This window comes from Leclercia sp. 119287, assembly GCF_009734485.1.
Taxonomy (GTDB): Bacteria; Pseudomonadota; Gammaproteobacteria; order Enterobacterales; family Enterobacteriaceae; genus Enterobacter; species Enterobacter adecarboxylatus_C.
This window is the reverse complement of sequence record NZ_CP046445.1, coordinates 3,205,131-3,262,309: the sequence shown is the minus strand read 5'-3', so window position 1 is coordinate 3,262,309 and position 57,179 is coordinate 3,205,131. Positions and strand designations below refer to the sequence as shown.

Annotated in this window: 52 protein-coding genes and 1 riboswitch (1 of these 53 only partly in view); of the genes, 36 read left to right on the top strand and 16 right to left on the bottom strand. The window is 58.1% G+C overall.

Going from position 1 to position 57,179, the window contains the following annotated elements; genetic code table 11:
• Window positions 1–18: 18 nt before the first annotated feature.
• Window positions 19–855, bottom strand: coding sequence for an S-formylglutathione hydrolase (gene fghA, locus GNG27_RS15760; protein ID WP_142486484.1), 837 nt, complete (start codon window positions 853–855; stop codon window positions 19–21).
• Window positions 856–996: 141 nt separating this feature from the next.
• Between fghA and GNG27_RS15755 the strand changes: the two genes are divergently transcribed.
• The 7 genes from GNG27_RS15755 (at window position 997) to mglC (ending at window position 9,180) form a co-directional block, all read left to right on the top strand.
• Window positions 997–2,130, top strand: coding sequence for a YbfB/YjiJ family MFS transporter (locus GNG27_RS15755; protein ID WP_156264244.1), 1,134 nt, complete (start codon window positions 997–999; stop codon window positions 2,128–2,130).
• Window positions 2,131–2,247: 117 nt separating this feature from the next.
• Complete coding sequence (gene folE, locus GNG27_RS15750; protein WP_032612616.1) at window positions 2,248–2,916, top strand: GTP cyclohydrolase I FolE; 669 nt, start codon at window positions 2,248–2,250, stop codon at window positions 2,914–2,916.
• Between the two features lie 17 nt (window positions 2,917–2,933).
• Window positions 2,934–4,091: a DUF418 domain-containing protein YeiB gene (yeiB, locus tag GNG27_RS15745; protein ID WP_156264243.1), complete on the top strand. Its 1,158-nt coding sequence runs from the start codon at window positions 2,934–2,936 to the stop codon at window positions 4,089–4,091.
• A 155-nt stretch (window positions 4,092–4,246) separates the two neighbouring features.
• Window positions 4,247–5,269: an HTH-type transcriptional regulator GalS gene (gene galS, locus GNG27_RS15740; protein WP_142486481.1), complete on the top strand. Its 1,023-nt coding sequence runs from the start codon at window positions 4,247–4,249 to the stop codon at window positions 5,267–5,269.
• Between the two features lie 294 nt (window positions 5,270–5,563).
• Window positions 5,564–6,562 (top strand): galactose/glucose ABC transporter substrate-binding protein MglB, encoded by a 999-nt coding sequence (mglB, locus tag GNG27_RS15735; protein ID WP_142486480.1) that lies wholly within the window; start codon window positions 5,564–5,566, stop codon window positions 6,560–6,562.
• 71 nt (window positions 6,563–6,633) lie between these two features.
• Entirely contained in the window at window positions 6,634–8,154 is a 1,521-nt protein-coding gene (gene mglA, locus GNG27_RS15730) for a galactose/methyl galactoside ABC transporter ATP-binding protein MglA (RefSeq protein WP_142486479.1), read from the top strand.
• A gap of 15 nt (window positions 8,155–8,169) precedes the next feature.
• On the top strand, window positions 8,170–9,180 hold the full coding sequence (mglC, locus tag GNG27_RS15725) for a galactose/methyl galactoside ABC transporter permease MglC (protein WP_142486478.1): 1,011 nt from the start codon (window positions 8,170–8,172) through the stop codon (window positions 9,178–9,180).
• A gap of 533 nt (window positions 9,181–9,713) precedes the next feature.
• Here the strand turns inward: mglC and sanA are convergent.
• The 4 genes from sanA to GNG27_RS15705 all read right to left on the bottom strand — a co-directional run bounded on the left by sanA (window position 9,714) and on the right by GNG27_RS15705 (window position 12,659).
• Entirely contained in the window at window positions 9,714–10,427 is a 714-nt protein-coding gene (sanA, locus tag GNG27_RS15720) for an outer membrane permeability protein SanA (protein WP_142486477.1), read from the bottom strand.
• Window positions 10,428–10,555: 128 nt separating this feature from the next.
• Window positions 10,556–11,440: a cytidine deaminase gene (gene cdd / locus GNG27_RS15715; RefSeq protein ID WP_156264242.1), complete on the bottom strand. Its 885-nt coding sequence runs from the start codon at window positions 11,438–11,440 to the stop codon at window positions 10,556–10,558.
• A gap of 128 nt (window positions 11,441–11,568) precedes the next feature.
• Window positions 11,569–12,264 carry a CidB/LrgB family autolysis modulator gene (locus GNG27_RS15710; protein WP_142486475.1) on the bottom strand — a complete coding sequence of 232 codons (696 nt, stop codon included), beginning with the start codon at window positions 12,262–12,264 and terminating at the stop codon, window positions 11,569–11,571.
• On the bottom strand, window positions 12,261–12,659 hold the full coding sequence (locus GNG27_RS15705) for a CidA/LrgA family protein (RefSeq protein ID WP_142486474.1): 399 nt from the start codon (window positions 12,657–12,659) through the stop codon (window positions 12,261–12,263). The genes GNG27_RS15710 and GNG27_RS15705 overlap by 4 nt, the downstream gene beginning before the upstream one ends.
• Before the next feature lie 215 nt (window positions 12,660–12,874).
• Here GNG27_RS15705 and map point away from each other — a divergent pair, with 215 nt between their 5' ends.
• The 7 genes from map (at window position 12,875) to GNG27_RS15670 (ending at window position 21,462) form a co-directional block, all read left to right on the top strand.
• Window positions 12,875–13,654, top strand: a complete 780-nt coding sequence (gene map / locus GNG27_RS15700; RefSeq protein WP_156264241.1) for a type I methionyl aminopeptidase — start codon at window positions 12,875–12,877, stop codon at window positions 13,652–13,654.
• A 90-nt stretch (window positions 13,655–13,744) separates the two neighbouring features.
• Window positions 13,745–14,677, top strand: coding sequence for a tRNA dihydrouridine(16) synthase DusC (gene dusC, locus GNG27_RS15695; protein ID WP_142486472.1), 933 nt, complete (start codon window positions 13,745–13,747; stop codon window positions 14,675–14,677).
• Window positions 14,678–14,834: 157 nt separating this feature from the next.
• Window positions 14,835–15,668, top strand: coding sequence for a BglG family transcription antiterminator LicT (licT, locus tag GNG27_RS15690; RefSeq protein ID WP_142486471.1), 834 nt, complete (start codon window positions 14,835–14,837; stop codon window positions 15,666–15,668).
• Window positions 15,669–15,807: 139 nt separating this feature from the next.
• Complete coding sequence (gene bglF / locus GNG27_RS15685; RefSeq protein WP_156264240.1) at window positions 15,808–17,670, top strand: PTS beta-glucoside transporter subunit IIABC; 1,863 nt, start codon at window positions 15,808–15,810, stop codon at window positions 17,668–17,670.
• Between the two features lie 12 nt (window positions 17,671–17,682).
• The gene (locus tag GNG27_RS15680) at window positions 17,683–19,077 is read left to right on the top strand and encodes a glycoside hydrolase family 1 protein (protein ID WP_156264239.1); all 1,395 of its coding nucleotides are present in this window, start codon (window positions 17,683–17,685) and stop codon (window positions 19,075–19,077) included.
• Between the two features lie 143 nt (window positions 19,078–19,220).
• Window positions 19,221–20,639, top strand: a complete 1,419-nt coding sequence (mdtQ, locus tag GNG27_RS15675; RefSeq protein ID WP_156264238.1) for a multidrug resistance outer membrane protein MdtQ — start codon at window positions 19,221–19,223, stop codon at window positions 20,637–20,639.
• A gap of 49 nt (window positions 20,640–20,688) precedes the next feature.
• Complete coding sequence (locus tag GNG27_RS15670) at window positions 20,689–21,462, top strand: SDR family oxidoreductase (RefSeq protein ID WP_142486467.1); 774 nt, start codon at window positions 20,689–20,691, stop codon at window positions 21,460–21,462.
• Window position 21,463: 1 nt separating this feature from the next.
• Here the strand turns inward: GNG27_RS15670 and GNG27_RS15665 are convergent, their stop codons facing one another.
• Window positions 21,464–22,024, bottom strand: a complete 561-nt coding sequence (locus GNG27_RS15665; protein ID WP_156264237.1) for a DedA family protein — start codon at window positions 22,022–22,024, stop codon at window positions 21,464–21,466.
• Between the two features lie 24 nt (window positions 22,025–22,048).
• Window positions 22,049–22,315 (bottom strand): hypothetical protein, encoded by a 267-nt coding sequence (locus GNG27_RS15660; RefSeq protein WP_156264236.1) that lies wholly within the window; start codon window positions 22,313–22,315, stop codon window positions 22,049–22,051.
• A 140-nt stretch (window positions 22,316–22,455) separates the two neighbouring features.
• Between GNG27_RS15660 and GNG27_RS15655 the strand changes: the two genes are divergently transcribed.
• The gene (locus tag GNG27_RS15655) at window positions 22,456–23,043 is read left to right on the top strand and encodes a Yip1 family protein (RefSeq protein WP_142486465.1); all 588 of its coding nucleotides are present in this window, start codon (window positions 22,456–22,458) and stop codon (window positions 23,041–23,043) included.
• A 167-nt stretch (window positions 23,044–23,210) separates the two neighbouring features.
• Window positions 23,211–24,131, top strand: a complete 921-nt coding sequence (gene pbpG / locus GNG27_RS15650; protein WP_142486463.1) for a D-alanyl-D-alanine endopeptidase — start codon at window positions 23,211–23,213, stop codon at window positions 24,129–24,131.
• 93 nt (window positions 24,132–24,224) lie between these two features.
• Here the strand turns inward: pbpG and GNG27_RS15645 are convergent, their stop codons facing one another.
• Together GNG27_RS15645 and dld are read right to left on the bottom strand one after the other, a co-directional pair.
• Window positions 24,225–24,779, bottom strand: a complete 555-nt coding sequence (locus GNG27_RS15645) for a GNAT family N-acetyltransferase (RefSeq protein WP_142486462.1) — start codon at window positions 24,777–24,779, stop codon at window positions 24,225–24,227.
• A 58-nt stretch (window positions 24,780–24,837) separates the two neighbouring features.
• Window positions 24,838–26,640 carry a D-lactate dehydrogenase gene (gene dld, locus GNG27_RS15640; protein WP_231600403.1) on the bottom strand — a complete coding sequence of 601 codons (1,803 nt, stop codon included), beginning with the start codon at window positions 26,638–26,640 and terminating at the stop codon, window positions 24,838–24,840.
• A gap of 189 nt (window positions 26,641–26,829) precedes the next feature.
• On the opposite strand from dld, the gene bglX reads away from it, so the two are divergent.
• The 5 genes from bglX (at window position 26,830) to GNG27_RS15615 (ending at window position 33,068) form a co-directional block, all read left to right on the top strand.
• Window positions 26,830–29,127, top strand: a complete 2,298-nt coding sequence (gene bglX / locus GNG27_RS15635) for a beta-glucosidase BglX (RefSeq protein WP_156264235.1) — start codon at window positions 26,830–26,832, stop codon at window positions 29,125–29,127.
• 188 nt (window positions 29,128–29,315) lie between these two features.
• Window positions 29,316–30,233 carry an ABC transporter substrate-binding protein gene (locus tag GNG27_RS15630; RefSeq protein ID WP_142486455.1) on the top strand — a complete coding sequence of 306 codons (918 nt, stop codon included), beginning with the start codon at window positions 29,316–29,318 and terminating at the stop codon, window positions 30,231–30,233.
• 15 nt (window positions 30,234–30,248) lie between these two features.
• Window positions 30,249–31,406, top strand: a complete 1,158-nt coding sequence (locus tag GNG27_RS15625) for an ABC transporter permease (protein ID WP_304599202.1) — start codon at window positions 30,249–30,251, stop codon at window positions 31,404–31,406.
• Window positions 31,399–32,334 carry an ABC transporter ATP-binding protein gene (locus tag GNG27_RS15620; protein WP_156264234.1) on the top strand — a complete coding sequence of 312 codons (936 nt, stop codon included), beginning with the start codon at window positions 31,399–31,401 and terminating at the stop codon, window positions 32,332–32,334. Before GNG27_RS15625 ends, GNG27_RS15620 begins: the two co-directional genes overlap by 8 nt.
• On the top strand, window positions 32,331–33,068 hold the full coding sequence (locus GNG27_RS15615; RefSeq protein ID WP_156264233.1) for an ABC transporter permease: 738 nt from the start codon (window positions 32,331–32,333) through the stop codon (window positions 33,066–33,068). Before GNG27_RS15620 ends, GNG27_RS15615 begins: the two co-directional genes overlap by 4 nt.
• Here the strand turns inward: GNG27_RS15615 and GNG27_RS15610 are convergent.
• On the bottom strand, window positions 33,043–33,156 hold the full coding sequence (locus GNG27_RS15610; RefSeq protein WP_072036698.1) for a protein YohO: 114 nt from the start codon (window positions 33,154–33,156) through the stop codon (window positions 33,043–33,045). The genes GNG27_RS15615 and GNG27_RS15610 overlap by 26 nt on opposite strands.
• Window positions 33,157–33,215: 59 nt before the next feature.
• Entirely contained in the window at window positions 33,216–33,950 is a 735-nt protein-coding gene (mlrA, locus tag GNG27_RS15605) for an HTH-type transcriptional regulator MlrA (RefSeq protein WP_156264232.1), read from the bottom strand.
• A gap of 224 nt (window positions 33,951–34,174) precedes the next feature.
• Here mlrA and GNG27_RS15600 point away from each other — a divergent pair, with 224 nt between their 5' ends.
• From GNG27_RS15600 to GNG27_RS15590, 3 genes are read left to right on the top strand one after another with little or no spacing between them, the layout of a single operon-like run.
• Complete coding sequence (locus GNG27_RS15600; RefSeq protein ID WP_142486448.1) at window positions 34,175–35,860, top strand: sensor histidine kinase; 1,686 nt, start codon at window positions 34,175–34,177, stop codon at window positions 35,858–35,860.
• Window positions 35,857–36,576, top strand: coding sequence for a two-component system response regulator BtsR (gene btsR / locus GNG27_RS15595; RefSeq protein WP_106995315.1), 720 nt, complete (start codon window positions 35,857–35,859; stop codon window positions 36,574–36,576). Before GNG27_RS15600 ends, btsR begins: the two co-directional genes overlap by 4 nt.
• 47 nt (window positions 36,577–36,623) lie before the next feature.
• Entirely contained in the window at window positions 36,624–37,094 is a 471-nt protein-coding gene (locus GNG27_RS15590) for a DUF1456 family protein (protein WP_106995314.1), read from the top strand.
• 120 nt (window positions 37,095–37,214) lie between these two features.
• Here GNG27_RS15590 and metG read toward each other — a convergent pair whose 3' ends face one another.
• Window positions 37,215–39,248, bottom strand: coding sequence for a methionine--tRNA ligase (metG, locus tag GNG27_RS15585; RefSeq protein WP_142486444.1), 2,034 nt, complete (start codon window positions 39,246–39,248; stop codon window positions 37,215–37,217).
• Between the two features lie 165 nt (window positions 39,249–39,413).
• On the opposite strand from metG, the gene apbC reads away from it, so the two are divergent.
• Window positions 39,414–40,523, top strand: coding sequence for an iron-sulfur cluster carrier protein ApbC (gene apbC, locus GNG27_RS15580; RefSeq protein WP_156264231.1), 1,110 nt, complete (start codon window positions 39,414–39,416; stop codon window positions 40,521–40,523).
• Between the two features lie 84 nt (window positions 40,524–40,607).
• On the opposite strand, the gene GNG27_RS15575 is transcribed toward apbC, so the two are convergent.
• Complete coding sequence (locus GNG27_RS15575; protein ID WP_142486441.1) at window positions 40,608–40,940, bottom strand: RcnB family protein; 333 nt, start codon at window positions 40,938–40,940, stop codon at window positions 40,608–40,610.
• Window positions 40,941–41,441: 501 nt separating this feature from the next.
• On the opposite strand from GNG27_RS15575, the gene GNG27_RS15570 reads away from it, so the two are divergent.
• The 3 genes from GNG27_RS15570 to GNG27_RS15560 are packed head-to-tail and all read left to right on the top strand — an operon-like array spanning window position 41,442 to window position 45,228.
• Entirely contained in the window at window positions 41,442–42,581 is a 1,140-nt protein-coding gene (locus tag GNG27_RS15570; protein WP_156264230.1) for a polysaccharide export protein, read from the top strand.
• Window positions 42,581–43,045, top strand: coding sequence for a protein tyrosine phosphatase (locus GNG27_RS15565; protein WP_285111184.1), 465 nt, complete (start codon window positions 42,581–42,583; stop codon window positions 43,043–43,045). Before GNG27_RS15570 ends, GNG27_RS15565 begins: the two co-directional genes overlap by 1 nt.
• Window positions 43,027–45,228 (top strand): polysaccharide biosynthesis tyrosine autokinase, encoded by a 2,202-nt coding sequence (locus tag GNG27_RS15560; protein WP_156264228.1) that lies wholly within the window; start codon window positions 43,027–43,029, stop codon window positions 45,226–45,228. Before GNG27_RS15565 ends, GNG27_RS15560 begins: the two co-directional genes overlap by 19 nt.
• Window positions 45,229–45,273: 45 nt before the next feature.
• Here the strand turns inward: GNG27_RS15560 and GNG27_RS15555 are convergent, their stop codons facing one another.
• The 3 genes from GNG27_RS15555 to GNG27_RS15545 all read right to left on the bottom strand — a co-directional run bounded on the left by GNG27_RS15555 (window position 45,274) and on the right by GNG27_RS15545 (window position 48,844).
• Window positions 45,274–46,740, bottom strand: a complete 1,467-nt coding sequence (locus GNG27_RS15555) for an aspartate aminotransferase family protein (RefSeq protein WP_156264227.1) — start codon at window positions 46,738–46,740, stop codon at window positions 45,274–45,276.
• A gap of 18 nt (window positions 46,741–46,758) precedes the next feature.
• Window positions 46,759–48,141, bottom strand: coding sequence for a diaminobutyrate--2-oxoglutarate transaminase (locus GNG27_RS15550; protein ID WP_039031094.1), 1,383 nt, complete (start codon window positions 48,139–48,141; stop codon window positions 46,759–46,761).
• Between the two features lie 226 nt (window positions 48,142–48,367).
• Entirely contained in the window at window positions 48,368–48,844 is a 477-nt protein-coding gene (locus tag GNG27_RS15545; RefSeq protein WP_156264226.1) for a hypothetical protein, read from the bottom strand.
• A 233-nt stretch (window positions 48,845–49,077) separates the two neighbouring features.
• Window positions 49,078–49,174: riboswitch (TPP riboswitch) on the top strand.
• Window positions 49,175–49,209: 35 nt separating this feature from the next.
• Between GNG27_RS15545 and thiM the strand changes: the two genes are divergently transcribed.
• From thiM to GNG27_RS15505, 8 genes are all read left to right on the top strand, one after another.
• A complete protein-coding gene (gene thiM, locus GNG27_RS15540) occupies window positions 49,210–49,980 on the top strand; it encodes a hydroxyethylthiazole kinase (protein ID WP_156264225.1) in 771 nt (256 codons plus the stop codon).
• Window positions 49,977–50,777: a bifunctional hydroxymethylpyrimidine kinase/phosphomethylpyrimidine kinase gene (gene thiD / locus GNG27_RS15535; RefSeq protein WP_142486417.1), complete on the top strand. Its 801-nt coding sequence runs from the start codon at window positions 49,977–49,979 to the stop codon at window positions 50,775–50,777. The genes thiM and thiD overlap by 4 nt, the downstream gene beginning before the upstream one ends.
• 106 nt (window positions 50,778–50,883) lie before the next feature.
• Window positions 50,884–51,936 (top strand): class I fructose-bisphosphate aldolase, encoded by a 1,053-nt coding sequence (gene fbaB, locus GNG27_RS15530; RefSeq protein WP_156264224.1) that lies wholly within the window; start codon window positions 50,884–50,886, stop codon window positions 51,934–51,936.
• Window positions 51,937–52,242: 306 nt separating this feature from the next.
• Window positions 52,243–53,397, top strand: coding sequence for a mandelate racemase family protein (locus GNG27_RS15525; protein ID WP_156264223.1), 1,155 nt, complete (start codon window positions 52,243–52,245; stop codon window positions 53,395–53,397).
• Window positions 53,398–53,430: 33 nt separating this feature from the next.
• Entirely contained in the window at window positions 53,431–55,047 is a 1,617-nt protein-coding gene (locus GNG27_RS15520) for an ABC transporter substrate-binding protein (RefSeq protein ID WP_156264222.1), read from the top strand.
• Window positions 55,044–56,081 carry an ABC transporter permease gene (locus GNG27_RS15515; RefSeq protein WP_156264221.1) on the top strand — a complete coding sequence of 346 codons (1,038 nt, stop codon included), beginning with the start codon at window positions 55,044–55,046 and terminating at the stop codon, window positions 56,079–56,081. Before GNG27_RS15520 ends, GNG27_RS15515 begins: the two co-directional genes overlap by 4 nt.
• The gene (locus GNG27_RS15510; RefSeq protein WP_142486412.1) at window positions 56,078–56,983 is read left to right on the top strand and encodes an ABC transporter permease; all 906 of its coding nucleotides are present in this window, start codon (window positions 56,078–56,080) and stop codon (window positions 56,981–56,983) included. The genes GNG27_RS15515 and GNG27_RS15510 overlap by 4 nt, the downstream gene beginning before the upstream one ends.
• On the top strand, window positions 56,955–57,179 hold the start of the coding sequence (locus tag GNG27_RS15505) for an ABC transporter ATP-binding protein (RefSeq protein ID WP_156265157.1). The gene runs 639 nt beyond the window's last position; the window shows 225 of its 864 coding nt (coding positions 1–225); its start codon is at window positions 56,955–56,957; its stop codon lies off the right edge, out of view. The genes GNG27_RS15510 and GNG27_RS15505 overlap by 29 nt, the downstream gene beginning before the upstream one ends.

Genomic DNA, 57,179 nt, shown 5'->3' with positions numbered 1-57,179 from the left:
CGGGCATGAAGGCTGCACTTACTTCAACAACTGCTGCGCATGGAAGCGCAGATGATCTTCAATAAAGGACGCAATAAAGAAATAGCTGTGATCGTAGCCCGGCTGGATACGCAACGTCAGCGGCCAGGCCTTCTGGCGCGCGGCTTCCGCCAGCACCGCCGGCTGTAACTGGCTCGCCAGGAACTGATCGGCATCGCCCTGATCGATAAGCGTCGGGATCGCCTGTTCCGGCTGGCTGGCCAGCATCAGCGCACAGCTGTCCCACGCCTGCCAGGCCTCTGCATCCTCACCCAGGTAATGGGTGAACGCTTTTTGCCCCCACGGCACCTGGGACGGGTTCACGATCGGCGAAAATGCCGATACGCTGACGTATTTACCCGGATTTTTCAGCGCCATCACCAGTGCACCGTGACCGCCCATCGAATGGCCGCTGATTGCACAGCGATCGGATACCGCAAATTCCGCCTGGATCAGCGCCGGGAGTTCATCGCGCAGGTAATCATACATCCGGTAATGACGCGCCCAGGGTTCCTGGGTGGCATTCAGGTAGAATCCGGCGCCTTTGCCCAGGTCGTAACCGGCATCGTCCGCCACCTCGTCACCGCGCGGGCTGGTATCAGGCATCACCAGGGCGATCCCCAGTTCCGCCGCCACCCGCTGGGCGCCCGCTTTGGTCGTGAAATTCTCATCGTTGCAGGTCAGGCCGGAGAGCCAGTACAGCACCGGCGGTTTTGCTGCGCCGTTAGAGGGGGGCAGAAAGATGCTGAACGTCATCGCACAGTTCAGCACCGCGGAGTCATGACGCCAGCGCTGCTGTCGACCTTCAAAACAGTGGTGCTCTTCGAGCAGTTCCATGCAGGGCTCCTTCAGGAAGGTTGTATAGAGAGATGAAGGTCATAATACAGATAATTCAATAACGAGTGAGTAACTTTCACTTCCGCATTAACGACATATCCTGCATCATGAATTTACGAAACTTTAACAACTGGAGTGGTCATGGCGCTGCGTATCGCGCTCAGCGGATTTGTGGTTCTGGTGGTGGCGATGGGAATAGGGCGCTTTGCCTTTACCCCACAGGTACCGCTGATGATTGCGGCAGGGCAACTCACCCTGACCAGCGCCGGGCTGGTGGCGGCCATGAACTATCTCGGCTATCTGGTGGGGGCATGGGATGCCATGCGCGCGCACCGGTTTGTCGAAGGTCGGCTGTGGCTGGGGATTATTGGCGCGGTGGCGCTGACCCTGCTTTCGGCGGTCGCAGATAATGCCCTGGTCCACGGGCTGCTGCGTTTTGTGATTGGCTGCATGAGCGGCTGGTCAATGGTGCTGGTGGCCGCCTGGACCAACGAGCGGCTGGCCCATTTCGGCAAACCTGGCCTGAGTGCTGCGGTCTTCGCCGGGCCCGGAGCGGGTATTACCATCAGCGGTCTGCTGGCGGTGTGGATCCAGGCGCACGGGTTATCAGCTGGCGCCGCGTGGCAAATCTACGGCGTGCTGGCGCTGGTGCTGATCGCGCTGGTGGCCCGCTATCTGCCGCGTGCCGGGCAGCTGCATCGTCCGGGCACCACGCCGGAGCCGCTGACGCTGACCCGCGATCTGCGTCGTCTGGTCTGGAGCTACAGCCTCGCCGGGTTTGGCTACATCCTCCCGGCGACCTTTTTGTCGCAGATGGCGGCGCTGCGCTTTCCCGGCAGCGCGTTTGCCCAGTTTGTCTGGCCGGTGTTCGGCGTCGCCTCGGTGCTGGGCATTGCGCTAAGTATCGCCCTGCGTCATGTCTCTACCTCCCATCGCAGGCTGGCGCTGGTGCTCTGGCTGCAGGCGGTGGGGGTGATTGCCGCCTGGCTGATGCCGGGGATGGCCGGTCTGGTGACCGGTGCGCTGCTGGTCGGCGGAGGATTTTTATGTGCGGTGCAGCTCTCGTTGCTCTACGGGCGTGAACTGGCACCGAATCACACGCGTTATATGGCCGGATTACTGACGACCGGCTATGCGGTCGGGCAGCTGATTGGCCCGATGACCTCGGCGCTGTCGAGCTGGCTTACCCATCAGCTGGAGCCCGCCCTGGGCCTTGCTGGTATCGCCCTTTTCGTGGCGGGTGGGCTGGTCTGGCAGCGTCAGGTTGAAAGGTAACGGCAATTGGAATAATTATCGCGGTGAATACTGGATTATGCTCGCCGCCTCGCGCACAATGAGTGCACATTTTGCCCCACGGAGGGCAGAAGAGCACCGCACCTGCAGGAGAAAAGAATGTCATCAATGAGTAAAGAAGCAGCTCTCGTCCACGAAGCGCTGGTCGCACACGGTCTCGAAACCCCGCTGCGTCCGCCGGTTCAGGATCTGGACAACGAAACGCGTAAACGTCTTATTTCCGGGCATATGACCGAAATCATGCAGCTGCTGAATCTCGATTTGAGCGATGACAGTCTGATGGAGACCCCACGTCGCATCGCCAAAATGTATGTCGATGAGATTTTCTCCGGGCTGGATTACGCTAATTTCCCGAAAATCACCGTCATTGAGAACAAAATGAAGGTAGATGAGATGGTGACGGTGCGTGATATCACCCTGACCAGCACCTGTGAACACCACTTTGTGACCATCGACGGCAAAGCGACCGTGGCCTATATTCCGAAAGACTCGGTGATTGGCCTGTCGAAGATTAACCGTATCGTGCAGTTCTTTGCCCAGCGTCCGCAGGTGCAGGAGCGTTTAACCCAGCAGATCCTCATCGCGCTGCAAACGCTGCTTGGCACCAACAACGTGGCGGTTTCCATTGACGCGGTGCATTACTGCGTGAAAGCGCGCGGCATTCGTGATGCCACCAGCGCCACCACGACCACCTCGCTAGGCGGCCTGTTTAAATCAAGCCAGAACACCCGTCAGGAGTTCCTGCGCGCCGTACGTCACCACAACTGATCATCAGGGCAGGATACATGGAAAGAAATGTCACGCTGGATTTCGTTCGTGGCGTCGCTATTCTGGGTATTCTGCTGCTCAATATCAGCGGCTTCGGTCTGCCGAAAGCCGCTTACCTCAATCCCGCCTGGTATGGCGATATTACCCTCAGTGACGCCTGGACGTGGGCGGTGCTGGACCTCTTCGCCCAGGTCAAATTCCTCACCCTGTTTGCCCTGCTGTTCGGTGCCGGACTTCAGCTACTGTTGAAGCGCGGAAAGCGCTGGATCCAGGCCCGCCTCTCGCTGCTGGTGCTGCTCGGGTTTATTCACGGGCTGCTGTTCTGGGACGGTGACATTCTGCTGGCCTACGGGCTGGTGGGGCTGATCTGCTGGCGCATCATCCGCGATGCCCACGATGTCAAAAACCTCTTTAATACCGGGGTGGTGCTTTTTCTCATCGGCGTTGCCATCCTGCTGCTACTGGGGGTTATCTCGGGCGGCTCTACCAATCGTTCCTGGGTGCCGGATGCGGCCAGTCTCCAGTATGAGCAGTACTGGAAACTGGGCGGCGGAATGGAGGCTATCAGCAACCGGGCCGATATGATTGGCAACAGCCTGCTGGCGCTTGGGGCGCAGTACGGCTGGCAGCTGGCGGGGATGATGCTGATCGGCGCCGCGCTGATGCGTACCGGCTGGCTGAAAGGCGAGTTTAGCCTGCGTCACTATCGGCGTACCGGGCTGTGGCTGGTGCTGGCCGGTTTGGCGATTAATCTCCCGGCGGTGATCGCCCAGTGGTATCTGAACTGGGATTACCGCTGGTGTGCGTTTCTGTTACAGGCACCGCGCGAACTTAGCGCGCCGCTGCAGACGATAGGCTATGCCGCGCTGATGTATGGCTTCTGGCCGCAGCTCTGTCGTTTCCGGCTGGTGATGGCGGTGGCCTGCGTGGGGCGGATGGCGCTTAGCAACTATCTTCTCCAGACCCTTATCTGCACGACCCTGTTCTATCAGTTAGGCCTGTTTATGCATTTTGATCGCCTGCAGCTGCTGGGTTTTGTCCTGCCAGTCTGGCTGGTGAACATCCTGTTCTCGGTTTTCTGGCTGCGCCATTTCCGCCAGGGTCCGCTGGAATGGCTGTGGCGGCAATTGACCGCACGTGCTGCAGGGGTTTCATTAAGTAATACATCCGGATAACGATCTGGATCACAATCATTAACAAAACGGATGTAACCGTTTTCATCCTTGTGAGCTTCTTCACGTAGTCCTCCCTTTCTCGCTGCCAGAATAGTCACCTTGCTAAACACAGGGGGTGTCTGTGAGTTGCTGCAATCTAAATAAGGATGGTGAATATGATCACCATTCGTGACGTCGCGCGTCAGGCGGGCGTTTCTGTCGCCACCGTTTCCCGGGTTCTCAATAACAGCGCGCTGGTCAGTCCGGAGACCCGCGAGTGCGTGATGAAAGCCGTCACGGCGCTCGGCTACCGGCCGAACGCCAACGCCCAGGCGCTGGCGACCCAGGTCAGCGACACCATCGGCGTGGTTGTGATGGACGTGTCGGATGCCTTCTTTGGCGCACTGGTGAAAGCCGTGGACATGGTTGCTCAGGAGCACCAGAAAAATGTGCTGATCGGTAACAGCTATCACGAGGCGGAAAAAGAGCGTAATGCCATTGAGGTGTTGATCCGTCAGCGCTGTAACGCCCTGATTGTCCACTCAAAAGCCTTAAGCGATGAGGAGCTGTCTTCTCTGATGGAGCAGATCCCCGGCATGGTGCTGATCAACCGCATCGTGCCTGGCTATGCCCACCGCTGCGTCTGCCTTGATAACGTCAGCGGAGCGATGATGGCGACGCGGATGCTGGTGAACAACGGACATCAGCGCATCGGCTATCTTGCGTCAAGCCACCGCATTGAGGATGACGAAATGCGTCGTGAAGGCTGGCAGAAAGCGTTGCTGGAGCAGGGCATTACCGCATCGGACAGCTGGATTGGTACAGGCGCGCCGGACATGCAGGGCGGAGAGGCGGCCATGGTGGAGCTGCTCGGGCGCAACCTGCAGCTGACCGCGGTCTTTGCCTACAACGATAGCATGGCCGCAGGCGCGCTAACGGCGCTGAAGGACAACGGCATTGCGGTGCCACAGCATCTGTCATTGATTGGTTTCGATGATATTCCGATTGCCCGTTACACGGACCCTCAGCTGACCACGGTGCGCTACCCGATTGCCTCTATGGCACGGCTGGCCACGGAGCTGGCGTTGCAGGGGGCCGCAGGGAAACTGGATATCACCGCAACACACTGTTTTATGCCGACTTTAGTGCGTCGTCACTCGGTAGCCCTGCGGCAAATTGTGGCACCGATCACTAACTAATAATTCGCCGTGATGTAACCGTTTTCAATTTGTGAGTAAATTCACAGTAAGTTAACAATGCGCTGTCTATGATGTCAGCGTTTTAGTGACTGAAACGCTATGTAACGGTGAATAATCACTTTCACTATAGCCAGGGCACATTAAACATCCAAAAAAACGCATTCTGGAGCGTTACCGACCAAGGAAGATAGAAATTTTATAAGTGGACTTCGGCCGGCATTAACGTTTCATTAACATTTGCCCGCCGATCGTTATTCACACGAACTACCCTGCATAAAAAAAACCGGAGATATCATGAATAAGAAGGTGTTGACTCTGTCTGCTGTTATGGCAAGCATGCTTTTTGGTGCAACCGCGCACGCTGCAGATAGCCGTATTGGTGTGACTATCTATAAATACGACGACAACTTTATGTCTGTTGTGCGTAAAGCCATCGAGAAAGAGGGTAAATCAGCTCCAGAAGTGCAGCTGCTGATGAATGACTCCCAGAATGACCAGTCAAAACAGAACGACCAGATCGACGTACTGCTGGCAAAAGGCGTGAAAGCACTGGCAATCAACCTGGTTGACCCGGCGGCTGCAGGCACCGTTATTGAGAAAGCGCGTGGCCAGAATGTGCCAGTGGTGTTCTTCAACAAAGAACCTTCCCGTAAAGCGCTGGATAGCTACGACAAAGCCTTCTACGTGGGCACCGACTCCAAAGAATCCGGCATCATTCAGGGCGACCTGATTGCTAAACACTGGGCTGCTAACCCGAACTGGGATCTGAACAAAGACGGTCAGGTTCAGTTTGTGCTGCTGAAAGGCGAGCCAGGCCACCCGGATGCTGAAGCACGTACCACTTACGTGATCAAAGAGCTGAACGACAAGGGCCTGAAAACCCAGCAGCTGGCATTAGATACCGCCATGTGGGACACCGCACAGGCGAAAGACAAGATGGACGCATGGCTGTCCGGCCCGAACGCTAACAAAATCGAAGTGGTTATCGCCAACAACGATGCGATGGCAATGGGTGCTGTAGAAGCCCTGAAAGCACACAACAAATCCTCTATCCCGGTATTTGGCGTGGATGCCCTGCCAGAAGCGCTGGCCCTGGTTAAATCTGGCGCAATGGCCGGTACCGTGCTGAACGATGCCAACAACCAGGCGAAAGCCACCTTCGACCTGGCGAAAAACCTGGCAGAAGGCAAGGGCGCAGCTGACGGCACCAACTGGAAAATCGACAACAAAGTTGTTCGCGTACCGTACGTTGGCGTAGATCAGGAAAACCTGGCGCAGTTCACCGGTAAATAAGTTAAAGCATTCCACTGGGCGCAGTTTCTGCGCCCTTTTATCACGCGACGCGAGGCCGAGAAGGTATAATTATGGTCAGCACAACGACTCAGTCGTCCGGTGAATACTTGTTGGAAATGAGCGGTATCAACAAGTCGTTTCCCGGGGTTAAAGCACTGGATAATGTTAATTTAAAAGTACGGCCTCACTCCATTCACGCCTTAATGGGTGAAAACGGTGCGGGTAAATCAACATTATTGAAATGCTTATTTGGGATCTATCAAAAAGATTCTGGCAGCATTCTTTTTCAGGGGAAAGAGATCGATTTCCATTCCGCCAAAGAGGCACTGGAAAACGGTATTTCGATGGTTCACCAGGAACTTAACCTGGTACTTCAGCGTTCTGTTATGGACAATATGTGGTTGGGGCGTTATCCGACCAAAGGCGTATTTGTCGATCAGGACAAAATGTATCGCGACACCAAAGCAATTTTTGATGAACTGGATATTGATATCGATCCGCGTGCGCGCGTCGGTACATTATCGGTTTCACAGATGCAGATGATCGAAATCGCCAAGGCCTTCTCCTATAACGCGAAAATCGTGATTATGGATGAGCCTACCTCTTCGTTAACGGAAAAAGAGGTGAACCATTTGTTCACCATTATCCGTAAGCTGAAGGATCGCGGCTGCGGCATCGTCTATATCTCGCACAAAATGGAAGAGATCTTCCAGCTGTGTGATGAGATTACGGTACTGCGCGACGGCCAGTGGATCGCCACCCAGCCGCTGGAAGGGCTGGACATGGACAAGATCATCGCCATGATGGTGGGGCGCTCCCTGAACCAGCGTTTCCCGAACAAAGAGAACAAGCCGGGCGAAGTGATTCTGGAGGTGCGCAACCTGACTTCACTGCGTCAGCCCTCCATTCGCGACATCTCCTTCGACCTGCATAAAGGGGAGATCCTCGGGATTGCCGGTCTGGTGGGGGCCAAGCGTACCGATATCGTGGAGACCCTGTTCGGTATTCGCGAAAAATCCGGCGGGACCATCACCCTGCACGGGAAAAAGATCAATAACCATAACGCCAACGAAGCCATTAACCACGGCTTTGCGCTGGTGACGGAAGAGCGTCGCTCGACCGGTATTTACGCCTATCTGGATATTAACTTTAACTCCTTAATTTCTAATATTCATAATTACAAAAACAAAATCGGCCTGTTGGATAATTCCCGCATGAAGAGCGATACCCAGTGGGTAATTGACTCGATGCGCGTAAAAACCCCAGGACATCGCACGCAAATTGGTTCGCTCTCCGGTGGTAACCAGCAAAAGGTAATTATTGGACGCTGGTTATTAACCCAGCCTGAAATTCTGATGCTGGATGAACCAACCCGTGGTATCGACGTTGGTGCAAAATTTGAAATTTATCAGCTGATTGCTGAGTTAGCCAAGAAAGATAAAGGGATTATTATTATTTCGTCCGAAATGCCGGAATTGTTAGGGATCACAGATCGTATTCTGGTTATGAGCAATGGTCTCGTTGCCGGAATTGTTGAAACCAAAACGACAACGCAAAACGAAATTTTGCGTCTTGCGTCTTTGCACCTTTAAGATTAGGGGCTCCTCATGAGTGCGTTAAATAAGAAAAGTTTTCTTACTTATCTGAAAGAAGGCGGTATTTACGTTGTTCTTTTAGTCTTGCTGGCCATTATTATTTTCCAGGATCCGACATTCTTAAGTCTGCTGAACTTAAGTAACATTCTGACTCAGTCTTCTGTACGTATTATTATCGCCCTGGGCGTGGCGGGCCTGATCGTTACCCAGGGTACCGACCTGTCAGCCGGCCGTCAGGTCGGCCTGGCGGCGGTTGTCGCGGCAACGCTTCTGCAATCCATGGAAAACGCCAACAAGGTGTTCCCGGAAATGGCGACCATGCCTATCATCCTGGTGGTCCTGATTGTCTGTGCTATCGGTGCGATTATTGGTCTGATTAACGGCATCATCATCGCTTACCTGAACGTCACGCCGTTCATTACCACCCTGGGTACGATGATCATCGTTTACGGTATCAACTCCCTGTACTACGACTTCGTGGGTGCATCGCCGATTTCTGGTTTCGACAGCGGCTTCTCCACCTTTGCGCAGGGCTTTATCGCGCTGGGTAGCTTCCGCCTCTCTTACATCACCTTCTATGCCCTGATTGCGGTGGCCTTTGTCTGGGTGCTGTGGAACAAAACCCGCTTCGGTAAGAACATCTTCGCTATCGGCGGTAACCCGGAAGCGGCGAAAGTCTCCGGTGTTAACGTGGCGCTGAACCTGCTGGTGATCTATGCCCTGTCCGGCGTGTTCTACGCGTTCGGTGGTTTGCTGGAAGCGGGCCGTATCGGCTCTGCCACCAACAACCTCGGCTTTATGTATGAGCTGGATGCGATTGCCGCGTGCGTCGTCGGTGGCGTGTCGTTCAGCGGTGGTGTGGGTACCGTGCTGGGCGTGGTAACCGGTGTTATCATCTTCACCGTTATCAACTACGGTCTGACCTATATCGGCGTGAACCCGTACTGGCAGTACATCATCAAGGGCGCGATCATTATCTTCGCCGTTGCGCTGGACTCCCTGAAGTACGCGCGTAAGAAATAAGATTGCTGATAACGAAAAAACCCGCGTAATGCGGGTTTTTTTATGCCCGGCGGCGCTACGCTTGCCGGGCCTACGGTATTGCAGGGTTTTGTAGGCCGGGTAAGGCGAAGCCGCCACCCGGCGATGTGGCAGAGGTGCGGCTGATGCCCGGCGGCGCTACGCTTGCACGGGCCTACGGTATTGTGGGGTTTTGTAGGCCGGGTAAGGCGAAGCCGCCACCCGGCGATGTGGCAGCGGTGCGGCTGATGCCCGGCGGCGCTACGCTTGCCGGGCCTACGGTATTGCGGGGTTTTGTAGGCCGGGTAAGGCGAAGCCGCCACCCGGCGATGTGGCAGAGGTGCGGCTGATGCCCGGCGGCGCTGCGCTTGCACGGGCCTACGGTATTGCGGGGTTTTATAGGCCGGGTAAGGCGAAGCCACCACCCGGCGATATGGCAGCGGTGCGGCTGATGCCCGGCGGCGCTGCGCTTGCCGGGCCTACGGTATTGCGGGGTTTTGTAGGCCGGGTAAGGCGAAGCTGCCACCCGGCGAGGTTTATTTCTTCTTCTGCATCTCCAGCAGCTGCTCCGGCGTCACTGCCGGATAACCCTGGGCATCTTCCGGTACTTCCAGCATCGCCGGGATCGGCACCAGCGGGCCTAAGAAGCGCGGTTCGCGTTTGAAGACATAGAGATCGGCCAGCGCCCCCAGACGGGCACCAAATTCACGCACCCGCACGGTGAGCATGTCTTTTGGTGACGGGACGGCATAGCACTGCGCCTGAATGCCCATATGCAGGGCAATAAACAGCGCGCGCTCGCAGTGGAAGCGCTGGGTGATGATGATGAAATCGTTGGTATCAAACACCTTACGGGTGCGGACAATGGAATCGAGGGTCCTGAAACCGGCGTAGTCGAGCACGATATCCGCCGGGTCCACGCCTGCGGCAATCAAGTCTTTACGCATGGTGACCGGCTCATTGTAGCTCTGCAGAGCGTTGTCGCCACTCAGCAGCAGGTAGTTGACCTTGCCGCTGTTGTAGGCGTTGAGCGCACCCTGAATGCGGTAGCGGTAATACTGGTTGATCACCCCGGTGCGGTAATACTTGGCGGTGCCAAGCACCACGCCAACCTGGCGGTAGGGCAGATCCTGAAGGTCATCAAAGATATAGGGGGCTGTTTTCCAGCTCATCCAGCGGTCGAGGCCCAGCGCAGTCAACAGCACGATGGCGATCAGGGCAACCAGGCTGTAAAACACGCGCTTTAACATACAGATGACTCTTACCAAAGGTGAAATTTCACTCAGGCTACTTTACCCGTCTGGTAAGCGCAAGAAACGGCGGTTTAATTGGGGGGATTTTCATCAATTATGCGGGCATTGCTGCCCGCATCAGAGGCTTACGCCAGCAGCACGCGGTCGATGCTGGTACAACCCAGCGCGCGCAGCGTGGCCGCGGTGGCATCCCACTGGATCAGTGGAGCATCGGCTTTTTCCGCCAGAATGGCGCGCTGAATATCCGGGTAGTCGTAACCGTTGAGGCTGAGCAGGTTGAGTGCGCCCTGCAGCGGCGGCAGCGTCGGGTTAAAGGCGGCGTTCTCGGCATAGCTGCCGGTGAAGATGCGACCATCGCGACACTCCAGCGCCACTCCGCTCGGGGAGTTGCTGTAGGGGGCGTGCGACTGGTTGGCGGCGCGGATAGCGGCCTGGGCCAGCTCGTCCCCGCTCACGGCGTAGCCATGATCCTGCTCATCCATCAGCAGGGATTTTATCTCCAGATCCTTCGGTCCGAAGGCGTCCGGCAGGTAATCCGCCAGCGTATGCGGATCGCGGCCCGGCAGGTTGATGCGCAGCTGCAAACCGCTGTTAAGTTCGTTCATAAACTGACGGCAGTGGCCGCACGGCGTGTAGTTCACGGTGATGGCCTGCAGGGATTTTTCGCCGCGCAGCCAGGCGTGGCTGATGGCGCTCTGTTCGGCATGCACGGTCTGCTGCATGGTCGCCCCGAGAAACTCCATATTGCCGCCGAAGTACCAGGTGCCGCTTACGCCGCGCGCAATGGCACCCACGTTGAAATGGGACAGGTCGGCGCGGGCGCAGGCCGCCGCCAGCGGCAGAAGCGCAAAGGCCAGCGCGTCATCATTCAGATCGGTGGCACGTTTCAGTGCGGTGACCTGTTCAGCCGTCAGCAGGGCGGGGAAGTGTGCATCCGCCAGAACCGGGGCCAGGGCTGACTGCAAATTCTCTGCAAGCTGAGCGAAAGCTGATTGAAAACGTGGGTGCATGGCGTTGCCTCATAAAGGTTAATGGATCGGTAGTGTACGGAGCCGCCGGGGCTTTATATGTGACTCAGATCGCATTATGTGTGCAACTTATGAAACTCAAATGAAAAATGCGCGACGCGTCGCAAATTTTAGCCCATTACCGCCAGAATAATCGGGAACAGGAACGGCGCAATCAGCGAGGTCATGATCCCGCAGATCACCAGCGCCAGGGAGCTGAACGCCCCTTCCTGATAATCCAGCTCCGCGCAGCGGGCGGTGCCGAGGGCGTGAGATGCGGTCCCCATCGCCAGACCACGCGCAGATTTGGTGCGAATACGCATGGCGTTCAGCAGCGTATGGCCTAATACCGCCCCGAGAATACCGACATAAATCACGCACACGGCGCTGATCGCCGGGATGCCACCGAGGCTGCCGCCCACCGCCATCGCGATCGGTGTGGTGACGGATTTAGGTAATATAGAGGCCGCAATTTCCGGGGTTGCCCCCATCAGCAACGCCACCGAGGTGCCGGTGATCATCGCCACCACGCTGCCCACCAGGCAGATGGTAATGATTGACTTCCAGCGGGCGCGGATCTGGTGCAGTTGCTCATACAGCGGAAACGCCAGCGCCACCACCGCAGGTTGCAGCAGGTCGTTGAGGACCTTGCTGCCCTGGAAATATTTTGCGTAGGGAATGCCGGTCAACAGCAGGAACGGAATAATCACTACCATTGCCACCAGCAGGGGGTTAAGCAGCGGGAACTTCAGGCGCACCGCCAGCTTGCGGGCGGCGAAGAATACCGCCACGGTGAGCGGCAGGGACCACCAGATATTGGCCATCATTTTTTCTGTCCTTTTTGCCCAACCACGTTACGTTCCCCGTGCACCAGATGCGTGCTCCAGCTCACCACTAAAAACGCCACCAGCGTACTGATGGTGCAGGAGACAAATATCGGGCCGAACTGCGCGCTCAGCAGGTCGTAATATTGCATTACCCCCACGCCGATCGGCACAAACAGCAGCGCCATATAGCGGATCAGCACCGAGCAGCCGGGCTTAACCCATTTTGCCGGAAGGATTTGCAGCGCGAGCAGTACAAACAGGATCAGCATGCCAATAATGCTGCCGGGAATGGTGATCGGCAGCAGGGAGGCGAGAAAAATACCCGCATACAGGCAGGCATAAATCAGGATGAAGGCGCGCAGGTATTGCCAGACAACGATCAGTGATTTCTTCATGGTGAAAGTCCTTAATGGAACGCATTCATCATACAATTAAAACCGGAAACGTGCTACGGATCACATCATGACTTTTGAGCATACCAGACATTACTTTCTGGAACGTTGGGCAATTCCCCAAACCGCAGGAGACAACGCGGCGCTGACAATATACGATCGGCAGATAAAGATAATGATGCTCAAATCCGGCCCTTACCCTTTACTGGAGGTAATCAATGCCATCAATTGTCATTAAAACCGCCGACGAGCTGGCCCGCCAGCGCCACGCGGGTGAACTGCTGGCCTCGGTGTTCACCATGCTGGACGAATTTATTAAGCCTGGCGTATCAACCATGGAGATCAACAATCGCGCCGAGGCGTTTATCGTCGAGGAGCTTAAGTCCCGTCCGGCCAGCAAAGGGCAGTATGACTACCCCTACGTGCTGAACACCTCGGTCAACGACGTGGTCTGCCACGGTATCCCGAAGGAGTCGGAGCATCTCAAATCGGGTGCCATCGTCAACGTCGACATCACCCTCGAAAACGCGGGCATGATCGCCGACTCCAGTAAAATGTATCTTATCGGCGAGGTTTCGCCCCTGGCCCGCAGGCTGGTGAAAGCGACCTACGAGGGGATGTGGAAGGGGATTAAGGCCGTCAAACCGGGCGCCACGCTGGGCGACATTGGCCACGCTATTCAGTCATACGTTGAAAGCCAGGGCTACAGCGTAGTGCGCGAGTACTGCGGGCACGGCATTGGTAAAGAGATGCACGAAGAGCCGCAGATCCTGCACTACGGCAAACCCGGCGAAGGGCCGGTGTTGCAGGAGGGGATGGTCTTCACTATCGAACCGATGATCAATCAGGGCGACAGCCGGATCAAAACGAAGAAGGACGGCTGGACGGTGGTGACCCGTGACAAAAAGCTGTCTGCACAATGGGAACACACTATCGCCGTAACGGCAGACGGTTTTGAGGTGCTAACCCTGCGCCCTGAAGAGACGCTCCCTGAATAAGACCGCAACCCCACACGCATATCTTCCCTGACGCTTCCCACCTCTCGCGGGAGCGGCTACTATAGCGCGTCTTTTTTTACGGGTACTGATATGCGTGTATTACTGGCACCGATGGAAGGCGTGCTCGATTCGCTGGTGCGTGAGCTGCTGACCGACGTTAACGACTATGACCTCTGCATCACCGAGTTCCTGCGGGTGGTGGATATGTTATTGCCGGTAAAATCGTTTTACAGACTCTGCCCGGAGCTGCATCACCAGAGCCGCACCCCCTCAGGCACTCTGGTGCGCGTACAGCTGCTGGGACAATATCCCGAGTGGCTGGCGGAAAACGCCGCCCGCGCCGTCGAGCTGGGCTCCTGGGGCGTGGATCTGAACTGCGGCTGTCCGTCGAAAATGGTTAACGGCAGCGGCGGCGGGGCCACGCTGCTCAAAGATCCCGAGCTGATCTACCGCGGCGCGAAAGCGATGCGCGAGGCGGTGCCCTCCCATCTGCCGGTCACGGTGAAGGTGCGTCTGGGGTGGGACAGCGGCGACAGGCAGTTTGAAATTGCCGACGCGGTGCAGCAGGCGGGTGCCAGCGAGCTGGTGGTTCATGGCCGCACCAAAGAGGACGGCTATAAAGCCGAGCGCATTAACTGGCAGGCCATCGGCGAGATCCGCCAACGGCTGACCATACCGGTGGTGGCCAACGGCGAGATCTGGGATCGCGAGAGCGCGCTGGCCTGTATGAAAGAGACCGGCTGCGATTCCATCATGATCGGGCGCGGAGCGCTCAACGTGCCCAACCTCAGCCGGGTGATCAAATACAACGAGCCGCGCATGCCCTGGCCGGAAGTGGTGACGCTGCTGAAGAAGTACTCCCGCCTCGAAAAGCAGGGCGACACCGGTCTGTACCATGTGGCGCGTATCAAGCAGTGGCTGAGCTACCTGCGGAAAGAGTACGACGATGCCCTGGGCCTGTTTCAGGAGATCCGCACCCTGCAAACCTCGGCGGAGATCGCCCGGGTTATTCAGTCAAAATAGGCCAACGTCGATCTGCGTCACGTTTTTTAGCGGGGCGCATTGTGGCATCGAACGAAACTGGTAAAGTGCGCTAACTGGATTGTTACTGCTGCGGCAGGCAAAACCTGATTTTCTGGCATCTGCCGGAGGTCAGGTTTTTTTGTTTCTGGGGCATGAAATGAAAATCGCCAAAATACTGAATAATAATGTGGTGGTTGTTCTGGATGAACAGGGGCGCGAACAGGTCGTGATGGGCCGTGGGCTGGCCTTTCAAAAGCACCCTGGCGACGTGGTCCCGAAAGCGAATATCGAGAAAGTATTTGCCCTGCAAAGCGACGAGCTGGTGCAGCGGCTGGGGGAGTTACTCAGCCAGATCCCGCTGGAAGTGATGACCACCTGCGACCGCATTATCGGGCTGGCGGCGCAGCGGTTGGGGAAACTGCAGGAGAGTTTGTACATCACCTTAACCGACCACTGCTACTTTGCGATTGAGCGGCAGAAGAAAGGGCTGGCGATCAAAAACGTGCTGCTGTGGGACATTAAGCGGCTCTACCCGAAAGAGTTTGAGCTGGGCCAGCAGGCGCGGGCCATCATCGCTCAACGGCTGGGCGTGGAGTTGGGCGAAGATGAAGCCGGATTTATCGCGCTCCATCTGGTCACCGCCCAGCTGCATAGCGAGATGCCGGAGGTCATGCACGTTACCCGGGTGATGCAGGAGATCCTGCAGCTGGTGAAATACAGCTTACAGCTGGAGTATGACGAGGAGTCGCTAAGCTATCAGCGCTTCGTCACCCATCTGAAGTTTTTTGCCCAGCGGATGCTGACCCGCACCGTGGTCGCGGATGACGACGCCTCGCTGCACTCGGCGGTAAAAGATAACTACGCGAAGGCGTGGATGTGCGCCGAAAAGATTGCCCGGCATCTGCAAAAGAGTTATCAGCGCGAGCTGACCACCGAAGAGATTATGTTTCTCACCATTCATATTGAGCGCGTGAGAAAAGAGGGGCGCTAAGCCCCCGCTACAAACGGATTGTTACTGCACTATGCAGGCAAAACCTGAGCGCGGCTCCCGAAAGGGCGTCGTTCTCGGGTTTTTTTATTTTTACGACTCGGTCAAACCCTGCCTGCGGGCAGTGAAGAAGGAAAAAGAGATGGAATATCAAGCACTGGCGAAGGATATTCTCGGCCACGTTGGCGGCAAAGAGAACATCGTCAGCCTGGTTCATTGCGCCACCCGGCTGCGTTTCAAACTGAAAGATTCTCAACGTGCGGATGCTGAAGGGCTGAAGATCAATCCCGGCGTGATCATGGTTGTCGAAAGCGGCGGCCAGTTCCAGGTGGTGATTGGCAACCACGTTCATGACGTCTGGCAGGCCGTTTGTCAGGAGGCGGGGCTGGCTGATGACGCGGTACCCGCCGCAGAGGATAAAGGCGAAAAAACCAGCCTCGGCGGCCAGCTTATCGATATTGTCTCCGGCATTTTTACCCCCTTTATCGGCGTCCTCGCCGCCTCGGGGATCCTGAAGGGGATGCTGGCGCTGGCGGTGGTGTGCGGCTGGCTGACCACCGACAGCGGCACCTACAAAATCTGGTTTGCCACCAGTGACGCGCTGTTCTTCTTCTTCCCGCTGGTGCTGGGCTACACCGCCGGTAAAAAGTTTGGCGGTAACCCGTTTATCACCATGGTGATTGGCGGGGCGCTGGTGCATCCGACCATGATTCAGGCCTTTGAGGCCAGTCAGCAGGCGGGCGCGGCGGCCAATGCCTTCCTCGCCATTCCGGTGACCTGGTTTAACTACAGCTCGTCGGTCATTCCGATCATCCTTGCCGCCTGGGTCAGCTGCTGGCTGGAGAAGCAGGGCAACAAACGCCTGCCGTCGGCGATGAAAAATTTCTTCACGCCGCTGATCTGTCTCGGCGTCACGGTGCCGCTGACCTTTCTGGTTATCGGCCCGGTGGCCACCTGGCTCAGCCAGATGCTGGCGAACAGCTATCAGTGGATCTACGTGCTTGCCCCCTGGCTGGCTGGCGCGGCGATGGGCGCGGTATGGCAGATATGCGTCATTTTCGGTCTGCACTGGGGGCTGGTGCCGCTGATGATCAATAACCTCGCCGTGCTGGGTCACGATTCGATGCTGCCGATGTTACTGCCGGCGGTGATGGGGCAGGTAGGGGCGGCGTTCGGCGTGTTCCTGCGTACCCGTGACACAAAGCTGAAGATGCTGGCGGGCTCGTCGGTAACGGCCGGGATTTTCGGTATCACCGAACCGGCGGTCTATGGCGTGAACCTGCCGCTGCGTCGTCCCTTTATCTTCGGCTGCGTGGCCGGGGCGGTCGGCGGCGCGATTGTTGGTTTCTTTGACACTCACGTTTACTCCTTTGGCTTCGGCAATATTTTCACCATCGCGCAGATGATCCCTCCGGGCGGGGTGGACGCCACGCTGTGGGGCGGCATTGCGGGCATGGTGGTGGCGCTGGTGCTGAGCTGTGCCCTGACCCTGATTGCCGGAATGCCTGCCAGCCCGGCCGACGCTTCCCCGGTGGTCGCTAACGTCGATGGCGACACGGTGCTCTCCCCGATGCGCGGCACGGTACTGGCGCTGGACCAGGTGCCGGACGCCACCTTTGCCAGCGGCCTGCTCGGTCAGGGCGCGGCTATCGTTCCTGCAGATAACAAAGTGATTGCCCCCTTTGCGGGGGAAGTGGCCTCGATATTTGCCACTAAGCATGCCATTGGCCTGTTGAGCGACAGCGGCATCGAAGTGCTGATCCACGTCGGGATCGACACCGTGAAGCTCGACGGCAAGCCGTTTACCGCCCACGTGAAGGTGGGTGACAAAGTACAGCCAGGCGATCTGCTGCTGGAGTTCGATCGTCAGGCGATTCTCGATGCCGGATACGATCTGGCGACCCCGATTATTATCAGCAATAGCGACGACTACCGTGATGTCGCGACCGTGGCGGCGACTGCCGTCCAGGCCGGCGCGCCGTTGCTTTGCGTAAGCCATCAATAACAGGAGAACCGAATGAAAACTTTCCCGGACGATTTCTTATGGGGCGGCGCGGTTGCCGCGAATCAGGTAGAAGGCGCTTACCTGGACGATGGCAAAGGATTGTCCACCTCTGACGTTCAGCCGCAGGGGGTATTTGGCCCGGTGGTGGAGCGCGTGGCGGGCGACAGCGGCATCAAAGACGTGGCGATCGATTTCTATCATCGTTATCCGCAGGACATCACACTGTTCGCCGAGATGGGCTTCAGCTGCCTGCGCGTCTCCATTGCCTGGACGCGCATCTTCCCGAACGGCGATGAGCAGGAGCCGAACGAGGCCGGACTGGCCTTTTACGACAAGCTGTTTGACGAGCTGGCGGCCCACAACATCACCCCGCTGGTAACCCTCTCGCACTACGAGATGCCGTGGGGGCTGGTGAAGCAGTACGGCGGCTGGGGCAGCCGTCAGGTGATCGGTTTCTTCGAGCGCTATGCCCGCACCGTCTTTGCCCGCTATCAGCACAAGGTAAAGCTGTGGCTCACCTTTAACGAGATCAACATGTCCCTGCACGCGCCGATGACCGGCGTCGGTCTGCCGGAAACCAGCAGCAAGGCGGAGGTCTATCAGGCGATCCACCATCAGCTGGTGGCGAGCGCCCTGGCGGTGAAAGCCTGCCACGCGATGATCCCGGACGCCAAAATCGGCAATATGCTGCTGGGCGGCCTGGTCTATCCGCTGACCTGCAAGCCGGACGACGTGCTGGAAGCCCTGCAGGAAAACCGCGCGTGGCAGTTCTTCGGCGATGTGCAGTGCCGCGGGGCGTACCCGGGCTATATGCTGCGCTTCTTCCGCGATAACGGCATTACGCTTGAAATTACCGACGCCGATCGCGAGGCGCTGAAATCGACCATCGACTTTATCTCCTTCAGCTACTACATGACCGGCTGTGTCACCACCGATGAAGAGCTGAACCAGCAGGCGCGCGGCAACATCCTGAGCATGGTGCCTAACCCGCATCTGGCAAGCTCTGAATGGGGCTGGCAGATCGACCCGGTTGGCCTGCGCACCCTGCTGAACGTGCTCTGGGATCGCTATCAGAAACCGCTGTTTATTGTGGAGAACGGCCTGGGAGCAAAGGACAAGCCGGACGCCGACGGTGTGGTGCAGGATGATTACCGCATCAGCTACCTCAACGACCATCTGGTGCAGGTGCGCGAGGCGATTGAGGACGGTGTGGAGGTGATGGGCTACACCAGCTGGGGCCCGATCGATCTGGTGAGCGCCTCCAAAGCAGAGCTCTCCAAGCGCTACGGTTTTATCTATGTCGATCGTGATGACAGCGGCGCAGGCACGCTGGCGCGCAGCCGTAAGAAGAGTTTTTACTGGTATCAGGAAGTGATTGCGACGAAGGGCGCTTCGCTGAAAGCCTGATGACCGCAGGGGCGCCCGGCGGCATATCGGGCGCCTTTTCTGAATATGTAAAGGTATGACAAATTGTGGATTGCCACCGATTCCTAAAAAAATGAAGCGCAGAGGGCGTATTTTGCCCCCTTCTTTTTTATGTGAATAACCTGATGAAACCTTCACGTTTTTACTGTTTCTGCCTGCCTCTTTCTCTTTTTCTGGTTGCCTGCGCCCCTCAACACGATACGGCGACATCGCTTAATCCACAGCTCCCCGTCGCGAAAATAGAGTCCGGGCTGGCGGCCGGTCAGTGGCCAAAAAATGCATGGTGGGAAGCGTTTCACGATCCGCAGCTGACTGCCCTGATCGTCAAAGCGCAGGCCGACGCGCCGGATATGCAAATTGCCCGTCAGCGCATTGCCCTTGCCGAAGCCCAGGCCAAAATGGCGATGGCCGCCGACGGCCCGGAGGTGGATTTCTCTGCCGATGCCGAGCGGCAAAAAATGTCCGCAGAAGGGCTGATGGGCCCCTTTGCGATTACCGATCCGGCGGCCGGTACCACCGGCCCCTGGTATACCAACGGCACCTTTGGCTTAACCGCTGGCTGGGATCTGGATTTATGGGGCAAAAACCGCGCCCAGGTTGAGGCCCGCATCGGCAAGGTCAACGCGCAACAGGCGGAGCTGCAACAGACCCGCCAGCTGCTCGCCACCAGCGTCGCGCGTCTCTACTGGGAGTGGCAGACTCAGGCTGCGGTCGGGAAGGTATTAACCGCCATCAAGCAGGAGCAGGGGAATATTATTCGTACCGACCGGGAGCTGTACCAGCATGGGATCACCTCCTCCGTGGAAGGGGTCGAAACCGACATCAATGCCAGTAAAACCGAGGAGCGGCTGGCGGAGGTGAGCGGCAATATGAAAGCCATTGCCGCGCGCCTGGAAGCCCTCACTAATACCCCGGCGATAACCCTCACCCCGCAGGCCTTACCCGCCGTCGAGACGAAGTTGCCTGCCTCGCTGGGCTACGAACTGCTGGCCCGACGCCCCGATCTGCAGGAAGCCCACTGGTACATCGAAGCGTCTCTGCATGAGGTCGATGCGGCGAAAGCAGCGTTCTATCCCGATGTGAATCTGATGGCGTTTCTGCAACAGGATGCGCTGCACTTAAGCGATCTGTTCCGCTCCTCGGCGCAGCAGATGGGCGTCACCGCCGGCCTGACCCTGCCGATTTTTGACAGCGGACGCCTGAATGCCAACCTCGATATTGCCCAGGCGCAGAGCAATCTGTCGATAGCGAACTACAACAAAGCGGTGGTGGAGGCGGTGAATCAGGTGACCCGGACCGCAAGTGAAGTCGAAACGCTAATGGCGAAAAACCAGCATCAGCAGAGCGTTGAGGCCGATGCCGCGCGGGTGGTAGCTCTGGCGCAGGCGCGTTACAGAGCGGGGATTATCGCCGGTACCCGCGTCAGCGAGGCCAGAATACCCGCCCTGCAGGAACACCTCGCCGGACTCACGCTGCAGGGGCAGTATATCGATGCCACCCTGCAACTCACCTCGGCGCTGGGTGGCGGCTATCAGCAGGGGTAGAAAACGAGAATTATCTATACTTACCTCTTTGTGGTTTCAGGAGGTGAGTATGGGTTCAACCAATCGTGTGGCTATTGTGACGGCATCGGATTCGGGGATCGGCAAAACCACGGCGCTGATGCTGGCGGAGCGTGGGTTTGATATCGGCGTAACCTGGCATTCGGATGAAGAAGGGGCGATGAAAACCTGTCGTGAGATCGAGGCGCGGGGGCAGCGGGCAGAGGCCATCCAGCTGGATCTCAGCCAGCTGCCGGACGGGGCTAAGGCGATCGAGAGGTTAATTGAGCGCTTCGGACGTATCGACGTGCTGGTCAATAACGCCGGGGCGATGGTCAAAGCGTCGTTTCTGGAGATGGAGTACGACCAGTGGCGATCCATTTTTAGCGTCGATGTGGATGGCGCTTTTCTCTGCTCGCAGATTGCCGCCCGGCAGATGGTTAAGCAGGGCGAGGGGGGACGGATCGTCAACATCACCTCGGTACATGAGCATACCCCGCTGCCGGATGCCAGCGCTTACACTTCGGCCAAGCATGCCCTCGGCGGCCTGACCAAGTCGATGGCGATGGAGCTGGTGCATCACAATATTCTGGTCAACGCCGTCGCACCCGGGGCCATCGCTACGCCAATGAACGACATGGATGACAGCGAAGTGGAGCCGGGATCCATGCCGAATATCCCGCTGGCAAGGCCCGGGCACACCAAAGAGATCGCCAGCCTGGTGGCCTGGCTGTGCGACAGCGACGCCAGCTACGCCACCGGACAATCCTTTATCGTCGATGGCGGTTTTATGCTGGGCAATCCGCAGTTTAAGCCGGCGGAGTAAGTTAGCTGCGATCCCGGCGTTTGAGCCACCAGCGTATCGCGACGACCAGCACCAGCACCAGGATCAGCCAGATCCAGTGGCGCAGGTGCTGGTTGAGCGAATGCAGCCACGGCTCCAGCACTTCACCACCGACGTAGCCTAAGGTGGTGAAGATCAACGCCCAGGCGATAGCGCCAACAATGTTCAGCGGCAGGAAAATTTTCGGCGGCAGGCGACTGGCGCCGATCAGCAGCGGGCCAATGATACGGAAACCGTACATAAAGCGGGTGCCAATGACAAACAGGTAAGGGTGACGCTGGATCAGCTGTTGGGCGCGGTCGATTTTCTTCTGATGGCGGGAAAAACGGCGCAGGATCGTCGGACCAAACCGCACCCCAACCAGGTATAGCAGCTGGTCACCGATCATCCCGCCCAGCGCCACGGCGGCCACCACCAGCGGAAAACGTAATAATCCCTGATGCGCCGCCACGCCGCCCAGCAGGGTGATGGTTTCGCCTTCCGCTATGCTGCCAATGACCAACGCGGCATAGCCATACTGTGCAATGAGAGTATTGATATCCATAGGTTAAGCGTAGCGCAGGATACACTATTTCAAAAACAGATAGCCGATAAGCCCCAGAACGGGGACGATCAGTACCGTAAACACAGCCCCTGTCGCCCAGGCAAGAGGGGCAATCTCTTCTTCTTTTTTGATATCGGCCAAACGGGCCAGCGCGCGCTGGCTGTCCGGGGCAATAATCTCTTCAAACTGCTTTTTATAACCCTGTTCGCACAACAGCGACGCCCCCTGCACGTCGGACTTATCAAGTGCAATGATTTTGGTGCCTTTTTGGAAAAAAATGTACTCCGGCATCAGAGACTCCCTCCTGTAAAACCCTGTTTAACATACCAGAACCCCGAACGTTCAGCGGCATTTTTGTACTGTACAAAAAATAATCTCAGGCCTGCATTATACTTGAGTTATCGCTAGCGGGCCGACAACAAGGGGGCGTTATGAACCATGTCTGGGGACTCTTTTCCCATCCCGATCGTGAAATGCATGTGATCAGAGGCGAAAACGAAACGGTCAGTCATCACTATACCCACCACGTGTTGCTGATGGCCGCCGTGCCGGTGATTTGCGCGTTTATTGGTACCACGCAAATTGGCTGGGATTTTGACGACGGCAACATCGTAAAACTCTCGTGGATGACCGGCCTGGCGCTGGCGGTCGTGTTTTATGCCTTGATGCTGGCAGGTGTGGCGGTGATGGGCCGGGTGATTTACTGGATGGCGCGCCGGTATCCGCAGCGGCCTTCGCTGACGCACTGCATGGTGTTCGCCGGTTACGTGGCGACGCCGCTGTTTCTGAGCGGGATTGTGGCGCTTTATCCGATAGTCTGGCTGTGCGCGCTGGTGGGGACGCTGGCACTCTTTTATACCGGCTATCTGCTCTATATCGGTATTCCTACCTTCCTGAGTATCAACAAAGAAGAGGGCCGAAGCTTCTCCGGCTCGACGCTCGCCATCGGCGTGCTGTTGCTGGAAGTGCTGCTGGCGCTGACGGTTATTCTTTGGGGTTATGGATACCGTCTCTTCTGACGTCACTGCATTGCTGGCGTAATTGCCAGCAATGCAGCATCTGTTCACGATTAACTACTGGTAGCAAGGCATCCGGACGGCTATGATGCCTTAGCCAGCCCGCGTTCGCGCCATGACCCGGGCGGTGTACGTTATTACGTGCATGAATAATTATCAGAAATCTCACCATGCTGAAATTCCGCGTTTCTTTACTGAGTCTTGCGCTGTTGCTGGCTGTGCCAGTGGCGACCCCGGCGATCGCCAAACCTGCCGCTGTGGCTACGGCGGCACAGCCGGAGATTGCCTCCGGTAGCGCTATGATCGTCGATCTGAATACCAACAAAGTGATCTATTCCAGCCACCCGAATCTGGTGCGCCCGATCGCTTCGATTACCAAATTAATGACCGCGATGGTGGTGCTGGATGCCCGACTGCCGCTGGATGAAAAACTGCGCGTCGATATCAGCCATACGCCGGAGATGAAAGGGATCTACTCCCGCGTGCGTCTGAACAGTGAAATCAGCCGCAAAAATATGCTGCTGCTGGCGCTGATGTCCTCAGAAAACCGCGCCGCGGCAAGCCTCGCGCACCACTATCCGGGCGGCTATGACGCGTTTATCCGGGCGATGAATGCGAAGGCGAAGGCGCTGGGGATGGTGCAGACGCACTTTGTGGAGCCAACCGGCCTGTCGATTCATAACGTCTCGACGGCGCAGGATCTGACGAGACTGCTGATTGCCACCAAACAGTATCCGCTGCTCGGTCAGCTCAGCACCACCCGCGAAGAGATGGCAACCTTCTCGAACCCGGCGTATACCCTGCCGTTTCGTAATACCAACCATCTGGTCTACCGCGACAACTGGAATATCCAGCTGACCAAAACCGGCTTTACCAATGCCGCGGGCCACTGTCTGGTGATGCGTACGGTCTTTAATGGCAAGCCGGTGGCGCTGGTGGTGATGGATGCCTTTGGCAAATATACCCACTTTGCCGATGCCAGCCGTCTGCGTACCTGGATTGAAACCGGGAAGGTGCAGCCGGTACCGGCCGCGGCCCTGAGCTATAAAAAGCAGAAGGCCGCCCAGATGGCGACCGCGCAAAACGATTGAGTCGTTTGTAATCGCCCGGCGGCGCTTTGCTTGCACGGGCCTACGGGTTGTGTAGGCCGGGTAAGCGCAGCGCCGCCCGGCACATACCACATGTTACTCCGGCAGCGTCCAGTCACCGTCGTTGAGGGGGCGCTGCAAAATCAGCGTATCGCGCCAGTCACCTTTCTTGTATCCCACGCTTCTTAGCTGTCCCGCCACTTCGAATCCGTGCTTTTTATGCAGGCGTAAGGAACCGGCATTGTTGGGCCCGTCCCCGACGATAGCGATCATCTGCCGCCACGGCCCCTCTTCACTGCGGGCAATCAGGGCGCTCAGCAGCGCGCTGCCAAAGCCGCGCCCGGGCGTGCTGGCCTCGACGTAAATCGACTCCTCAATGGTGTAACGGTACCCGGGGCGGGGGCGATAGTGGGTGGCATAACAGTAGCCCACCACAATCCCCCGATAGAGCGCCACCAGCCACGGCAAACCCTGGCTGGTCACCGCGTTCATACGCTGGCGCATTTCGTCTACGGTAGGGGGAACCTCTTCAAAGGATGCGCGACCGTGAAGGACGTGCCAGGCGTAAATGCCAGCAATGGCATGCGCGTCCTCCGCCTCAGCATCGCGAACCTGTACGTCAGTTTCAGAGAAAGTTTCAACAGCCGACATAATATGTCCGCTCCTCATCAAAAAAAGCCAGAGAAAAAGTTTCTCTGGCGACCCGTGGCTACTCTAGTACGATTTGTATGGGCTTAACAGCGGGCCCAATCTGGCTAACTGGTTTGATCAGTAGCTTGCAGTCATAACTCACTGTTTCAGGTTCCCCTTCCCAGTTTTTATGCTTGGTTGTTTTGCCAATGCCCGGGTTCATGCTGTTTGTCGGGTCGTTGGCGCGATAAAACTGCTTTAATGCGGGCGGGGCTTCGTAAATGTGACCGACATTATGTTCCGCCGGATATTGCGCGCCGCGCGCCTGTAGCAGCGTCAGCATCTGCGCCTTCAGGGCGTGGGCATCGACCCCTTTTTTGACGATGTAATCCTGATGGAAGACGTAACACATAAAGTGGCCGTAATAGAGCTTATGCACCAGCTGGCTGTCGATCTCCGGCGGCAGCTTCTCGAACCAGTCGGTGTCGTTGCGGCGCAGGGCGATGTCCAGGGCCAGAATGTCCTCCACCTCGTCGGCGTGCACCGCCTGATAGCGGATCGCGGCCCCGGCAGCGGCAAAGCGGTGTAAAAAGGCCTTGCTGCCCTCTTCAGGCGTACAGGCGAAGAAATCGCCCTCGGCGCTTTTAAAGAATTCGCTCAGCCAGCTCTGCGCTTCGGCAATACCGTCGCCCGCCATCTTCAACAGCAGGTGATGCTCGTACTTATCCCGCCAGCTTTTCATCCGCGGCGGCAGGTGCGCCGGGAAGGCGTTGCCCAGCTTTTGCATAAAGCGGTCGGTAAAGTGCGGCTTAAACAGCGACACTTTCTCCAGCATCGCATCGGTGCGTCCCTTCATGGTGAAGAAGAAAGGCATCTTGTCGGTGCCGAGCTTGTCGATCATCAGGAAGGTATCTTTGCCGTAGCGTTCGGCAATGTCGTAGATATCCCGGTGCATATACTCACCTGCGACTGGCAGGTGGGTGAACTCCCCGAGAATGTGGCGGCGGATGGTGGTCAGCACTTCAGGCTGGTTGGTGCCGATGTAGAACACCTGCTGGCGTTTCTCGGCCGGGAAGGTGTCGAGGCGCACGGCGAAAACCGCCAGCTTGCCCGCGCAGCCGGACGATTCAAACAGGCGATCCGGGTCGGCGTTATAGCGCGCCGGGGTGTCGGCGTCGATCTCACGCACGCGGGTAATGTAGTCATGGTCGTGGGCGTGGCGTCCGTCGTGCAGCACATCGCTGTCCTTGACGCGATCGTCATCCAGCTTGCTGAGGATCTGCTCCGGCGTGACGCCCAGATCGATACCCAGATGGTTCACTAACGTCAGCTTGCCCTGCTCATCAATGCGGGCGAACAGCGACATTTCAGTGTAGGCCGGGCCGCGCTGTACCAGCGAGCCGCCGGAGTTGTTGCAGATCCCGCCGATCACCGAGGCGCCAATACAGGATGAACCAATCACCGAATGCGGCTCCCGGCCCAGCGGCTTCAGCGCCTTTTCCAGGGAGTAGAGCGTGGTGCCCGGGTAGGCCAGCACCTGCTCGCCCTTGTCCAGCAGATGCAGCTTGTCGAGGCGCAGGGTGCTGATAATCACAATGTCGCGGTCGTAATCGTTGCCGTTCGGCGTGGAGCCTTCGGTCAGGCCGGTATTCGCCGCCTGCATCAGAATAATTTTGTCCGCCGCCACGCAGGCGCTGAGCACCCGCCACAGCTCCAGCAGGGTGCCCGGGAACACCACCGCCAGCGCGTCTCCTTGTCCGGAGCGAAAGCCCTTGCGGTAGCGGGCGGTTTTCGCGGCGTCGGTCAGCAGGTGCGCAGGCCCCACCAGTCGCGTCAGGTCATTAATAAAGTCGGTGTTATTGTGCGGTTGTTCAAAAGACATCATCCACCCCTTGTGGTCAGTCGAATACGTCGTCCAAAATCATAGCGCGATTAATGTTTAAGCGAACCAGTATTCACCAGAAAAATCAGAGAATAAACCCTGCAAGGTTCACAGGGTTTATGGCACACTGCGCTTTTCGTACGGTCTGGCCGCGACTATCCGGCGGTTATTGATGAGAGAGTAAACGAGATGAAATGGCTTTGTTCTGTAGGTGTAGCTGTGAGTCTGGCGCTGCAACCCGCGCTGGCTGACGACCTGTTTGGCAATCATCCGCTGACGCCGGAAGCCCGCGACGCCTTTGTCACCGATCTGCTTACGAAGATGTCGGTCGATGAGAAAATCGGCCAGCTGCGTCTGATCAGCGTCGGGCCGGATAATCCGAAAGAAGCCATTCGCGAGATGATTAAAAACGGGCAGGTGGGGGCGATCTTCAACACCGTCACCCGTCAGGACATCCGCAAAATGCAGGATCAGGTGATGGAACTCAGCCACCTGAAAATCCCGTTATTCTTCGCCTATGACGTGGTCCACGGCCAGCGTACCGTCTTCCCGATTAGCCTTGGCCTGGCCTCCTCCTTTAACCTCGAGGCGGTGAAAACCGTCGGCCGCGTGTCAGCCTATGAAGCGGCGGACGACGGTCTGAACATGACCTGGGCGCCAATGGTAGACGTCTCCCGCGATCCGCGCTGGGGCCGCGCCTCGGAAGGCTTCGGGGAAGATACTTACCTGACCGCAACCCTGGGTAAAACCATGGTTGAAGCGATGCAGGGCAAAAGCCCGGCCGATCGCTACTCGGTGATGACCAGCGTTAAGCACTTCGCCGCCTATGGCGCAGTGGAGGGCGGGAAGGAGTACAACACCGTCGACATGAGCCCGCAGCGCCTGTTTAACGACTACATGCCGCCGTACAAAGCCGGTCTTGATGCCGGGAGCGGCGCGGTGATGGTGGCCCTGAACTCCCTGAACGGCACGCCTGCGACCTCGGATTCCTGGCTGCTGAAAGACGTGCTGCGCGACCAGTGGGGCTTTAAGGGCATCACCGTTTCCGACCACGGGGCGATTAAAGAGCTGATCAAGCACGGCACGGCCTCTGACCCGGAAGACGCGGTGCGGGTGGCGCTGAAGTCCGGCATCAACATGAGCATGAGCGACGAGTACTACAGCAAGTACCTGCCGGGTCTGGTGAAGAGCGGTAAGGTCACTATGGCCGAGCTGGACGACGCCACGCGCCACGTGCTGAACGTGAAGTATGACATGGGGCTGTTTAACGATCCGTACAGCCACCTGGGGCCAAAAGAGTCCGACCCGGCAGACACCAACGCCGAAAGCCGTTTACATCGTAAAGAAGCCCGCGACGTGGCGCGCGAAAGCCTGGTGCTGTTGAAAAACCGTCTGGACACGCTGCCGCTGGCAAAATCCGGTACCGTGGCAGTGGTTGGGCCGCTGGCTGACAGCAAGCGCGACGTGATGGGCAGCTGGTCAGCGGCCGGCGTGGCCGATCAGTCCGTGACCGTGTTGACCGGCATTAAAGACGCGCTGGGCGACAAGGGCAAGGTGATTTACGCCAAAGGCGCTAACGTCACCAGCGACAACGACATCGTCACCTTCCTCAACCAGTATGAAGAGGCGGTGAAGGTCGATCCGCGCCCGGCGCAGGAGATGATCGACGAGGCAGTTAACGCCGCGAAGCAGTCCGACGTGGTAGTGGCCGTAGTGGGTGAAGCCCAGGGCATGGCCCATGAGGCCTCCAGCCGCACCGATATTACCCTGCCGCAGAGCCAGAAGGCGCTGATTGCCGCACTGAAAGCCACCGGCAAACCACTGGTGCTGGTGCTGATGAACGGTCGCCCGCTGGCGCTGGTTGACGAGAACCAGCAGGCTGACGCGATTCTGGAGACCTGGTTCGCCGGTACCGAAGGCGGTAACGCCATTGCCGACGTGCTGTTTGGCGATTACAACCCGTCGGGCAAACTGCCGATGTCCTTCCCGCGCTCTGTCGGGCAGATCCCGGTGTACTACAGCCACCTCAACACTGGCCGTCCGTACAATGCGGATAAACCGAACAAGTACACCTCGCGCTATTTCGACGAAGCGAATGGCCCGCTCTATCCGTTTGGCTATGGCCTGAGCTACACCACCTTCACCGTTTCCGACGTGAAAATGTCGGCTCCGACGATGAAAGCGGACGGTAACGTCACCGCCAGCGTCGAAGTGACCAACAGCGGCAAACGCGAAGGGGATACGGTGATCCAGATGTACGTCCAGGATGTCACCGCCTCCATGAGCCGTCCGGTGAAACAGCTGCGTGGCTTCGAGAAGGTGCACCTGAAACCCGGCGAAACCAAAACCGTCAGCTTCCCGATTGACGTGGATGCGCTCAAGTTCTGGAATCAGCAGATGAAATACGCTGCCGAGCCAGGCAAGTTCAACGTCTTTATCGGCGTCGACTCTGCCCGGGTGAACGAGGGCGAGTTCGAGCTGCTGTAAATAACGTCCGGCAGTAAGGTAAAAGCACAGCGGTAACCTCCGGGTTACCGCTTTTTTTGTAAGCCCCAAAGGTACATCTCCACCCGGCAATACGCTAATACGCCTCGCACCGCGCTAAAACCCCGCTTATCGACTACGCTTTTCTCTCAAGCCACTGAAAACGGCGGCAAAATAATGAGGAAAGTGGGATGACTATCTTAAAGGGGATTGTTGGCTCAACGGCGCTGCTGGCGGCGTTGAGCCTGCCTTTGCAGGCAGCAGAGCCGGTAAAGGTCGGGTCAAAAATTGATACGGAAGGCGCGCTGCTCGGCAACATCATTTTGCAGGTGCTGGAGAGTCACGGCGTAAAAACCGTTAATAAAGTGCAGCTGGGCACCACCCCGGTGGTCCGCGGGGCTATCACCTCCGGCGAGCTGGATATCTACCCGGAATACACCGGCAACGGGGCCTTCTTCTTTAAAGATGAAAATGACCCGGCGTGGAAAAATGCAAAGAACGGATATGAGAAAGTCAAAAAGCTCGACGCCGAGCAGAACAAGCTGATATGGCTTACCCCGGCGCCGGCCAACAACACCTGGACCATCGCGGTACGTAAGGACGTGGCGGAGAAAGGTAAACTCACCTCCCTCGACGATCTCAGCCGCTACCTGAAAGAGAAGGGCGATTTCAAACTGGCCGCCTCGGCGGAGTTTATTGAGCGCCCGGACGCGCTTCCGGCCTTTGAAAAAGCCTACGACTTCAAGCTTGACCAAAGCCAGCTGCTGTCGCTGGCCGGCGGCGATACCGCGGTCACCATCAAAGCAGCAGCCCAGCAAACCTCGGGCGTGAATGCCGCGATGGCCTATGGCACCGACGGCCCGGTAGCGGCGCTGGGTCTGCAAACCCTCACCGATCCAAAAGGCGTTCAGCCGATCTATGCGCCGACGCCGGTCGTGCGCGAAGCGGTGCTGAAGGCTTACCCGGAGCTGGACGCGTGGCTGAAGCCGGTATTTGCAAGTCTGGATGAGAAAACCCTGCAACAGCTGAATGCCAGCATTGCGGTGGAGGGGCTGGATGCCAAAAAAGTGGCGGCAGATTACCTGAAGCAAAAGGGGCTGGTGAAGTAGCCCCGGGATAGCGCTGTGCCGATAAGATGCCATAACCGCGTCCTGCTGCTGCTGACGATGATTGCCCTGGCAGCGGGCGCGTTACCTTTCGTCAATTTCGCCCCTAACCGGCTGGTGTCCGGGGAGGGGCGCGCCCTCTGGCAGGTGTGGTCGTTTTCTCCTGCGCTGCTGCTGTTACCGCTGTGCCTGTTGATTGGGTTAACCGTTGCCCGCGGACGCTGGGCGCTGGCGGCGACGCTGGTGGCGTGCGAACTGCTGTTCGCCGCGCTGGTCTGGAGCGCCGGGCTGGCGGCATCCCACCTCGCCAGCAGCGAAAGTCCGCTGGCGCGCACTGCGGTGGGCAGCGGCCTGTGGTTGTGGCTGGCGCTCTGCCTGCTGGCCTGCAGCGATGCCATCCGTCGTCTCAGCCCGCAGCCGCTCTGGCGCTGGCTGCTACAGGTGCAAATCTGGATCCTGCCGCTGCTGCTGTTATTCAGCGGCGAGCTCAACAGCCTCTCCCTGTTGAAAGAGTATGCCAACCGCCAGGATGTCTTTAACGCGGCCCTCGCGCAACATCTGACCCTGCTGGTAGGTACCCTGGTTCCGGCGCTGCTGATCGGCGTGCCGCTGGGGATCCTCTGTTATCGTCGCCCGCCGACGCAGGGGGCGGTGTTTGCGGTATTGAACGTCATTCAGACCGTGCCTTCCGTGGCGCTGTTCGGCCTGCTGATTGCCCCGCTCGCCGGGCTGACCCGCGCCTGGCCATGGCTGTCGTCGCTGGGGATTGCCGGGACCGGCATGACTCCGGCGCTGATCGCGCTGGTGCTCTATGCCTTGCTGCCGCTGGCGCGCGGGGTAGTGGCAGGGCTGAGCCAGGTACCCACCGAGGTGCTGGAGAGCGCCGATGCGATGGGGATGAATACCCGGCAGCGCTTCTGGCAGATCCAGCTCCCGCTGGCGCTACCGGTGCTGCTGCGCGGCCTGCGGGTGGTGGCGGTACAGACGGTAGGGATGGCGGTCATTGCGGCATTAATCGGTGCCGGGGGCTTTGGCGCGCTGGTGTTCCAGGGGCTGCTGAGCAGCGCGCTGGATCTGGTGCTGCTGGGCGTGATCCCGACCATCGTGCTGGCAGTGGTAGTGGATGCGCTCTTTGCCCTGTGGATCGCCCTGCTGCGAAGGAGAACCGATGATTGAATTTCATGATGTAAACAAAACCTTTGCCGGGGAGCCCGCGGTCAGCGATCTGAACCTGACCTTTGCCGAGGGGGCTTTTTCGGTGCTGATAGGCACCTCGGGGTCGGGCAAATCGACCACCCTGAAGATGATCAACCGGCTGGTAGAGCACGACAGCGGCCTGATCCGCTTTGCCGGGCAGGAGATCCGCAGCCTGCCGGTGCTGGAACTGCGTCGGCGGATGGGCTATGCCATTCAGTCCATAGGACTGTTTCCGCACTGGACGGTGGCGCGCAATATCGCCACCGTGCCGCAGCTGCAAAAATGGTCCCGGCAAAAAATCAACGATCGGGTGGATGAGCTGATGGCGCTACTCGGGCTGGAGCCGGCGCTGCGCGAACGCTACCCGTATCAGCTCTCCGGCGGACAGCAGCAGCGGGTGGGGGTGGCTCGCGCCCTGGCCGCTAACCCGGAGGTGCTGCTGATGGATGAACCCTTTGGCGCCCTCGATCCGGTGACCCGCAGCGCGTTGCAGCTGGAGATGACCCGCATCCACCGCATCCTGGGCCGTACCATTATTCTGGTCACCCACGATATCGACGAGGCCCTGCGGCTGGCGGACCAGTTGGTGCTGATGGATCACGGCAGGGTGGTGCAGCAGGGAACACCGCTGACCCTGCTGACCCAGCCCGCAAATGGGTTCGTGCGCGAGTTTTTTGGCCGCAGCGAGCTGGGCGTGCGCCTGCTGTCGCTGCGCACGGTGGGTGAATCGATGCGCCGGGAAATCGCACCGGGCGAGGAAACCCCGTTGCGGGCGTCCATGAGCCTGCGGGATGCGCTCTCGGCCTTTGTCAGCAGCGGCTGTGAAAGCCTGCCGGTGGTGGACGACCAGGGCAGGCCCTGCGGCACGCTCTGGTTTCGCGATCTGCTGGCCCGGGAGGCGTCATGAGGCGATTACGCGATCCGCTCCTGTGGCTGGTATTGTTGTTCGTGGCGCTGCTGCTGGTGATGCCCTACAGCGCGCCGCTGTTCAGCGCGCTGTTTCCCGAACTGCCGCGCCCGGTCTATCAGCAGGAGAGTTTCGTTAGCCTGACTCTGTCCCATTTCTGGCTGGTGGGAATATCGAGCCTGATAGCGATCGTGCTGGGTGCCGGGGCCGGGATTGCCGTCACGCGTCCGGCTGGCCGCGAGTTTCGCCCGCTGGTGGAGACAATCGCCGCGGTCGGGCAGACCTTTCCGCCGGTGGCGGTGCTGGCGATTGCGGTGCCGGTGATGGGGTTTGGACAACAGCCCGCGATTATCGCGCTGATCCTCTACGGAGTGTTGCCGATTTTGCAGGCGACGCTGGCGGGGCTGGCGTCAGTGCCCGCAGCGGCCATCAGCGTGGCAGAGGGGATGGGGATGAGCGGCTGGCAGCGGCTGCGTAACGTTGAGCTGCCGCTTGCCGCGCCGGTCATGCTGGCCGGGATCCGCACCTCGGTAATCATTAATATCGGGACGGCGGCCATTGCCTCGACGGTAGGCGCCAACACGCTGGGGACGCCGATCATCATCGGCTTAAGCGGTTTTAATACGGCCTATATTATCCAGGGTGCGCTGCTGGTGGCGCTGGCGGCGATTGTGGTGGATCGCGCGTTTGAGCGGCTGGCGCGGAGCCTCAGCCGACACCGCCACGGACAATAAACGAATATCCGGCCAGCATCACGCCCCCAATACCGCTAACGGCCATGAGAAAGAACAGGGTGATAACCGCGACTTTGGTTGCCTTCATAATGTGCTCCTGATGTTAACAGAGCGATTATACGGTGAAGCACGGCTGTTAATGAACCATTAATTGCCTTTTAACGGGAACACGGGATAGCCATGCGCCTGCCACTGGGTAAGCTGCTGCTCCTGCGCCGCCGTCGGTGACTCGCCGCACCAGACCAGCAGCGTCTGTCCATCAAACAGCTCCGGGCGCAGCTGCACCAGCGAGTGCGCCAGCACGTCGACGCGCCAGCCATCCTGCGCGGCAATCCACGCCTCCAGCCAAAGGCGGGTAGTATCCTGCACGTTCCAGCCAACAACCAGCGCATCCTTGCTGTTCTTCTTTCGCGCGGTGGCCAGACAGATGCAGATGTAGTTGATCAGCACCCCATCGAGTGCACTCAGCAGCGCCTGCAGGGTAGGCTGCTGCGACTGTAAACGTCGGCGTAACGGAATAAACAGGTGCGAAATTAACGTTTGCGCAGGGTATTCGCTCCCGCGCTCCTTGAGCCAGACGCGCAGGCGATGCAGATGACCGGACTGCAGGTAACGCAGCAGCACCTCCTGCTGTTCGCGCCAGATGTCCTGCTCCTCCTGACCCTCCGGGCTCAGTAGCGTTTTAACCTTACCGACCTGAACGCCGTTATCGATCCAGCCCTTGATCTCACGGATGCGGTCGATATCCGCATCGGTAAACAGCCGGTGTCCGCCGTCGGTTCGCTGTGGTTTGAGTAATCCGTAACGTCGTTGCCATGCGCGTAACGTTACAGGATTGATATCACACAGGAGTGCCACTTCCCCAATCGTGTAGAGCGCCATGTTATCCCCCGGCTTGCACATACCCAGATTAACTGTAGACGCAGAATGCCGAACCAGGAAGGATCCCTCTTTTTTTGCCCTGTGAATGTGAATTTCAGATTACATTGGGCGAAAGGTGTGATGCCTGGCACGAAAACACATTTTTATCCTTATGCTGCCAGGAAAGTTAACGCGCTTCGGTGTATGTTACGCGGTTTTACAGTTGTGAGTTGTGGTTTGTGGGCATGTACGAATTTAATCTGGTGTTGCTGCTGCTTCAGCAGATGTGTGTGTTTCTGGTCATCGCGTGGCTGATGAGTAAAACACGCCTGTTCATCCCCCTGATGCAGGTCACCGTTCGCCTGCCGCACAAGCTGCTCTGCTACGTCACCTTCTCCATCTTCTGCATTCTCGGCACCTATCTGGGCCTGCATATTGAAGACTCCATCGCCAACACCCGTGCGATTGGCGCGGTGATGGGCGGCCTGCTCGGCGGCCCGGTGGTCGGCGGGTTGGTGGGGCTGACCGGGGGGCTGCACCGCTACTCGATGGGTGGAATGACGGCCCTGAGCTGTATGATCTCGACCATCGTCGAAGGGCTGCTCGGCGGTCTGATCCACAGCGTGATGGTCCGGCGCGGTCGCCCGGATAAAGTCTTTAGCCCGCTCACCGCGGGGATGGTCACCCTGGTTGCCGAGCTGGTGCAGATGCTGATCATTTTGCTGATCGCCCGTCCGTTCGAGGATGCCCTGCATCTGGTCAGCAGCATTGCCGCGCCGATGATGGTCACCAACACCGTGGGTGCCGCGCTGTTCATGCGCATTCTGCTCGACAAGCGGGCCATGTTTGAAAAGTACACCTCCGCCTTTTCCGCCACCGCGCTGAAGGTCGCAGCCTCGACGGAGGGGATCCTGCGCCAGGGCTTCAATGAAGAGAACAGCATGAAGGTGGCCCAGGTGCTGCATCAGGAGCTGGATATCAGCGCCGTCGCTATTACCGATCGCGAAAAACTGCTGGCCTTTACCGGCACCGGGGACGATCACCATCTTCCCGGCAGGCCCATTTCGTCCACCTATACGCTTCGCGCCATTGAGACTGGCGAGGTCGTCTACGCCGACGGTAACGAAGTGCCGTACCGCTGCTCGCTGCACCCGCAGTGTAAGCTGGGTTCGACGCTGGTGATCCCGCTGCGCGGTGAAAATCAGCGGGTGATGGGCACCATCAAACTGTACGAAGCGAAAAACCGCCTGTTCAGCTCCATCAACCGTACCCTGGGGGAGGGGATCGCCCAGCTGCTCTCAGCGCAGATCCTTGCCGGGCAGTACGAGCGGCAGAAGGCGCTGCTGACCCAGTCGGAGATCAAGCTCCTGCACGCCCAGGTCAACCCGCATTTTCTGTTTAACGCGCTGAACACCCTGAAGGCGGTGATCCGCCGTGACAGCGAGCAGGCGACGCAACTGGTGCAGTTTCTCTCGACCTTTTTCCGCAAGAACCTGAAACGGCCGTCGGAAATCGTCACCCTTGCCGATGAGATCGAGCATGTGAACGCCTATCTGCAAATTGAACAGGCCCGGTTCCAGTCTCGCCTGCATGTCACGCTCTCGGTACCGGACGAACTGGCCTGGCAGCAGCTACCGGCCTTTACCCTGCAGCCGATCGTAGAGAATGCGATCAAGCACGGCACCTCGCAGCTGCTGGGCACCGGAGAAATTGCCATTACCGCCAGCCGCTTCAACCGCTATCTGGTGCTGGATATTGAAGACAACGCCGGGCTTTATACTTCGGCAAAAGAGGGCGGCGGCCTGGGGATGGGGCTGGTGGATAAACGGCTGCGCGCCCATTTCGGTGAGGACTGCGGCATCACCGTGGCCTGCGAGCCCGACAGCTTTACCCGCATAACCTTAAGACTGCCTCTGGAGGAACCCGCATGATGAACGTGCTGATTGTCGATGATGAGCCTTTGGCGCGGGAAAACCTGCGGTTTTTGCTGCAGGAGCAGAGCGATATCGAGATTGTGGGGGAGTGCGCCAACGCCATCGAAGCCATCGGGGCGGTGCACAAGCTGCGCCCCGACGTGCTGTTTCTGGATATTCAGATGCCGCGCATCAGCGGCCTGGAGATGGTAGGGATGCTCGACCCGGAACATCGCCCCTACATCGTGTTTCTCACCGCCTTTGACGAATATGCGGTCAAAGCCTTTGAAGAGCATGCGTTTGACTATCTGCTGAAACCCATCGAAGAGCAGCGGCTGGAAAAGACATTGAATCGTCTGCGCCAGGAGCGCAACGTGCAGGACGTGTCCCTGCTGGCGGAACACCAGCAGCCGCTGAAGTTTATCCCCTGTACCGGCCACAGCCGCATTTATCTGCTGCAGATGGACGACGTGGCCTTTGTCAGCAGCCGGATGAGCGGGGTGTTTGTCACCAGCGGTGAAGGCAAAGAGGGCTTTACCGAGCTGACGCTGCGCACCCTGGAGAGCCGCACGCCGCTGCTGCGCTGCCATCGCCAGTATCTGGTGAACATGGCGCACCTGAAAGAGATCCGCCTGGAAGAGAACGGTCAGGCCGAGCTGGTGCTGCGGGCCGGGCAGACGGTGCCGGTCAGTCGTCGCTACCTGAAGAGTTTGAAGGAGGCGATAGGGCTGTAAAACTGCTACACTGCGCGCCATAGCATCATCGACAGTTAAAGGCACACATGATTAGCAATGACATTCTTCGTAGCCTGCGCTACACCCTGAAAGCAAACAATAACGACATGGTGCGCATTCTGGCGCTTTCCGATATGGAATCCACGTCGGCAGGTTTCGATACCTGGATGACCAAAGAGGATGAGGACGGTTTTGTTCGCTGCCCGGACATTATCCTGTCAGGCTTCCTGAACGGTCTTATCTATGACAAGCGCGGCAAAGATGAGTCCGCGCCTGAACTGGCGCTTGAGCGCCGGGTGAACAACAACACGGTGCTGAAAAAGCTGCGTATCGCCTTTTCCCTGAAGACCGACGATATTCTGGCCATTATGACCGAGCAGAAATACCGCGTCTCGATGCCGGAAATCACCGCCATGATGCGCGCGCCGGATCATAAAAATTACCGCGAGTGCGGGGACCAGTTCCTGCGTAACTTCCTGCGCGGGCTGACCCATCGGGTGCATCACCCGAAAGCGTGATTTTTTTGCCCGGCGGCGCTGCGCTTGCACGGGCCAACGGGTTATGTAGGCCGGGTAAGGCGAAGCCGCCATCCGGCAAAAAGGCATAAAAAAAGCCGGATTTTAATCCGGCTTTTTCGTTTATTTCACCTGCTGACCAGGCTTCGCGCCTTCGTCAGGGCTTAACAGGAAGATATCCTTCCCGCCAGGGCCTGCGGCCATCACCATCCCTTCCGAGATGCCGAAGCGCATTTTACGCGGGGCCAGGTTGGCAACCATCACGGTCTGACGACCGATCAGCACCTGCGGGTCCGGATATGCGGAACGGATGCCGGAGAAGACGTTGCGCTTCTCGCCGCCCAGATCCAGCGTCAGGCGCAGCAGCTTGTCAGAGCCTTCCACAAACTCAGCGTTTTCGATCAGCGCCACGCGCAGGTCGACTTTAGCGAAATCGTCGAAGCTGATGGTCTCCTGAATCGGATCGTCCGCCAGCGGGCCAGTTACCGGCGCGGCTGCGGCCTTCACTTCTTCTTTAGAGGCGTCAACCAGAGCTTCAACCTGCTTCATCTCGATGCGGTTGTACAGCGCCTTGAAGGCGTTCAGCTTATGGCCGAGCAGCGGTTGGTTAATGCTGTCCCAGCTCAGTTCGGTATTCAGGAACGCTTCGGTACGCGCGGCCAGCTGCGGCAGAACCGGCTTCAGATAAGACATCAGTACGCGGAACAGGTTGATACCCATGGAGCAGATTGCCTGCAGGTCGGCATCGCGGCCTTCCTGTTTCGCCACAACCCACGGGGCCTGCTCGTCAACGTAGCGGTTAGCCAGATCGGCCAGGGCCATGATCTCACGTACCGCTTTGCCAAACTCGCGGCTTTCCCAGGCTTCGCCAATCACGGTAGCCGCGTCGGTGAAGGTTTTGTACAGGGCTGGATCTGCCAGTTCAGCCGCCATCACCCCGTCAAAACGTTTGGCGATAAAGCCCGCGTTACGGGAGGCCAGGTTCACCACTTTGTTAACGATGTCGGCGTTGACACGCTGGACGAAATCTTCCAGGTTCAGGTCGATGTCGTCAATGCGGGAAGAGAGCTTCGCCGCGTAGTAGTAGCGCAGGCTGTCGGCGTCAAAGTGGTTCAGCCAGGTGCTGGCCTTGATGAAGGTGCCGCGTGATTTGGACATCTTCGCGCCGTTCACCGTTACATAGCCGTGCACGAACAGGTTGGTTGGCTTGCGGAAGCCGCTGCCTTCCAGCATCGCAGGCCAGAACAGGCTGTGGAAGTAGACAATGTCTTTGCCGATGAAGTGATACAGCTCGGCGTCGGAATCTTTTTTCCAGTATTCGTCGAAGCTGGTGGTGTCGCCGCGCTTGTCGCACAGGTTCTTGAAGGAGCCCATGTAACCGATAGGCGCATCCAGCCAGACGTAGAAGTATTTGCCCGGCGCGTTCGGAATTTCAAAGCCGAAGTACGGCGCATCGCGGGAGATATCCCACTGCTGCAGACCGGACTCAAACCACTCCTGCATCTTGTTCGCCACCTGCTCCTGCAGCGCACCGCTGCGGGTCCACGCCTGCAGCATTTCGCTGAACGACGGCAGGTCGAAGAAGAAGTGCTCGGAGTCACGCATCACAGGGGTTGCGCCGGATACCACGGACTTCGGCTCAATCAGCTCGGTCGGGCTGTAGGTCGCGCCGCACACTTCGCAGTTATCGCCATACTGATCCGGAGATTTACATTTCGGGCAGGTGCCTTTCACAAAACGGTCCGGCAGGAACATGCCTTTTTCCGGATCGTAGAGCTGAGAGATGGTGCGGTTTTTAATAAAACCGTTCTCTTTCAGACGGGTGTAGATCAGCTCCGACAGCTCGCGGTTCTCGTCGCTGTGCGTGGAGTGATAGTTGTCGTAGCTGATGTCGAAGCCAGCAAAGTCCGTCTGATGCTCCTGACTCATATCAGCAATCATCTGCTCCGGGCTGATACCAAGCTGCTGTGCTTTCAGCATGATTGGCGTGCCGTGTGCATCGTCTGCACAGATGAAGTTTACCTGATGGCCGCGCATTCGCTGGTAACGGACCCAGACATCAGCCTGGATATGCTCCAGCATGTGGCCGAGGTGGATTGAGCCGTTAGCGTACGGCAGAGCGCACGTCACCAGAATTTTTTTCGCGACTTGAGTCATAGTAGGTATTACTTCTTTTATCTGTAAAAAGGGTTTTTGATGTTACCCGAAAGGTAATAACTACGCCAAGTGATAAGGGCATTAATCCGTAAATGAATAATTGCTGTCTCTGGGGTAAACTTTGTAGTTACATGTCTTTTTCAGAACAACTACAAAGGAGTCGGGATGAGTTCTCAATCCCAGGCCAAATCACCGGAAGCCTTGCGTGCAATGGTCGCCGGGACGCTGGCTAATTTTCAGCACCCCACCCTGAAGCACAATCTCACCACGCTGAAAGCGTTACATCACGTGGCGTGGCTGGATGACACTCTCCATGTCGAACTGCAGATGCCGTTCGTCTGGAACCACGCGTTTGAGACGCTGAAAGAGGAAACCAGCGCTGAGTTGCTGCGCATCACCGGGGCGAAGGCGATTGACTGGAAATTGTCCCACGCCATCGCCACCCTGAAGCGGGTGAAAAACCACCCGGGCATTAACGGCGTGAAGAATATTATCGCCATCAGCTCCGGCAAGGGTGGAGTCGGCAAATCCTCCACCGCCGTGAACCTGGCGCTGGCACTGGCCGCCGAAGGGGCGAAGGTCGGTATTCTGGATGCCGATATCTACGGTCCGTCGATCCCGAACATGCTGGGCGCGGAAAATCAGCGTCCGACCTCGCCGGATGGCACCCATATGGCGCCGATCATGGCTTACGGTCTGGCAACCAACTCGATTGGTTATCTGGTGACCGATGACAACGCCATGGTGTGGCGCGGGCCGATGGCCAGCAAAGCGCTGATGCAGATGTTGCAGGAGACCATGTGGCCGGATCTCGATTATCTGGTGCTGGATATGCCGCCGGGTACCGGTGACATTCAGCTGACGCTGGCGCAGAACATCCCGGTGACCGGGGCGGTAGTGGTCACCACGCCGCAGGACATCGCACTGATCGACGCCAAAAAAGGCATCGTGATGTTCGAGAAGGTTGAGGTGCCGGTGCTGGGCGTGGTCGAAAACATGAGCATGCACATCTGCAGCAACTGTGGTCATCACGAGGCGATCTTTGGCGCAGGCGGGGCGGAGAAGCTGGCGGCGCAATATCACACCCAGCTGCTGGGCCAGATGCCTCTGCACATTACGCTGCGTGAAGATCTCGACAGCGGTAAGCCGACCGTGGTTAACCGTCCTGAAAGTGAGTTTGCTGAGATGTACCGCCAGCTGGCGGATCGCGTCGCGGCACAGCTTTACTGGCAGGGGGAAGTGATCCCGGCCGACATCGCGTTCCGCGCGGTGTAACACGTGCCCGGCGGCGCTTCGCTTGCGCGGGCCTGAAGGTAGGGTAGGCCGGGTAAGCGCAACGCTACCCGGCACAATAAGCGATTAACGGTGGTAGAAGATATCGCCGTTATACGCTTTGTAGATCTTGCCGTCGGTGTCGCCGACCAGCACGTAGTTCTCACCCATATAGGTCCAGTGCGTGCCAGCCTGCGGTTCAGGCAGGTTGCGCAGTTTAAATTGCTTGATGGTGTACTCAGGTGTCAGATACTGCGCCGGTGCGAAATCACCAATCTTGAATTTCGTAAAATCGGCTACAAACTCCTGTTCCTCATAGGCCTGGATGCCAGAGGGTGCCGCTGCGGCTTGTGGTGCAGCAAAGGCCGCGCTCGCCAGTGACATCAGTACGCCCAGAAGTAGAATTTTACCTTTCGTCATTTTTTCTCCAGATTAACCATGGCCATCACTCTTGGTCTGCTGTTTCGTGACCGAGCAACAGATACACTATTTTATGTTTTGCCGGCTGGCTGGGTGCGTAAAAAATGTAACAAATCAACACATCCCTTCACCTGTTAGGGCGGATTTAATTATTTTTACCATGAATATAATATTATTTAAAAGTTATATTATCGATGGTTTCTTTTATAAAATCCGAAACAAACCTCCACTGCTAATATAGTCGTATCCGGACTATGTTATTTCTTTTCGGGAATGATTATGATACGGCTTAATTTATTGATGCTATTTTTGTTTTTCTCCAATTTAAAGAAGTGACCAGACAATTTTCAGCCCGGCTGGTGCGTTTCTTCTGTCAGGTTATTTTTATTTTAACTTTCTGATGTTGCTCTGTATTTTTAATATTGAGTACCTGTGGTTATTATTGGAATTTATCCAGAAATTAATGGGCTATTAACAAAATTCATAGAGTATTATTTATTAATGACCATATCATTCCGCACCGGAGCGGGGTTTTTTGTCGCCCTGTTATTGGCAGGTTGCACGATTACGCCCGGCCAACATATAAATACTTCTGGAAAAAATAACGTTGCTGTTGCCGACAATCCGCTTGATTTGGATAAAAAAGTGGATGTCTGGCCGTTAACGCCGTCCGTCATTGAACAGCTGCGGGGCGAACGCGAGAAATCTCAGGCAAATCCGAATCTGGATGAAGAATTAAAGCGCTGGGAATACCGGATTGGCCCCGGGGACGTGCTGATGATCACCGTCTGGGATCACCCGGAACTGACCACCCCAGCAGGTCAGTACCGCAGCGCCAGCGACACCGGTAACTGGGTGGGCGCGGACGGTACGCTCTTCTATCCCTATGTCGGTAAACTCCATGTTGCAGGTAAAACTCTGGCCCAGGTGCGCAAAGAGATCACCGCCCGGCTGGACAGGGTGATTGAAAGCCCGCAGGTCGATGTCACTATTGCGGCGTTCCGGTCGCAAAAAGCGTATGTAACCGGCGAAGTGGTGAAATCGGGACAACAGCCGATTACCAATATTCCGCTGACCATTATGGATGCCATTAACGCGGCGGGTGGTCTTTCGCCAGATGCAGACTGGCGCAACGTGGTGCTGACCCATGATGGCAAAGATACGCGGATTTCGCTGTATGCCCTGATGCAGCACGGCGATCTGACACAAAACAGGCTGCTCTGGCCGGGCGACATTCTGTTTATCCCGCGCAACGACGCCCTGAAAGTCTTTGTTATGGGCGAGGTGGTAAAACAGAGTACCCTCAAGATGGATCGCAGCGGCATGACGCTGGCAGAAGCGTTAGCCAGCGCCGGCGGTCTGAATCAGGACATGGCTGATGCATCCGGCATCTTCGTGATCCGCTCCACCTCCGGTAAAAGCCGTGACGGCAAAATTGCGCGTATCTGGCAGCTGAACGCCCGCGACGCGTCTGCCATGGTGCTCGGCACGGAATTTCAGCTCCAGCCCTACGATATTGTTTACGTGACCACGGCGCCAGTCTCGCGCTGGAATCGGGTGGTGGCACAGCTGGTTCCGACCATCAGCGGCGTGCACGATCTGACGGAAACCGTGCGCTTTATTAAGTCGTGGCCCGAATAATGATTCAATCCATTCTGGTCGTTTGCACAGGAAATATTTGCCGCTCACCCATTGGTGAGCGGCTTTTACAGCAGAAGCTACCCACCTTTACCATCGCCTCGGCGGGCATCTGCGGCCTCGCCGGACGCCCGGCAGATGCCCATGCGCAGAAAATTGCAGCCATGTATGGCGTATCGCTGGCGGATCACGTTGCACGCCCGCTGACGGCGGCAATGATGCGGGAATACGATCTCATCCTTGCCATGGAGTCAGCACAGATTAATCGGATCTCGCTCATTGCACCGGAGGTGCGCGGCAAAGCCTTACTGTTTGGGCAATGGCTAAGGGAGCAGGACATTCCCGATCCGTACGGTAAAAGCATGGAAGCGTTTGAATATGTTTTTCGCCTGCTTGGCGAAGCGAGTCAGGAATGGGCCAACCGACTTACAGTTAAGGGATTATGTACATGTCGTCGAAAAGCGTAAATGCACAGGGTTATTCAGTGGATAATCATGAGCTGGATCTGGCGCGTCTTCTGGGAGAGTTAATCGATCATCGCGTATGTATTTTTAGCTGTACGCTACTTTTTACGTTATGTGGGGTGTTGTATGCGTTATTTGCCTCACCGTTATATATCGCTGATGCGATGGTGCAAATTGAAGATAAGCAGCAGAACAGCCTGCTTAAATCGTTAAACCAACTTTCGCCCACCTTATCATCCGATTCGTCCGCCGAAATTCCGCTACTGAAATCCCGCATGAACCTCGGTGAAACCGTGGAGGCGTTGCGCTTGCGGGATGAGGTAACCCCGATCCGTTTTCCCCTGATTGGGGAGGGCTGGGCCAGGCTGACCGGCCAGCAACCCGCTATCCTGAGGCTGGACAGGTTGACGCTGCCTCCCGGGCAGGGCAAAGCGATGTCGCTTACGATCACCGCCGAAGACAACGGAAAATATCTGCTGGAAGGAGCAGGGTTGAGCCTCCAGGGGACGGTCGGTACGTTGGTACAACGTGCCGGGGTGACGATACGGGTCAGTGAAATGTCGGCTCCCCCGGGAACACGTTTCCGGGTGCAACAGCGCACGCAGCTTGAGGCCATCAATGCCCTGAGCCGTCAGTTTAGCGTCACGGCGCAGGGTAAAGAGAGTGGCATGCTGACGTTGAGCCTGACGGGTACCGATCCCATCCGGATCGCCAGCACGCTGAACCACATTGCTGAGAGCTATCTGCATCAGAACATTGCCCGACAGGCTGCACAGGACTCACAAAGCCTGGACTTTCTCCAGCGTCAGATGCCGCAGGTGCGCGGTGAACTGGAGCAGGCAGAGGAACGGCTGAACAGCTATCGCAAACAGCGCGATTCGGTGGATTTATCGCTGGAGGCCAAAGCCGTGCTGGAGCAGATCGTCAATGTCGACAACCAGCTGAACGAGCTGACCTTCCGCGAAGCAGAAGTGTCGCAGCACTTTAAAAAAGACCACCCGACCTATCGGGCGCTGCGTGAAAAACGCCAGACGTTAGAGAGTGAGCGGGAGCGGCTGAATAAACGGATAGGGACGATGCCGTCCACACAGCAGGAGATCCTGCGTCTCAGCCGTGACGTCGATTCTGGCCGGGCGGTTTACCTTCAGCTTCTTACCCGGCAGCAGGAGCTCAACATCTCCCGCTCCAGCGCGATCGGCAACGTGCGCATTATCGATTCGGCGGTGACGCAGCCTGCGCCGATCAAACCACGCAAGGCGCTGATCGTGATTATCACGACCCTGTTTGGCTTCTGCGTCTCGGCAGGCGGAGTGCTGGCAAGATCGGCATTGCGGCACGGCATCAACGCTCCGGAACAGCTGGAAAAAGAAGGGATTAGCGTCTATGCCACTTTGCCCCATTCGAAATGGCTGCACGCTAAAACCCGGGTGGGGAACCGCTATTTCTTCCACTATTGCAAACGACACAAAACCCGCGACGTGCCCTTTTTACCGATAGACAGGCCGCTGGATAATTTTGTCGAAGCGGTGCGCGGGTTACGTACCAGCCTGCATTTCGCCATGATGGATGCCGAAAATAACATTCTGATGTTCAGTGGCCCTTCACAGGACTGTGGCAAAACGCTGGTCAGCACCTCGCTCGCGGCGCTGGTGACCCAGGTCGATCGGCGAGTGCTGTTTATCGATGCCGATATGCGTAAAGGCTACGTGCACAATATTTTTGGTCTGCGTAACGACGCCGGTCTGTCGGACGTCCTGTCAGGGAAAGCGTCCTTCACTGAGGCGGTTCAGACTTACGCCAGCGGCCAGTTTGATGTAGTGACCTGCGGGCAATATCCACCTAACCCATCTGAGCTGCTGATGCATGACCGTTTTCGGGCGTTTATGACCTGGGCCAGCGAGCAGTACGACATGGTGATTGTTGATACCCCGCCTATTCTGGCGGTCACGGATGCCGCGCTGGTGGGCCGGATTGCGGCTTCCACGCTGCTGGTGGCACGGTTCAACGTTACCAGCGTCCGGGAGATGGCCGTCAGCCAGGGGCGCTTGCAGCAGATGGGGGTCAACATTAAAGGGGCAATCCTGAACGACGTCGTGAAGTCGGCGGCCAGCTATTATGCTTTTGGTTACGATGCGTATGGCTATTCCGCTGCGCAGAGCGAAAACGCGAAGAAAAAAGCGGGATAACGAGGGGATAAAGACCCGGCAGCGAACGCTGCCGGGTTGAACAACTTACTTCGCCAGCAGCTCGTGCGCCGTGCGTTCCACCAGTGACAGCAGGACTTTGACATCCTCCAGCGTCACGATTGGGTTCAGCAGGGTCAGCTTCAGACAGGTGATACCGTTATGCTCGGTTACACCGACGTTGGCACGCCCCGATTCCAGCAGCGCATCACCAATTTTCTGGTTGAGAAGCGCAATGCCCGCATCGTCCAGATTCAGTTCAGGACGGAAGCGGAACAGCACGCTCGCCAGCTGCGGCGGCATCACCAGCTCCAGCTGTGGCTGTTCGGTAACATACGCGACAACCTGCTGCGCCATGGTCACACCGTGATCGATGATCTCAGCGTATTTCTTCTGACCCAGCGCTTCCAGGCTCATCCACAGCTTCAGCGCGTCAAAGCGACGGGTGGTTTGCAGGGATTTGGATACCAGGTTCGGTACGCCAGCCTCTTCGTCAAACTCAGAGTTCAGGTACGCCGCCTGATAGCGCATCAGCTCATAGTGACGCGCCTCTTTCAGCAGGAACGCGCCGCAGCTGATGGTCTGGAAGAACTGCTTGTGGAAGTCCAGGGTTACGGAATCCACCAGCTCGATACCGTCGAGGTAATCGCGATACTTCTCAGACATCAGCAGCGCGCCGCCCCAGGCCGCATCCACGTGAACCCAGATATTCTGCTTCGCCGCCAGCTCCGCAATGGCACGCAGCGGATCGATAGCGCCCGCGTCGGTGGTCCCTGCGGTGGCAACGATCGCCAGAATCTGTTCGCCGTTGGCATTACACTGCTCGATTTTCGCCGCCAGATCGGTCAGATCCATACGCGAACATTCGTCAGTTTTTACCTGAATAACGGACTGATAGCCGAGGCCCATCAGCGCCATGTTCTTCTGCACGGAGAAGTGCGCGCTGTCGGAGCACAGCACCCGGATCTTACGCAGATCGCCCACCAGACCATCCTGCTGGACGGAGTGGCCCTGACGCGCGAAGAAAGCATCGCGCGCCAGCATCAGACCCATCATGTTGCTCTGGGTGCCGCCGCTGGTGAAGACGCCGGCGTCGCCAGGCTGGTAACCCAGACGAGTACGCAGCCACTCGATCAGTTTTATCTCGATAATGGTCGCAGACGGGCTTTGATCCCAGGAGTCCATGCTCTGGTTAGTGGCGTTGATCATCACTTCCGCCGCCTGGCTTACCACCAGGCTTGGGCAGTGGAGGTGCGCCACACACTGCGGATGATGCACCGCCAGGCTGTCTTTCAGGAAATATTCAACGGCACGCTCGATGGCGGTCTCGTTGCCCAGCCCTTCCGGGCTGAACTCCAGGTTGATGCGCTCGCGCAGCTCGGCGACCGTTTTACCCTGGTACATTTCCGGCTGTTTCAGCCACTGCATAACCGCCTGAGTGCTCTGCTCGATGGCCTGCTGATAGGCTTCGATGCTTTGCGCCGACGACGACAAAATCGGGTTTAAATCTGACATTGTATCCATTGTCTCCGGTTAGACTGGGCGAACGCCCGCAGCAAGCAGCGCCTGCTCAAATTTGTCCAGGAACACGTTCAGCTCCTGATCGCTGATCAGCAGGGAAGGCAGCAGACGCACAACGTTACCGTTACGGCCGCCACGCTCCAGAATCAGACCGGCTTCGAAGCATTTCTTCTGGATCAGCGCGGACAGCTCGCCGTCGCCCGGGAAGCAGCCCATATGGTCGGCAGCTTCGTGCGGTTTAACAATCTCGATACCAATCATCATGCCCAGACCGCGCACGTGACCAATAACCGGATAGCGTTTCTGCAGCTCAACCAGCTTCGCCTTCAGCCACTCGCCCTGGGCGGCAACTTTATCGGCAATGTTCTGCTCTTTGAGGATCTGCAGGGTGGTGAGGCCGGTCGCCATCGCCAGCTGGTTGCCACGGAAAGTACCGGTATGGTGACCCGGAGACCAGGCATCGAACTGCTTTTTGATACCGAGAACGGCCAGCGGCAGACCGCCACCGACAGCTTTGGACATCACCACGATGTCTGGCTGGATACCCGCGTGTTCGAAGGCGAAGAATTTACCGGTACGGGCAAAGCCAGCCTGCACTTCGTCGAGGATCAGCAGGATGCCGTGCTCTTCGGTCACTTTACGGATGCGCTGCAGCCACTCAACCGGTGCCGGGTTCACGCCGCCTTCGCCCTGGACTGCTTCCAGGATCACGGCAGCAGGTTTACGCACGCCGCTCTCAACGTCGTTGATCAGGTTTTCGAAGTAGTAGGTCAGGGCTTTCACGCCTGCTTCACCGCCGATACCCAGCGGGCAGCGGTACTCGTGCGGGTAAGGCATGAACTGCACTTCCGGCATCATGCCGTCAACCGCTTCTTTCGGAGACAGGTTGCCGGTCACGGACAGCGCGCCGTGGGTCATGCCGTGATAGGCACCGGAGAAGCTGATAATGCCGCTGCGGCCGGTCACTTTTTTCGCCAGCTTCAGCGCGGCTTCAACAGCGTCCGCACCGGATGGGCCGGTAAACTGCAGGCAGTACTCTTTGCCCTGACCTGGCAGCATGGAGAGCAGGTATTCTGAGAACGCGTCTTTCAACGGCGTGGTCAGATCCAGGGTATGTAACGGCAAGCCGCTGGTAATGACACTTTGGATGCTTTTCAGCACATCAGGATGGTTATGACCCAGCGCCAGCGTTCCCGCTCCGGCCAGGCAATCAAGATACTCTTTGTTATCCGCATCGGTGATCCACACCCCATCCGCCTTAGTAATGGCTAAAGGCAGCTTGCGCGGATAACTCCTGACATTGGATTCCATTTCGGCCTGACGGGCCAGATAGGTTTCGTTGGTTTTGAAAGAAGAGGCATTCAAAGTATCAATACGGACTTTATCCGTCATCATATCACTCCTACAACCGCAGCTCAGCACGTGGCCACGATTGAATAATTAATTAAGAAAATGAGAAGGGCATCAAAAATCGCGGCCAATATAGAGCCTTTTTGCGCGGGGCTCAATGGTTAATTGTTTATCGTTTTGTTACGCGCGTTGAAACAACGCGCGTAAGCCGTAACCCCGCATGGCTACTGAGGTTTCCTGGGGAGCGCTCTGCGGAAAAAAGTGGGGTATTTTAGAATGCTTTAGGAGTATTTTGAACGACGTTCAGAATCCCATGATCGCGACCCCTGGTTTTATTCCATGACGCATCGGTGACGCCGTCAATATCAAGGGAGATCGACAGAACGTAACCGGCCCCTTTAATTTCGTAGAAGTTCGCATTCGAACGCTTTACCGTGGCTTTTTTGCCATTGATGGTGGCCTGAGTGAAACCATTGTTGATGGTGGCTTTGATGCCGTTGGCGCTAAAAGAGGCTTCACGCAGCGGGTCGCCAATATGCGCTGCCTGCGCATGCTGTATGGCGGCATGGGCATTCTCCAGGGCCTGTTTCTCAGCGGCGGCATTGATGGTGGCCTGACGGTTCTGGTCGGCGATATAGCACGCATCACGGCTGACGCCTTTTGCCTCACACTGTGCTAACCGCTGTTCTTCAGATACGCAGCCCGCGAGAAGCGCTGCAACCACACCCACCAACAGAATCTTTTTCATACATTAACCTTTATCTTTGTTCTGGAATTTCGTAGCCGGTTTCTATATTAGTAACGCAATCATTGCGCACGGTTACTATCCCGGAAGGCCAGCGCCCTCAGGTTGATGAAGATCACATTTAGCACGAATAGCTAAGGTTATGGGCGTAATCCTGGTCAGGCATCGCGGTAGCAGAAAGGTTCTTGCTATTGCCAGACGCATCCTCTACGCTGCCGTGATTACATCATCTTATGTAATTTGACTCGGGGTGCCCTTCCTTGTGAAGGCTGAGAAATACCCGTACCACCTGATCTGGATAATGCCAGCGTAGGGAAGTCAGATGCCCTCCGGGCAATCGCTTCTTCGCGCAAGGCAGGAGCGATACCATGCAGCCTGACCTGCTCAATTTACACGCCTTACACCACTTCCGAACCCGTTCCCCGCTGACCCACTGCATGACCAACGACGTGGTGCAGACCTTTACCGCTAACGCACTGCTGGCCCTCGGGGCTTCTCCGGCGATGGTGATTGAAGCCGAAGAGGCCGAACAGTTCTCCGCTATTGCCGATGCGCTGCTGATTAACGTCGGGACCCTAACCTCCTCGCGCGCTCAGGCGATGCGCCGGGCGATTGAAAGCGCGGTGGCGGCGGGTAAACCCTGGACCCTCGATCCGGTGGCCGTGGGCGCCCTGGCGTACCGGACCCGTTTTTGCCAGCAAATCCTCGCCCTCAAACCGGCGGCCATTCGCGGCAACGCCTCTGAAATCCTCGCCCTCGCCGGGATGAGCGCAGGCGGGCGCGGGGTGGACACCACCGACACGGCGGCCAGCGCGCTGCCTGCGGCACAGGCGCTGGCGCGGCAGACCAATGCCATTGTGGTGGTGACCGGGGAGGTGGATTACGTCACTGACGGACTGCGTACCCAGACAATTACCGGCGGCGATCCGCTGATGACCCGGGTAGTGGGCACCGGCTGCGCCCTGTCGGCGGTAGTGGCGGCCAGCTGCTCGCTGCCCGGGGACCGGCTGGATAACATCGCCGCGGCCTGCGGCTGGATGAAGCGGGCCGGCACGCTGGCGGCGGCGCTTAGTCGCGGCCCGGGCAGTTTTGCCCCGGCGTTTCTGGATGCACTGTGGGAACTGGGGGCGCAACGATGAAACGGATTAACGCGCTTACCATCGCAGGCACCGACCCCAGCGGCGGGGCCGGGATCCAGGCCGACCTGAAGACCTTCTCCGCGCTCGGTGCGTACGGTTGCTCGGTGATCACCGCCCTGGTGGCGCAGAACACCCGCGGGGTGCAGTCGGTCTACCGCATCGAACCTGATTTCGTGGCGGCGCAGCTGGAGTCGGTGTTCAGCGATGTACGCATCGACACCACCAAGATCGGCATGCTGGCCGAAACCGATATCGTCGAGGCGGTGGCGGAGCAGCTCCTGCGTCATCAGGTGAAAAACGTGGTGCTGGATACGGTAATGCTGGCGAAAAGCGGCGACCCGCTGCTGTCACACGCCGCTGTCGACACGCTGCGTAAAAAGCTGCTGCCGCAGGTGGCGCTCATCACCCCCAACCTGCCCGAAGCGGCGGCGTTGCTGGATGCCCCCCATGCCCGTAACGAACAGGAGATGAAAGCGCAGGGTTATGCATTGCTGGCGATGGGGTGCGAGGCGGTGCTGATGAAGGGCGGACATCTGGACGATCCCGAGAGCCCCGACTGGCTGTTTACCCGCGACGGGGCCACGCGCTTTACTGCTCCTCGGGTGAATACCAAAAACACCCACGGCACCGGCTGCACCCTGTCGGCTGCGCTGGCCGCGCTGCGTCCGCGGCACGATAGCTGGGCGGATACCGTCCGCGAGGCCAAAGCCTGGCTCTCCTGCGCACTGGCGCAGGCGGACACGCTGGAAGTGGGGCAGGGCATTGGCCCGGTACATCATTTTCATGCATGGTGGTAGACGGCTGGCAATTTGACGACCCGCAGACCAGGCTTAGGGGGCTTACAATCCTGTGAGCCTGGATAAAACACGCCGACGCTTTGTCGGCACTGACGGGAGGAAAACCATGACTGATATTACGCAATTGCTTGGCAAAGACGCCGACAGCCTGTTACAGCATCGTTGTATGACCATTCCAGCCGACCATCTCTACCTGCCTGGCCACGACTACGTCGACCGCGTGATGGTGGACAACAACCGTCCGCCGGCGGTGCTGCGAAATATGCAGACGCTGTATAACACCGGGCGTCTGGGCGGGACCGGCTATCTGTCGATCCTGCCGGTGGACCAGGGTGTGGAGCACTCGGCGGGTGCCTCCTTTGCCGCCAACCCACTCTATTTTGATCCGAAGAATATCGTGGAACTGGCGATTGAGGCGGGTTGTAACTGCGTGGCGTCCACCTACGGCGTGCTGGCGTCGGTCTCCCGCCGTTACGCGCACCGTATTCCGTTCCTGGTTAAGCTTAACCACAACGAAACCCTGAGCTATCCCACCGAATATGACCAGACCCTGTACGCCAGCGTTGAGCAGGCCTTCAATCTCGGCGCGGTCGCGGTAGGGGCCACCATCTATTTCGGCTCAGAGCAGTCGCGCCGTCAGATAGAGGAGATCTCCGCCGCCTTCGAGCGTGCCCATGAGCTGGGCCTGGTGACCGTGCTGTGGGCGTACCTGCGTAACCCGGCCTTCAACAAAGACGGCACCGATTACCACGTTTCCGCCGATCTCACCGGTCAGGCCAACCATCTGGCGGCCACCATCGGAGCGGATATCGTCAAGCAGAAAATGGCCGAAAACAATGGCGGCTACAAGGCGGTCAAATTTGGTTATACCGACGATCGGGTCTACAGCAAACTGACCAGCGATAACCCCATCGACCTGGTGCGCTACCAGCTGGCGAACTGCTATATGGGCCGCGCCGGGTTGATCAACTCCGGCGGTGCAGCAGGCGGCGAAACCGATCTCACCGATGCGGTGCGCACGGCGGTGATCAATAAACGCGCGGGCGGCATGGGGCTGATCCTTGGTCGCAAGGCGTTTAAAAAGTCGATGGCCGACGGCGTGAAGCTGATTAACGCCGTGCAGGATGTTTATCTGGATAAGAAAGTTACGATCGCGTAACCGTACTCGCAGCATGCACAATACGTAGGCCCGGCAAGCGTAGCGCCGCCGGGCATTGCCGCATCTGGTGCGACTGCGTCTTACCCGGCCTAAAAACTTCATTCAAAGATCCTTCCCGATCCACTTCACACTTCCCCGGTCTTTTGTGAAAAGTGTCACTTCCCCCCGTGCAGATGCACAAGAAATGGTCAGCGCTTAGCGGAATTTGTCTAAGGCAGTGGATGAATTTTGCGCTTACAGTTAGTTTCGAAACAGCTTTTCAAAATGACAGAACATGCTGAACCTACGTTGTTTTAAGGACTGAAAATGAAAATCGAATCTGTAAACGTCACCGTCTTTCAGTATCCCACGCGCCGGGTCTCCGACACCGCCGGACACTCCCACCCGGGACCGGAAGGTCTGGCAAAAATGGCGATGCTGACCCTTACCGCAGACGATGGCACCAAAGGGTATTCATTTGCACCGCCGGAAGTGGTGCGCCCTTTTGTGGTCAACACCTTCTTTCGTAAAGTGATGGTCGGCCAGGACGCGTTTAATCGCGAGAAGATCTGGCAGGAGCTGGCCCACTGGCAGCGCGGCAGCGCCCACCAGCTGACCGAACGCGCGCTGGGTTTTGTTGAGCAAGCGCTGTGGGATCTGATTGGCCGTAAGCTCAATATGCCGGTGTGGAAACTGCTCGGCGGCTACCGCGACAAAGTCCCGGCCTACGGCAGCACCATGTGCGGGGATGACCTGCCCGGTGGCCTCTCGACGCCGGAAGAGTACGCCAGCTTCGCCGAGACGCTGGTGGCCCGCGGCTATAAGGCGATCAAGCTGCACACCTGGATGCCGCCGGTCTCCTTCGCCCCTAACCCGAAGATGGACGTCAAAGCCTGTGCCGCAGTGCGTGAAGCGGTCGGCCCGGACATTGACCTGATGATCGACGGCTACCACTGGTACAGCCGCACCGAGGCGCTGTACATCGGCAAGGAGCTGGAGAAGCTTAACTTCGCGTGGTTTGAAGAGCCGATGGAAGAGGAGAGCATGTCTTCCTACGCCTGGCTGGCGGAAAACCTCTCCATTCCGATTATCGGGCCGGAAAGCCTGGGCGGTAAGCACCACAGCCGCGCCGACTGGATCAAAGCCGGGGCCTGCGACATCCTGCGCGCCGGATCGAACGGCGTCGGCGGTATCTCGCCGACCCTGAAAGTGGCGAACCTCGCGGAGTCGTTCGGCATGGACTGCGAAGTGCACGGCAACGGCGCGGCGAGCCTGGCGGTGATTGGCGCCATCAAGAACTGCCGCTGGTACGAGCGCGGCCTGCTGCACCCGTTCCTCGATTACGACGAACCAGCGGCCTATCTGCACAGCCTGATCGACCCGATGGATGACGAGGGCATGGTCAGCCTGCCGACGCGCCCGGGACTCGGCGAAGACATTAATTTTGCGTATATCGAAGCCAATACCGTCAGCCACGACTGACAGATAAAAACGTACCCTACAGGCGATATATACATGAAACGAACCTCTCTGGCTGGAGCGTGCTTACTTGCGCTCTCGCTGATGATGGGGAGCGGTGCGGCGTACGCGAAAACGCCGCCCGATCAGCTCATCATCGGTATGAATATGAACAACCTGCTGACCCTCGATCCGGCCGCGATGACCGGTAACGAAGTGGTCGGCATTGTGGTCAATCTCTACGATTCGCTGGTGGAACTGGATCCCAATACTCTCACCAACGTCAAACCGGCGCTGGCGAAGTCCTGGGACATTTCCCCGGACGGCAAAACCCTGACCTTCCACCTGCGCGACAACGTGACCTTCCACTCCGGCAACCCGCTCACCGCCGAGGATGTGGTCTGGTCGATGCGCCGCCTGCTGCACCTGAACCTCGCCCAGGCCTCGGTGTGGAAATCTTATGGGTTTTCTAAAAAGAACATCGACCAGCAGATTAAAGCCCTCGATGACTACACCGTGCAGCTCACCCTGCCGAAGGCCAACGATCCGCAGCTGGTGATCTACTCCCTCGGCGCGCTGGGCAACCTCGGCGTGCTGGACCGCAAAACGGTGCTCAGCCACGAGATCAACAGCGACTGGGGCAACCGCTGGCTGACCACCAACGAAGCCGGTTCCGGGCCGTTTATGCTGGAGACCTGGCAGGCAAAAGACGTGCTGCGCATGCAGCGTAACCCGAAATACTGGCGCGAAGCGCCGAAGATGAACCGCGTGGTCCTGCGCCATTTCCAGGAGTCGCAAACCCTGCGCCTGATGGTGGAGAAGGGCGATCTGGATATTGCCAGCAATATGGCGGTGGCGGACATCAACGCCCTGCGTAAGGATCCGCAGCTGACGGTAGAAGCCGTGCAGAAGGGTACGGTCTACTACGTGGCGATGAGCATGAAGGAGGCGCACTTCGCCAACCCGAAAGTGCGCGAAGCGGTGCGCTACCTGATCGACTATCAGGGCATCAACAAGGCGCTGATGCCGGGCTACGGCGTGCTGCACCAGCGGCCTATCAAGGCGGGGATGCCGTCGACCCTGCCGGACCCCGGTTACAAGCTCGACATCCCCCGCGCCAAAAAGCTGCTGGCGGAAGCGGGCTACCCGGACGGCTTCGACACCACCCTGCGGGTGCTGGCGGATCAGCCGTTCCTTAATATCGCCATCGCCGTGCAGTCCACTCTGATGCAGGCGGGCATCAACGCCAAAATCATCACCGGCACCGGGAACCAGATCTACGGCGCGATGCGCGAGCGTAAGTTCGACATGCTGGTCGGGCGCGGCGGCAGCGGCGTGGAGCCGCATCCGCACTCCAGCCTGCGCGCGCTGGTCTACAACCCGGACAACAGCGACGAGGCCCGGCTGACCAACTTCCAGGGCTGGCGCACCGGTTTTTACGACAAGCCGCTGAACGAGATGATCGACAAAGCCCTGCTGGAGCGCGATCCGCAGAAACAGATCGCCGACTATCAGCAGATCCAGGTGCGTTATGACCAGCTGATCCCGGCCCTGCTCCCGCTGTCGCAGATGGTCGACTCGGTGGTGGTGCGTAACGAAGTGAAAAACTTCCAGTCGCATCCGTCGGCCACCACCTTCCTGCGGGAAGTGTACAAAACCGGAGGTGAAAAATGAGCGTTGCGATCCTCGCCCCGGGCTCCCGCACCCGGCGTTTCTCGAAACGATTAACCCAGGTGCTGGTGACCCTGTTCGGCCTGCTGGTGCTGACCTTCTTTATCGGCCGGGTGATGCCGGTGGATCCGGTGCTGGCGATTGTCGGCCCGGATGCCGACCACAGCACCTATCAGCAGGTTTATCACCAGCTGGGCTTTGATAAATCGTTGCTGACCCAGTTCGGTATCTACCTGAACAACCTGCTGCACGGCGATTTCGGCAATGCCCTGCTGACCGGCAAACCGGTGCTGGACGACATTATGCGCGTCTTCCCGGCGACCCTGGAGCTGGCGACGATGGCGATTATTGTCGGGGCCGGGTTAGGCATTCCGCTGGGGGTGCTGGCCGCCGCGCGTCGTAACAGCGTCTCAGATTATGTAGTGCGCATCATCAGCCTCGCCGGTTACTCCACGCCGATCTTCTGGGTCGGGATGATGGGGCTGCTGCTGTTCTACGCCTGGCTCGGCTGGGTGGGCGGCGCCGGACGGCTGGATCTGGGTCTGGATGGCCTGGTGCCGCGTCGCACCGGACTGATGACCGTCGATGCCCTGCTGGCAGGCAATAGTGCGGTGTTCTGGAACGCCATTAACCACCTGGTGTTGCCGGCTTCGCTGCTGGGCTTCCACTCCCTGGCCTACATCAGCCGCATGACCCGCAGCTTTATGCTGGCCCAACTGTCGCAGGAGTTCATCATCACTGCCCGGGTGAAAGGTTTAACCGAGCGGCAGGTGATCTGGAACCACGCGTTTCGCAACATCCTGGTGCAGCTGCTCACCGTGGTGGCGCTGGCCTACGGCTCGCTGCTGGAAGGGGCGGTGCTGATTGAAACCGTCTTCTCCTGGCCGGGCTTTGGCTCCTATCTCACCGGCAGCCTGCTGCTGGGGGACATGAACGCGGTGATGGGCTGCGTCCTGCTGGTGGGGATGATCTTCGTGATGCTCAACCTGCTCTCCGACATGCTGTATCAACTCTTTGACCCGAGGACGAAATCATGACCGTTTCTCTGGATACACCGCTGCAGCCCGTTCGCAGCGAAGGACGCCAGCGCCTGGCGCGGATGGCCCGTCGCAGCTTCGGCTTTGTCGGGCAGATGGCGCGCAACCCGCTGACGGCCATTGGCGGCGGCATCATCCTGCTGCTGTTGATTGTTGCGGCCTTCGCGCCCTGGATCGCACCGTACAACCCGCTGGTGCAGGATCTGAATAACGCCCTGGTGGCGCCGAACGCGCAGCACTGGTTTGGCACCGACGAGTTTGGCCGGGATATCTTCAGCCGCCTGGTGTACGGCTCGCGCATCACGCTCTATATCGTGCTGCTGGTGTCGGTCACCGTCGGTCCGCTGGGGCTGCTGCTGGGGGTTACCGCCGGGTACTTTGGCGGCAAGGTCGACGCAGTGCTGATGCGCGTCACCGATATTTTTATCTCCTTCCCGAGCCTGGTGCTGGCGCTGGCCTTTGTCGCCGCCCTCGGTCCGGGGCTGGAGCACGTGGTGATTGCGATTACCATCACCGCCTGGCCGCCGATTGCCCGCCTGGCCCGCGCTGAAACCCTGTCGTTGCGCCAGGCCGATTTTATCTCCGCCGTGCGTCTGCAGGGGGCCTCCCCGGTGCGGGTGCTGTGGCGTCACATTGTGCCGCTGTGCCTGCCGTCGGTGATTATCCGCATCACCATGAACATGGCGGGGATCATCCTGACCGCCGCCGGTCTCGGCTTCCTCGGTCTCGGCGCACAGCCGCCGGAGCCGGAGTGGGGGGCGATGATCTCCAGCGGGCGTACCTACATGATGGAGTGCTGGTGGGTAGTGACTATTCCGGGGCTGGCAATTCTGATTAACAGCCTGGCGTTCAACTTCTTAGGAGATGGCTTACGTGACATCCTCGATCCTCGCAGCAACTGATGCGCCACTGCTGGACGTGCGCGATCTGCACGTTGACTTTATCAACGGACGCGCGGTGACCAACGCGGTGCGCGGCGTCTCCTTTCAGCTCGGGCGCGAGAAGCTGGCGATTGTCGGCGAGTCGGGCTCGGGGAAATCCACCGTCGGGCGGGCGCTGCTGCGCCTGCACCCGGCAAAGGCGCAGATCGCCGCCACC

Excerpts from the sequence above, each read along its gene's own strand:
- fghA (WP_142486484.1), bottom strand. The coding sequence starts at position 855 with ATGGAACTGCTCGAAGAGCACCACTGTTTTGAAGGTCGACAGCAGCGC.
- GNG27_RS15755 (WP_156264244.1), top strand. The coding sequence starts at position 997 with ATGGCGCTGCGTATCGCGCTCAGCGGATTTGTGGTTCTGGTGGTGGCG.
- folE (WP_032612616.1), top strand. The coding sequence starts at position 2,248 with ATGTCATCAATGAGTAAAGAAGCAGCTCTCGTCCACGAAGCGCTGGTC.
- yeiB (WP_156264243.1), top strand. The coding sequence starts at position 2,934 with ATGGAAAGAAATGTCACGCTGGATTTCGTTCGTGGCGTCGCTATTCTG.
- galS (WP_142486481.1), top strand. The coding sequence starts at position 4,247 with ATGATCACCATTCGTGACGTCGCGCGTCAGGCGGGCGTTTCTGTCGCC.
- mglB (WP_142486480.1), top strand. The coding sequence starts at position 5,564 with ATGAATAAGAAGGTGTTGACTCTGTCTGCTGTTATGGCAAGCATGCTT.
- mglA (WP_142486479.1), top strand. The coding sequence starts at position 6,634 with ATGGTCAGCACAACGACTCAGTCGTCCGGTGAATACTTGTTGGAAATG.
- mglC (WP_142486478.1), top strand. The coding sequence starts at position 8,170 with ATGAGTGCGTTAAATAAGAAAAGTTTTCTTACTTATCTGAAAGAAGGC.
- sanA (WP_142486477.1), bottom strand. The coding sequence starts at position 10,427 with ATGTTAAAGCGCGTGTTTTACAGCCTGGTTGCCCTGATCGCCATCGTG.
- cdd (WP_156264242.1), bottom strand. The coding sequence starts at position 11,440 with ATGCACCCACGTTTTCAATCAGCTTTCGCTCAGCTTGCAGAGAATTTG.
- GNG27_RS15710 (WP_142486475.1), bottom strand. The coding sequence starts at position 12,264 with ATGATGGCCAATATCTGGTGGTCCCTGCCGCTCACCGTGGCGGTATTC.
- GNG27_RS15705 (WP_142486474.1), bottom strand. The coding sequence starts at position 12,659 with ATGAAGAAATCACTGATCGTTGTCTGGCAATACCTGCGCGCCTTCATC.
- map (WP_156264241.1), top strand. The coding sequence starts at position 12,875 with ATGCCATCAATTGTCATTAAAACCGCCGACGAGCTGGCCCGCCAGCGC.
- dusC (WP_142486472.1), top strand. The coding sequence starts at position 13,745 with ATGCGTGTATTACTGGCACCGATGGAAGGCGTGCTCGATTCGCTGGTG.
- licT (WP_142486471.1), top strand. The coding sequence starts at position 14,835 with ATGAAAATCGCCAAAATACTGAATAATAATGTGGTGGTTGTTCTGGAT.
- bglF (WP_156264240.1), top strand. The coding sequence starts at position 15,808 with ATGGAATATCAAGCACTGGCGAAGGATATTCTCGGCCACGTTGGCGGC.
- GNG27_RS15680 (WP_156264239.1), top strand. The coding sequence starts at position 17,683 with ATGAAAACTTTCCCGGACGATTTCTTATGGGGCGGCGCGGTTGCCGCG.
- mdtQ (WP_156264238.1), top strand. The coding sequence starts at position 19,221 with ATGAAACCTTCACGTTTTTACTGTTTCTGCCTGCCTCTTTCTCTTTTT.
- GNG27_RS15670 (WP_142486467.1), top strand. The coding sequence starts at position 20,689 with ATGGGTTCAACCAATCGTGTGGCTATTGTGACGGCATCGGATTCGGGG.
- GNG27_RS15665 (WP_156264237.1), bottom strand. The coding sequence starts at position 22,024 with ATGGATATCAATACTCTCATTGCACAGTATGGCTATGCCGCGTTGGTC.
- GNG27_RS15660 (WP_156264236.1), bottom strand. The coding sequence starts at position 22,315 with ATGCCGGAGTACATTTTTTTCCAAAAAGGCACCAAAATCATTGCACTT.
- GNG27_RS15655 (WP_142486465.1), top strand. The coding sequence starts at position 22,456 with ATGAACCATGTCTGGGGACTCTTTTCCCATCCCGATCGTGAAATGCAT.
- pbpG (WP_142486463.1), top strand. The coding sequence starts at position 23,211 with ATGCTGAAATTCCGCGTTTCTTTACTGAGTCTTGCGCTGTTGCTGGCT.
- GNG27_RS15645 (WP_142486462.1), bottom strand. The coding sequence starts at position 24,779 with ATGTCGGCTGTTGAAACTTTCTCTGAAACTGACGTACAGGTTCGCGAT.
- dld (WP_231600403.1), bottom strand. The coding sequence starts at position 26,640 with ATGTCTTTTGAACAACCGCACAATAACACCGACTTTATTAATGACCTG.
- bglX (WP_156264235.1), top strand. The coding sequence starts at position 26,830 with ATGAAATGGCTTTGTTCTGTAGGTGTAGCTGTGAGTCTGGCGCTGCAA.
- GNG27_RS15630 (WP_142486455.1), top strand. The coding sequence starts at position 29,316 with ATGACTATCTTAAAGGGGATTGTTGGCTCAACGGCGCTGCTGGCGGCG.
- GNG27_RS15620 (WP_156264234.1), top strand. The coding sequence starts at position 31,399 with ATGATTGAATTTCATGATGTAAACAAAACCTTTGCCGGGGAGCCCGCG.
- GNG27_RS15615 (WP_156264233.1), top strand. The coding sequence starts at position 32,331 with ATGAGGCGATTACGCGATCCGCTCCTGTGGCTGGTATTGTTGTTCGTG.
- GNG27_RS15610 (WP_072036698.1), bottom strand. The coding sequence starts at position 33,156 with ATGAAGGCAACCAAAGTCGCGGTTATCACCCTGTTCTTTCTCATGGCC.
- mlrA (WP_156264232.1), bottom strand. The coding sequence starts at position 33,950 with ATGGCGCTCTACACGATTGGGGAAGTGGCACTCCTGTGTGATATCAAT.
- GNG27_RS15600 (WP_142486448.1), top strand. The coding sequence starts at position 34,175 with ATGTACGAATTTAATCTGGTGTTGCTGCTGCTTCAGCAGATGTGTGTG.
- btsR (WP_106995315.1), top strand. The coding sequence starts at position 35,857 with ATGATGAACGTGCTGATTGTCGATGATGAGCCTTTGGCGCGGGAAAAC.
- GNG27_RS15590 (WP_106995314.1), top strand. The coding sequence starts at position 36,624 with ATGATTAGCAATGACATTCTTCGTAGCCTGCGCTACACCCTGAAAGCA.
- metG (WP_142486444.1), bottom strand. The coding sequence starts at position 39,248 with ATGACTCAAGTCGCGAAAAAAATTCTGGTGACGTGCGCTCTGCCGTAC.
- apbC (WP_156264231.1), top strand. The coding sequence starts at position 39,414 with ATGAGTTCTCAATCCCAGGCCAAATCACCGGAAGCCTTGCGTGCAATG.
- GNG27_RS15575 (WP_142486441.1), bottom strand. The coding sequence starts at position 40,940 with ATGACGAAAGGTAAAATTCTACTTCTGGGCGTACTGATGTCACTGGCG.
- GNG27_RS15570 (WP_156264230.1), top strand. The coding sequence starts at position 41,442 with ATGACCATATCATTCCGCACCGGAGCGGGGTTTTTTGTCGCCCTGTTA.
- GNG27_RS15565 (WP_285111184.1), top strand. The coding sequence starts at position 42,581 with ATGATTCAATCCATTCTGGTCGTTTGCACAGGAAATATTTGCCGCTCA.
- GNG27_RS15560 (WP_156264228.1), top strand. The coding sequence starts at position 43,027 with ATGTCGTCGAAAAGCGTAAATGCACAGGGTTATTCAGTGGATAATCAT.
- GNG27_RS15555 (WP_156264227.1), bottom strand. The coding sequence starts at position 46,740 with ATGTCAGATTTAAACCCGATTTTGTCGTCGTCGGCGCAAAGCATCGAA.
- GNG27_RS15550 (WP_039031094.1), bottom strand. The coding sequence starts at position 48,141 with ATGATGACGGATAAAGTCCGTATTGATACTTTGAATGCCTCTTCTTTC.
- GNG27_RS15545 (WP_156264226.1), bottom strand. The coding sequence starts at position 48,844 with ATGAAAAAGATTCTGTTGGTGGGTGTGGTTGCAGCGCTTCTCGCGGGC.
- thiM (WP_156264225.1), top strand. The coding sequence starts at position 49,210 with ATGCAGCCTGACCTGCTCAATTTACACGCCTTACACCACTTCCGAACC.
- thiD (WP_142486417.1), top strand. The coding sequence starts at position 49,977 with ATGAAACGGATTAACGCGCTTACCATCGCAGGCACCGACCCCAGCGGC.
- fbaB (WP_156264224.1), top strand. The coding sequence starts at position 50,884 with ATGACTGATATTACGCAATTGCTTGGCAAAGACGCCGACAGCCTGTTA.
- GNG27_RS15525 (WP_156264223.1), top strand. The coding sequence starts at position 52,243 with ATGAAAATCGAATCTGTAAACGTCACCGTCTTTCAGTATCCCACGCGC.
- GNG27_RS15520 (WP_156264222.1), top strand. The coding sequence starts at position 53,431 with ATGAAACGAACCTCTCTGGCTGGAGCGTGCTTACTTGCGCTCTCGCTG.
- GNG27_RS15515 (WP_156264221.1), top strand. The coding sequence starts at position 55,044 with ATGAGCGTTGCGATCCTCGCCCCGGGCTCCCGCACCCGGCGTTTCTCG.
- GNG27_RS15510 (WP_142486412.1), top strand. The coding sequence starts at position 56,078 with ATGACCGTTTCTCTGGATACACCGCTGCAGCCCGTTCGCAGCGAAGGA.